We start from the raw sequence: 56736 nt of genomic DNA, 5'->3' as shown, positions 1-56736 counted from the left end.
CTCGACGCGTTCAAGGAGCTCACGCTCATCGAGCTGTCCGAGTTCGTCAAGGCGTTCGAGGAGACCTTCGACGTCACCGCCGCCGCCCCCGTCGCGGTCGCCGCTGCCGGCGCCCCCGCCGGTGGTGCCCCGGCCGAAGAGGTCGAGGAGAAGGACTCGTTCGACGTCATCCTCGAGGCTGCCGGCGACAAGAAGATCCAGGTCATCAAGGTCGTCCGCGAGCTCACCTCGCTCGGCCTCGGCGAGGCCAAGGCCGTCGTCGACGGTGCCCCCAAGGCCGTCCTGGAGGGCGCCAACAAGGAGGCCGCCGAGAAGGCCAAGGCCGCTCTGGAAGAGGCCGGCGCTTCGGTGACGCTCAAGTAAGACAGCCCCGCTGCGGCGGATGCCCCTGGGAAACCGGGGGCATCCGTCGTTTCACGCCGGCTCAGCCGCACGACAGCTGCTGCTGCAGCGAGGTCATGAGGTCGATCTCGGCCGACTGGGTGTCGACGACCCCCTGCGCCACCTGGAGGGCGCGAGGGTCGGACCCCAGGTGCAGCAGCGCCTGCGCCATCGGCAGCGCGCCCCGATGATGGCGGATCATGAGGCCCAGGAACTGGCAGTCCGCCGCGGTGCCGGTCGCAGCCCGCATGGCGGCGACCTCGTCGGCGCTGGCCATGCCCATCTGCGCCATCGCGTCGTCTTCGGATGCCGCGGCATCCGTCCCGTGATGATGCGACGTGTCGGCATCCGCCATCCACGACATCAGCGGCCCGCCGGCCTGCGGCAGGTTCCACTTCACGAGCCAGTCATAGAGCTCACCCCTCTGCGCCGACTGCGAGGTCGCGATGTCGTAGGCGAGCACGCGGATGTCGTCGCTGTCGGTGGTGCGGTAGATGTCCATCGCGAGCTCGATCGCCTGCCCGTGGTGCACCTGCATGTCGCGGGCGAAGCCGGCCTCGGGCGAGTCGGTGCCCGGTGTCGCAGACGCCGCGCCGAACGTCGTGAAGCGGCCGACCGCGAAGGCGACGCCGATGACCGCGAGGGCCACCAGCAGCACCGCCCACCACGGCGGCAGCGTCCGCGCGGCCTGCGCGCCGGATGCCGCGGTCACGACTGCTTGCCGGGTCCGTCGACCGCGCCGGTGCACGCCGAGTTCGGCTCGGGCACGTTCTGGCTGCGCCAGTACTCCTCGAAGAACTGCGGGATGCGCTCGTCGGAGGCGCTGTCGAGCTTCAGCTGCGCGTTCCAGGCGCTGAGGACGATCGGAGCCGGCAGCTCCGGGTACGGCGAGAGGATGACGTAGGTGTTCGGCAGCTGATCCTTCAGCTTCTGCAGCTCGTCGCCCGTGACCTGCGTGGCGTCGTAGGTGACCCAGACGGCGCCGTGCTCGAGCGAGTGCACGGCGTATTCGTTGGTTTGCGGCTCGTCGTAGACGCCGCAGTTCAGCCAGTACTGGTTGTGCGGGCCGCCCGCCGGCGGGTTCTGCGGGTAGTCGACGGTGCCCGTGACGTGCTCCGTCTCGTTCGTGAACGTCTCGACGCCCTCGATGGTCGCGCCGGTGCTGTCGTTGGCCGTGTACTCGTTCGCGGAGCGCGGGGCGAAGACGATGGATGCCACGACCAGCGCGATCACCACGAGCCCCGCGGTGCCGCCCACGATCCACCAGGTGAGCCGGCTGCGGCGGCGCCGGGCGAGCTGACGCCGATATTCGGCGAGCTTGTCCTGCTTCTGCTGCTCGCGCTGCTGCTTGATCGTGAGGTCGAGCTGGGCCTGGGTGGCGGGGTTGCCGCTCGTGCGCTTTCCGGACGATGTCATGGTCTTTCGATCCTACGCGTGGGGTGGACTGCGAAGCCGGGGCGCCGTCGGGCGCCGTCGGGCACCGTCGGGCACAATGGGGCCGTGGAGAAGACCGCCGACACGACGCCCGCGCCGCGGGCCGATGACCGGACGATCACCGTCGCATTGCAGCGGCTGGTGGTCGGCGTCGTGCTGCTCGTGCTCGCGGTGGGGGTCGGCATCCTCGGTGCCGCAGGCGTCGCCGACACCCCGGCGATCGACGTGCGGTGGAACGGCGTGGTCGATCGGTTCACGTCGCTCGTGCCGTTCGCGTTCGCGATGAACTTCCTCGGTGGAGGCTGGTTCGCGACCTTCGTCGTGCCGCTGGCCGGCCTCGCGGTGATGCTCGTGCTGCGCCGGCCGTGGGCCGGAGTTCTGGTGGTGGCGGCGTCAGTGGTCAGCGCCGGGGTCGTGCAGGTGATCAAGGGGATCTCCGACCGGGTCCGGCCCGAGGACATGCTCGTCGTCTCCGACCACGGCTCGTTCCCCTCGGGTCACACGGCCAACGCCGCGACGCTCGCCACGATCGCCGTCGTCGTGTTCCCGCGCGTGTGGGTGGCTCTCACGGGGGCCGCGTGGGCGCTCGCGATGGGGTTCAGCCGCACGATCGTGCACGCCCACTGGCTCACCGACACGGCCGGCGGCGCGATGATCGGCGTCGGTGCGGCCCTCGTGGTGGCCTCCGCCCTGACCGTCTCTGTTTCCCGCGAGGCCGCCCGCCGTGACCGTGTGCACAAGCTCGGCGTCGGGCGGGCGCCGTGAGTACGCTGAGTGCATGAGTGCTGCCGACGACGCCGAACTTGCCCGACTCGAGGCCGAGGCCGAGGCGGCAGAAGCCGCCCTCAAGCTCGCCCAGGCCAAGGCGGCGCTCGCCGCCGCGAAGGCTGCTGCGGCGGCGGAGTCCCCGGCATCCGAATCCCCGGTGCCCGATGCGGCACCCGGATCCCCGGCCGACCCGACTCCCGCCCCGACCGCGTCGGTTCCTGAGGAGAAGACGGATTCTGAGGACGCAGCACCGGCATCCGCTCCTCAGAATCCGACATCTCCTCAGAATCCGACAGCGCCGGCCGCGGTGGACACGGCATCCGGACCCCTGAACGCCGACCAGGTCGCAGCGATCGTCACCGGCTACACCTTCGATGCCGAGACCCTCGACCTCGGCGCGCTCATGAACACCGACCCGGTGCCGCAGGCGCAGATCCGCATTCCGCTCGCGATGATGAACCGGCACGGGCTCGTCGCCGGCGCGACCGGAACAGGCAAGACCCGCACGCTGCAGGGGCTCGCCGAGCAGCTCGCCGCGAAGGGCGTGCCGGTGTTCGCCGCCGACATCAAGGGCGACCTGTCGGGCGTCGCGACCCCCGGCGTGCCGAACGAGAAGCTGCTCGCGCGCACGCAGGCGATCGGGCAGGACTGGAAGCCCGCGGCATCCGTCACGGAGTATTACGCCCTCGGCGGCGTCGGCAAGGGCGTGCCCGTGCGCGCGACGGTGTCGGGCTTCGGGCCGTTGCTGCTGAGCAAGGTGCTGGGTCTCAACGAGACGCAGGAGTCGAGCCTCGGGCTCGTGTTCCACTACGCCGACGCGAACGGGCTCGCACTCGTCGACCTGTCCGACCTGCGCGCGGTGCTGAGCTACCTCACGAGCGACGACGGCAAGGCCGAACTGAAGGAGCTCGGCGGGCTGTCGCCGGCGACGGCCGGGGTGATCCTGCGCGAGCTCATCACGTTCGCCGACGACGGCGCCGACGTGTTCTTCGGTGAGCCCGAGTTCGACGTGCGCGACTTCCTGCGCACCGCGGCCGACGGGCGCGGCATCGTCTCGCTGCTGGAGGTGCCGGGCGTCGTCGACAAGCCGGCGCTGTTCTCGACGTTCCTCATGTACCTGCTGGCCGAGCTGTTCGAGATCCTGCCCGAGGTGGGGGATGCCGACAAGCCCAAGCTCGTGTTCTTCTTCGACGAGGCGCATCTGCTGTTCACGGACGCGTCGAAGGACTTCCTGGCGGCGATCACGCAGACCGTGCGGCTCATCCGCTCGAAGGGCGTGGGCGTGTTCTTCGTGACCCAGACCCCGAAGGACGTGCCGTCGGACGTGCTCGCCCAGCTCGGCTCGCGCGTGCAGCACGCGCTGCGCGCCTTCACGCCCGACGACGCGAAGGCGCTGCGCGCGACGGTCGGCACCTACCCGCGGTCGGGCTACGACCTGGAGCGCGTGCTGCAGGAGCTCGCCACCGGCGAGGCCATCGTCACCGTCATGAGCGAGAAGGGCGCACCGACGCCGGTCGCCTGGACGCGTCTGCGTGCGCCGCAGGGGCTCATGAGCCCGACGCCCGACCCCGACATCGAGCGCGCCGTGCACGCGTCGCCGCTGCTCGCGAAGTACGGTACCGCGATCGACCCGGAGTCGGCGCGCGAGCTCCTCACCGCGAAGCTGAACGCCGCGGCCGAGACGCAGGTGGCGCAGGATGCTGCGGCCGCGAAAGCCAAGGCCGACGCCGAATTCGCCAAGCAGCAGGCGGCGATCGCGAAGGCGGATGCCGCCGCCGAACGCGAGCGGCAGAAGGAGTACGACCGGCTCATGAAGGCCTCCGGCGGCTCGTCGCGCACGACTCGCAAAGTCGAGAAGAGCCCGATCGAGCAGGTGCTGAACTCGAAGACGACGCAGACGATCCTCAACTCCGTCATCCGCGGCGTGTTCGGCAACGGGCGGCGGTGAGCGTCGGCATCCGCCTGCGACCGACAACCCCGCACCGCGGGCGCCGCTGCCCGCTGAGGGCAGTCAGAAGCCCATGACCTGCTTCTTCTTCGCCTCGAACTCGTCCTGCGACAGGATGCCGGCGTCGAGCAGCTCCTTCAGCTTCTTCACCGTCTCGATCTGCTCGTCGAGTGAGACGGTGGCCGGGGCCGCCATGGCCGCTGGTGCGGCCGTCTGCGGGTTGAGGCTCTGGGCGAGGTTCATGCCGAAGAGCATGCCTCCGCCGTCCCCGAGCCCATGATCCTGCACGCCCTGAGCCACCTTCTGCTGGGCCGCGACATCCGACGCGTGCTGTGAGACGTTCTCGAAGGCCGTGAGGTTCATCCTGTTCGCGGAGTACTGCTTGACCAGCTCGCGCGATGCGGGGGAGAACTCGATGCTCTCGATGCCGACCTGCACGACGTCGAGTCCGTAGCGGCTGATCCACGATCCGAGCGTCGAGTCGTCGTCGGCGATCAGTTCGGCGACGGCGCCGACCTGTGACGGCAGTTCCGACACGCGATGCGTTGCGGAGAGTGAGTTGATGGCGACGAGGAACGCCTGCAGGAACTCGGACGTGATCTGCTGGCGGGCCTCGGGACTGTCGAACGTGTAATAGCGGACGTTGGGGGGCAGAAAACCTCGCACGAACGCGACCGGATCGACGACACGCAGCGAGAAGGTTCCGTACGCGACGATCTCCAGGTCTGCGCCGTAGAAGCGGTCGTGGTAGACCATGGGGCCGCGAGTCCCGAACTTGAGACCGCGCAGCTCGCGCAGATTGACGAAGGCGAGGTACTTCTGCTCGGAAGTCTGCCCGCCGTACCCGAATCGGTCGATCGCCTGGCTGACGAAGGATGTCGTGAGGCCGTCGCCGTTGAAGACGCTCGGCAACCCGTTCTGATACTCATAGCCGCCGGGTTCGACGATGACGTCCTCGATACCGGCCTGACTGAAGATGAACGCGGCCGTGTTCTCGGGAACGAAGATCTTCGAACCGTTCGAGATGACATCGGCAGAGCCTCGATAATTCGATCCGCGACCGTTGTTCGTCTGCTGGAAGAGACCTGGCGCGACCACGGTCCGCTCATCGAACGCGCCCGCGGTGATGATGTCCTTCCACTGGTCGGCGAACGTGCCGCCTATTGCCCCGGTGAAAGCCTGGATGATGCCCATCGTTGATGCCGTCCCCTTCGATGATCAGAGTGTCTGCACGGAGCTGCAGTATTCGCAGGTGACGGCCTGCCCCTGCGTCCCCGATACCGGTGCGCCGCAGGCGGTGCACTTCGTGGAGACCTTTGAGGGAGCGGCAGGCGCGGTTCCCAACTTCGACTTGAACACCCCGATCGTGTCCTTCAGGACACCGGCGACCGCCTCGGCGCCCGGGATCGCTCGTGCCCCGGGCTGGACCGGCGTCGAGACGCCGGTGACGGCCTCGTTGATCTTCGCCACCCACTCGTTCGCGCGTTTCTGGCCGCCGCTGGAGAGGTGGAACGTCTCTTCACCGTTGAGCAAGTAGACCTCGACGGCCCAGTAATTGGCGCTGATCTTCTTCGCCGAGGCTTGAGCCTGCTGATTGTGGACCTTGATCTGGGACAGCGGGAAGGTCAACGTGCCTTTGCTTCCGCCGAAGGCGCCCTTCTTGACCACCACGAGGTTGAGGTTGGTCAGGATCAGCTCGTCGCTGTAGCCCGCCCAGGTACCGCCGTGCTTGACGCGCTCGTCCTTGAACAGTACGGCCTCGTTGGGCTGTAATCTGTATGCGTTCGCCATCGGCGCACTCTCCGTCCTCTTGCCCGCTCTTACCCGCGCCGACTCAGTCGGCGATGTCCGGCTTCCAGCCCCGCTCGATCTCGGCATCCGTCGATGAACCGAACCAGATGACCTCGTGTGCGGTCGCGGAGCTCTCGCCCGCGTCGTAGTCGTAGCCTCCGGTGTACGAGGCGACCCACCCCGACGCTTCCCGCGTGAGGAGAAACTCCTTGATGTAGGCCGCGTCGTGGGTGTTCATCCAGTCGGCGATCGTCGCCGCAGACTCCGCGTCGATGATCTCTGGGTCGGTGACGACCTCGACGACGATCTCGGCGGATCCCGCCGCCCTCGCGACGTCCGCGATGATCAGCTTGAACTGGTCCCGGTATGCAGCGGTCGAGTAGTCCTGCGGGGCCGTGAGGACCCAGTGGCGGGTCAGTCCGATGCCGGTTTCCTCCGTCGCGACCACCTCGTACGGCGGGCCCGCGTACACGTACGCGTCGGCTTCGGGCGTGGCCGTCGCGTCGTCGGCTGCGTCGTCGTCGCACGAGCGGTCGACCTCCAGCCGGGGCTTTCCCGTCACGATCTCGCCCGCCACCGGCGTCTGGACGCAGACCTGCCAGTTGGACTTCTCCACGACACCGAACAGCCCGCCACCCAGCACCTCGACATCATCGCCGAGGCCGGCGCGCTCGATGTCGCTCAGTGCGACGTCGAGGCTCTTGCCCGTGACGTCGGGCATGACTACATTCTTGGCGGCCCCGCAGCCCGCGAGACCGATCGCCACCACGAATGCAGCGGCCATAACCAGCGCGCGCACCTTCACCTCCGGATGCTGTTCTCAGTGCAGGGATCGGCGAGGAGCTGTCCGAAGACGGCTCGTGCCGTGCAGACGCCTGCTCGGACGTCCCCAGAGGCGTTGTGGCCATCTCGCGGCCACAGGATCACTCTCGTATAAGCACATGCATAAATGCAAGTTGAGTTCGTGCACCCTGCCGGAACGCTGGGAGCATGAAGGAACCGCGGTCACGAGCATCCGATCATGTCGGCCAGCTCGTGCGCGATCTTCGCCACAAGGCGACGATGAGCCGCAAGACTCTCGCTGAGCGGGCGGACATGGACGTGAGTCATCTCGCTCGCATTGAAGGCGGCCAGGGAAATCCGACGCTCTACGTGTTGATTCAGCTGGCAACTGCCCTCGACGCGAAGCCCGAGCTCTTCGTACGGGGCTTGACGGCGGAGGACTTGCCGACGGAGATCAAGCCCTATTCTGAGGCGGACTTCCGCCGCGAGCTGAGGCGTCGCGGCGAAGTCGGCTCAGCCTGACTCGACGGCCGCGGATTGGAACAGGTGTGATCGCCGGGCTCGCCGTAGACTGCCCGGATGCCGCACGTGCGCCCATTCCGAGCCGGTGATGAAACCGCCCTCATCGACATCTGCCTGAAGACCGCGGATGCCGGGGCGGATGCCACCGGCATCCTCGCCGACGACGACCTGTGGGGCGAGGTGTTCGTGCTGCCGTATGTCGCGCGGTATCCGGATCTCGCGTGGGTCGTGGAGACGGGCGACGGCCGCGTCGCCGGCTACGTCGTCGGCACCGACGACACGCGCGCGTTCGAGGACTGGTTCGCGACGACGTGGTGGCCGCGGTTCGCCGGCCGTCGGCCGCTGCCGACCGGCCCCGAGGACGAGCGCACGCGCCAGGACGGCCTGCTGGCGTACGCGTACGGACGCCGCGCCGGGGCGGAGCCGTTCGGCGACGCGTACCCCGCGCACCTGCACATCGACCTGCTGCCCGAATTGCAGGGCAAGGGCTGGGGGCGCCGCCTGATCGCGACGCTCGTCGCGGAGCTGCGCGAGCGGGGAGTGGCAGGGCTCCACCTTGTCGCCTCGGCGGAGAACACCGGCGCGCTCGCCTTCTACACCCGGCTCGGCTTCACGCCGCTGCCGTCCCACGCGGGCGTGCAGGCGTTCGGGATGCCGCTCTGACGCGCGGTCGCCGGCGGCAGAGCCGGCGCAGTCCGGCGAGATGCGTGCGGTTGCGCCCGGGCGCCGCGTGGGCCTGTTAGTGCTGGACGCCGTGCCGAACGCAGGGTGCATCGCGCATCTGCGGCCCGCGAACGGTCCGAAGGGACGTTTCACCCTGCGTTCGGCACGGCGGACGCGGGCGGTCGGCGCACGACGAGCAGCACGTAGACGGCACCGACCGCGAGACACGCACGAGGTGCTGACGCCGCCCGCGCGGTAGGCCCGTTCAGCCTGTTGTTCGCAGGTCGACCTCATGCAGCCGGCCGTCGTCGAGCCGGACGACGCGGTCGACGAGCCCGTCGGGCACGCGCACGTGCGAGATGAGGATGACGGCCTGGTCCGGCCCGACGGCGCCGAGCAGGTCGCGCAGCAGCGCGTCGGACTGATCGGCGTCGACGCCCGCGGTGGGCTCGTCGAGGACGAGCACGGGGAAGCCGCGGAGGATGCCGCGCGCCAGCGCGATCCGCTGCGCCTGGCCGCCCGAGACCAGCGCCCCGCGTTCGCCGACGCGAGCGTCGAGGCCGCCGCGCTCGTGCAGCCACGGCCCGAGCCCGACGCGCGCGAGCGCCGCCTCGAGGTCGGCGTCGGTCGCGGTGTCACGGGCGAACAGCAGGTTCTGCCGGATGTCCTCGTCGAACAGCATCGGATGCTGCTCGCACAGGCCGACCGTCAGGCGCACGTCGTCGGCGGCGAGGTCGTCGACACAGATGCCGCCGATCGTGTACCGACCCCCCACCGGCAGGAACCGCACGAGCGCATGCGCGAGCGTCGTCTTGCCGGCGCCGCTGGAGCCGACCACGAGCACCCGCTCGCCGGGCCGCACCCGGAGGTCGAGGTCGCGCAGGCTCGGCGTCGCAGCGCCGGGCCAGCTCACCGAGGCGCCCTGCAGCCACACGCCGTCGCCGAGCGCCGGTGCGATGCCCGTCGCCGGGCGCAGTTCGCCCGTCGCGTCGGCCGCCTGCGCGGGGGCCGCCTCGGCGATGCGTCGCGCGGCCGCGTGCACCTGCCGCCATGCCGCGGCGGCCAGCGGCACCGCCGCGAACACCTCGAACACCGCCATCGGCACGAGCACGACGACCGCGAACGCCGGGCCGGTGAGCCCGCCCGACGCCACCGCGGGCGCCGACACGACGACGGCCAGCAGCGACGCCGCTCCGGCCAGCAACGACACGAGCGCGGTGGATGCCGCCTGCGCCGCCGCCCGTCGCACGCTCGCGCGTCGCAGGGCCTCGTCGGCATCCGCGATGCGGGTGGCACTGGCCGCGGCCGCACCGCACGCGACGAGCACGTCGAGGCTGCCCAGGTGGTCGAGGACGGCGTCGGCCAGTCGGCCGCGCAGGGGCGCCAGCGACCGCTCGGCGCGGGCACCGGCCGCCCACCCCCACGCCGTGGCCAGGGCGCCCGCGACGACGAGACAGCCGAGCAGGGTGAGCGCCGCCGGCCACCAGACGAAGGCGACGAACACGACGGATGCCGCGGCCACCGCCGCGGACGACACGAGCGGCAGCACGACCCGCAGCGGCAGGTTCTGCAGCTCGTCGACGTCGTCGACGAGGGTGCCGAGCACCGAGCCGCGGGCGGTACGCGTGAGGCCGTCGGGCGCGGGCGGGATCAGCCGCCGGACGAGGTCGGTGCGGGTGACGGCGAGCTGGCGCAGCGCGGCGTCGTGGCTCGCGAGCCGCTCGGTGTAGCGGAACGCCGCGCGCGACAGCGCGAACGCCCGCACCCCGACGACGGCCGCGGTGATGTACATGACGAGCGGCCGCTCGGCGGCACGCACGATGAGCCAGGCGCTCACGGCCAGGAGCGCGACCGCCGACGCCTCGGACAGGAACGCCGACGCCGCGCCGGGCCAGAACCGCCGGGCGGGGGGCATCGCGCCGCGCAGCACCTCGGCCGCCGTGCGGGGCGCGGTCATGCCGGCACCTCCTCGGGGGCATCGCTCGCGGTCTCGTCCCCGCCGGCACGGGCATCGGTGGGGGAGTCCGCCGTCGAGAGGTCGACGACGCGGTCGGCGATCGCCACCGCGCTGGCTCGGTGCGACACCAGCAGCACGATCGCGCCGCCGTCGGCGACGGCGCGCACCGACCGCCAGAGGCCGGCCTCCGTCTCGGCATCGAGCGCGGCGCTCGGCTCGTCGAGGGCGACGACGGGACCGACGCCGCGCAGGTGCCGGTAGAACGCGCGGGCGACGGCGACGCGCTGCGCCTGGCCGCCGCTGAGCCCCGCCCCGAGTACCCCGAGCTCCTGTTCCGGATCGAGGCCGGATGCCTGTGCCAGCGCGAGCGCGCGGTGCACCGCATCGGCGAGGCTCCATCTCGCCGGACCGGCCGGAGTCGATCGCGTCGGTGCTCCCGGCTCGGGGCCGTCCGCGCCGGGCTCGCCCAGCGTCACGTTCTGCGCGATCGTCCCGCCGACGAGCCCGGGCTGCTGGCCGGCCCACGCGAGCCAGGATGCGGCATCCAGCTCGGTGACGGGCACGCCGCCGAACGTCGCCGTCCCCTCGAATCCGGCGGCCCCGCGCAGGGCGGCGAGCAGGCTCGACTTGCCGGTGCCGCTCGGCCCGCGCACGAGGGTCACCGAACCTGCCGTCGCCGTGAACGACACCGGCGGCAGCGCGCGCTCGCCGCGGCGAACCCGCAGGCCGCGCACGACGAGGTCGCCGCCGGTGGGCGCCGCCGAGACGGTGCGCGGCGGCAGCGAGCGCGCGGCATCCATGACGGCGAAGACGTCTTCGGTCGCGGCGACACCCTCCGCCGCGGCGTGGAACTGCACGCCCACCTGGCGCAGCGGCAGGTACGCTTCGGGCGCGAGCAGCAGCACGAACAGGCCGACGGTCAGGGCGAGGGAGCCGTCGAGCAGGCGGAACCCGATCGAGACGGCGACGATCGCGACGGAGATCGAGGCGAGCAGCTCCAGCGCGAATCCGGACAGGAACGACACCCGCAGCACGCGCATCGTCTCGCGCCGGTATCCGTCGGTCACCCGCTCGATGGATGCCACGGCCCGATGCTGCCGGCCGAACACCTTGAGCGTCGCGAGCCCGCGCACCGTGTCGGCGAAGCGGGCGGCGAGGTGCTGCAGCGTCTGCCACTGCTGTCGCTGCACGGTGCGGGTGGCGAGGCCGATGAGCACCATGAAGAGGGGAATGAGGGGGATCGTGAGCAGGACCGTGAGGCCAGAGATCCAGTCCTGCCACCACATCACGGCGACGATGATCGGCGTCGCGATGACGGTCTGGGCCAGCTGCGGCAGGTAGCGCGAGAAGTAGGGGTCGAGCGCCTCGAGTCCGCGGCCGGCGGTCACGGCGAGCCGTGCGGTGTTCTGCGCCCCGAGCCAGCCCGGCCCGAGCCGGTCGATCGCGGCGGTCATCGCGGCGCGCAACTGCCCCTGCACGCGGGCGCCGGCCCGTGCGGCGACGACCTCGCGCAGCCACAGCAGCACGGCGCGCAGAGCGACGACCCCCGCCAGCGGCCCGGCGAAGCCCGCGACGTCGCCGCCTGCCACGGCCGCGTCGATCGCCCCGGTCAGCAGCCACGCGAAGGCGACGATCACCAGCGTCTGCGCGAACCCGATGGCGGCGATCGCGACGAAGAACCCGCGGGATGCCGTCGCGTAGCGCAGCAGCCGCGGATCGACCGGCGGGCTGAGCCTGCGCACGGCGGGCGCCTCGGTCGATGCCATGCTTCGATCTTCCCATCCGGGGCGCGGTCGGCGGCGCCCGAAGAGGTCAGTGCGCGGGCGACGCCTCGGCCTTCTCGATGAACGCGCGGGTGACGCGCTTGCGGAACACCCAGTACGTCCACCCCTGGTACAGCAGCACGAGCGGCAGGAAGATCACCGCGGCCCACGTCATGATCTGCAGCGTCATCTCGGTGCTCGACGCGTTGGAGATCGTGAGGCTGTAGGCGGGGTCGGTCGTGGAGGGCATGACATACGGGAACAGCGCGAGCCACAGCGTCAGCACGGCGAACACGATCGTGACGGCGCCCGCGGCGAACGCCCGGCCGTCGCGGTCGACGACGTTGAAGAACACCGAGGCCAGCAGAGCCACGGCGGCGATGACGCCGCACGCGATGACGGCCCACAGCAGGGGCGCCTCGCGCCCCGCCGCGATCACGATCGTCCACACGACGGTGCCGGCCGCGAAGACGACCGCCGGGATCGCGAGCCGCGTGCCGAGCGCCTGCGCGTCGTGGTGCACCTGCCCGTCGGTCTTCAGCCCGACGAAGTACACGCCGTGCAGCCAGAACAGCAGCAGCGTCGTCGCGCCGACCCACAGGCCGTACGGGTTCAGGAGGGTCAGCAGCGACCCGGTGAAGTTCTTGTCGGCGTCGATCGGCACGCCCTGCACGATGTTGCCGACGGCGACGCCCCACAGAAGCGCCGGCACGGCCGAGCCGGTGACGATCATGGCGTCGAACCGGCGCTTCCAGCGCAGGTCGGGGCGCTGGTGACGGTACTCGAACGAGACGCCGCGCGCGATGAGGGCGAGCAGGATCAGCAGCAGCGGCAGGTAGAACCCGCTGAACAGCGTCGCGTACCAGTCCGGGAACGCCGCGAACAGGCACGCGCCCGCGACGATGACCCAGGTCTCGTTGAGATCCCACACCGGGCCGATCGTGTTGATCACCTGGCGGCGCGACACTTCGTCCTTGCCGAGGAAGGGGAGGGACATGCCGACGCCGAAGTCGAAGCCGTCGAGCACGAAGTAGCCGACGAAGAGCACGCCGACGATGAAGAACCAGAGGTAAGCGAGGTCCATGTTCAGCTCCTAGTACACCGTTGCGACGGCGTGCTCGGTGTGGATGTCGGCATCCGGGTCATCGGACGAGGAGTCGGACGGCAGCGGCTGCGGTCCCTCGCGCACGGTCTTGAAGATGAGGCCGAACTCCACGATCGCGAGGATGAGGTAGATCGCCGTGAACGCGACGAGCGAGACGAGCACCTGCCAGCCGGGCACGTTGGGCGAGACGCCGTCTTGCGTGAGCATGAGCCCGAACACGATCCAGGGCTGGCGACCCATCTCGGTGAAGATCCACCCGACGAGGATGCCGAACAGGGCCAGCGGCGCCTGCCAGACCGCGATCTTCCACATCCACGGCGCGACGGGGCGCGTGGCCTTCGCGCGGGTGACCCACAGGCCGATCAGCGCGATGCCGGCCGAGGCCAGGCCGAAGCCCATCATCCAGCGGAACGACCAGTAGGTGACCCACAGGATCGGCGCGAAGTTGCCGTCGACCTGGTCGGCGAACTGCGGGAACAGTTCGGTCGTGTAGAGCGCGTTGAGGTCGTTGATGCCCTCGACGCAGCCCTCGAACGAGTGCGTCGACAGCAGGGCGAGCACGTACGGCACGCGCAGCGACCAGATCTCGCCGGTGCCGTCGGGCGTGCCGATGGAGAAGATCGAGAAGGAGGCGTCGGCGCCGCACGCGGAGTTGAACATCGCCTCGGCGGCGGCCATCTTCATCGGCTGGGTCTCGACCATGACGAGGCCCAGCTGGTCGCCGGAGAGGAAGACGCCGGCGAACGCGATGATCATCGACCACAGGCCGAGCTTGAGCGCCGGACGCATGATCTCGACGTTCCGGTGGCGGCTCAGCTGCCAGGCGGCGACGGCGATCATGACCCCGGCGGCGAACATGAGGGCCGAGAAGATCGTGTGCGGGAACTGCGTGAGGGCGACGGGGTTGGTCAGCACGGCCCAGAAGTCGGCCATCTCGGCGCGGTGGCCCTCCGCCGACATCTGGTAGCCCTGGGGGTTCTGCATGAACGCGTTCGCGGCGAGGATGAAGTAGGCCGACAGCCAGGTGCCGAAGACGACGATCCAGATGGTGGCGAGGTGGATGCGGCGGGGCAGGCGGTCCCACCCGAAGATCCACAGGCCGATGAAGGTCGCCTCGAAGAAGAACGCCATGAGACCCTCGAAGGCCAGCGGCGCGCCGAACACGTCGCCGACGAAGCGGCTGTAGCTCGACCAGTTCATGCCGAACTGGAACTCCTGCACGATGCCGGTGACGATGCCCATCGCGAAGTTGATGAGGAAGATCTTGCCGAGGAAGCGCGTCAGGTGCAGGTACTTCAGCTGGCCGGTGCGGTGCCACGCGGTCTGGAAGATCGCGACGAACAGCGACATGCCGAGGGTCAGCGGCACGAAGATGAAGTGGTACAGCGTCGTCAGGCCGAACTGCCAGCGCGCGAGCAGCAGCGGGTCGAGAAAGTCCATCGCCGTCCTTCCGAGGGTCTTTCGCTATGACTGAAGCTATCTCTCATCGACGCTATCGGCGACCGGTCCGCCGCCCCGCCGCGGTCGGCCGTGAATAACGCGGGGGATGCCGGTCATGCTGCGGCGTCGCCGGCGCTCGCGCGGGTGAGCTGGACGACGCACGCGCCCGGGTCGCAGGCGGGGCGCATCCCGTCGACGGCGAGCGGTCCGCCGGCCGCCTGCAGCACGCTCTGCATGAGCTCGAGGTGCACGCGGCACAGCACCTCGCGCCGGTCGGCCTGCGCCGTCGCCTGCGCGCACGGAGTGAGGTCGACCGTGAGCTCCCGCTCGTCGACGAGCGGATCGAAGCCCGCGTCGATGAGGTCGTCGACGAGCGCGTCGACCTGATGCAGCGCATCGGTGCCCAGGTGCGCGCCGCGGGTCGGGGCGGCTTCGGGCATCACGCGGCGCATGAGGTCGCCGCGCTGGGCGGCGGCGCGGACCTTCCGCAGCTGGATGGGGCTGGCGGCGTGCACGCCGCCGGCGGCGCTGTAGAGCACGCGGGGGCGGCCACGCGTCGTGCGATGCTCGGTGGCCGCCACGATGTAGCCCTCGTCGGTGAGCCGCTGCACGTGCTCGCGCACCGTGTTCGGATGCAGCCCGGTCGCGGTGACCATTTCGGCGATCGTGCGCTGTGGCCGCTCTTGCACGAGGTGCATGATCTGCACCCGCGAAGAGTTCGAGATGGCGCTGTATCCCGCTCGGCGTCCTGTGGTCATACCACACATTATTCACGGCCCGGAGGGCGTGCGCCAGGGCTGCCGCCCCGCTCTTTTCTTCCGGTCCGGCGGAAGACGACCGGCGCTACGCGCGCCATCCCCTCTCGAACGGCAGTCGCCACGCGTTCGGCGTGATGAGCTGGTGGATGGCGTTCGGACCCCAGGTGCCGGGCGCGTACAGCTTCACGGCGGGCGGGTTCTCCAGCAGCGGCGCCGAGCGCTCCCACAGCGACTCGATGCCCTCGGCGGTGGTGAACAGCGTGTGGTCGCCGCGCATCGCGTCGAGGATCAGCCGCTCGTAGGCCTCCAGCACGTCGCCGCGCCGGCTGGTCTCCTCGGTGGAGAACTGCATCGACAGCTTCTCCAGTCGCATCCCGGGCCCGGGGCGCTTGCCGTAGAACGACAGCGACACCTTCGACTCGTCGGCCAGGTCGAAGGTGAGGTGGTCGGGGCCGGCCGAGCCGATGCCCGACCCGTCGGGGAACATCGACTTCGGCGCCTCCTTGAAGGCGATCGAGATGATCCGCATGCCCTCGGCCATGCGCTTGCCGGTGCGCAGGTAGAACGGCACGCCCGCCCAGCGCCAGTTGTCGATGCGCGCGCGCAGGGCGATGAACGTCTCGGTGTCCGAGTCGGGGTTGACCCCCTCCTCGCCGCGGTAGCCGGTGTACTGCCCGCGCACGACGTCTTCGGGCAGGATCGGCTCGAGCGAGCGGAAGACCTTGTTCTTCTCCTCCGAGATCGAGTTCGGCTCCAGCGCCGTCGGAGGCTCCATCGCGACGAACGCCATCACCTGGAACAGGTGCGTGACCACCATGTCCTTGTAGGCGCCGGTCGGCTCGTAGAACGCCGCGCGCGCGTCGAGGCCGAGCGCCTCGGGCACGTCGATCTGCACGTGATCGATGAAATTGCGGTTCCAGATGGGTTCGAACAGGCCGTTCGCGAACCGGAAGGCGAGGATGTTCTGCGCCGCCTCCTTGCCGAGGAAATGGTCGATCCGGAAGATCTGCTTCTCCTGGAACGTGCGGTGGATCTCGGCGTTCAGCGCGACCGCCGACTTCGAGGCCCTCGCCGAACGGCTTTTCCATGATGACCCGCGACCGCGCCACCAGGTTCGCCTGGTGCAGCGTCTCGATGACGATGGGGGCGGCCCGCGGCGGCACGCTGAGGTAGTGCAGGCGCCGCACCTCCTTGCCGCCGAGCTCCTTCTCGGCCGCGGCGACCTTGGCGGCCAGCGCCGCCGGTCCGCCGCTCTGCGGCACGTAGGACAGCAGCGGCGCGAAGGCCTCCCACTGCTCCGTGGTCAGCTTGCGCGCGCCGACGGCTTCGATCGACTCGCGCGCGAAGTTGCGGAACTCCTCGTCGCTGAACTCGTCGAGCGAGGTCCCGACCACGCGCAGGGGGCCGGTGAATCCGGATGCCGCGAGAAACCCGATGCCCGACAGCAGCTTGCGCCGCGACAGGTCGCCGGTCGCACCGAACAGCACGATGACGAAGGGCGGCATCTCGTCCTTGCGGGGCTTGGTGTCGCGGCTCGGGTACGCCACGGTCTGGGCGGCCGCGCGGCCGTCACGCGTGGTCGACATTGCGCCCTCCCGCCTCGAGCACGTCGCCGGCGGGCCGCTCCTGGTGGCCGCCGAACTGCAGCCGCATGGCGGAGAGCACCTGGTTGGCGAACTTGTCCTCGTCGCGCGACGCGAAGCGCTCGAACAAGGATGCCGCGAGCACCGGCACCGGCACGCCGATGTCGACGGCGGCCTTGACGGTCCAGCGCCCCTCGCCCGAGTCGGATACGCGGCCGGCGAGCCCGTCCAGGGCGGGGTTGTCCTGCAGGGCGGCGGCGGTGAGATCGAGCAGCCACGACGAGACGACCGAACCGCGCCGCCACAGCTCGGTGACCTTGGCGGTGTCGATCGGGAACTGGTAGTACTGCGGCTCTTCCAGGGGCGCCACCTCGGCGGAGTGCTCCGCCTCGCGCACGCCGGCATCCGCGTTGTGCAGGATGTTCAGACCCTCGGCGAAGGCGGCCATGATGCCGTACTCGATGCCGTTGTGCACCATCTTCACGAAGTGGCCGGCGCCGGTCGGGCCGCAGTGCAGATAGCCCTGCTCCTCGGGGGCGAGCTCGCCCGTGCGGCCGGGGGTGCGCTCGATGTCGCCGACGCCGGGCGCGATGGTGCGCAGGATCGGTTCGATGTGCCGGACGGCATCGTCGGGGCCGCCGACCATGAGGCAGTAGCCGCGCTCGAGGCCGAAGACGCCGCCCGAGGTGCCGATGTCGAGGTAGTTGATGCCGCGCTCGCGCAGCGCGAGCCCGCGACGCACGTCGTCGCGGTAGTTCGAGTTGCCGCCGTCGATGAGGATGTCACCGGGGTCGAGCACCTCCTGGATCTCGTCGACGACACGACCCGTGAGCCCCGCCGGGATCATCAGCCAGACCACGCGCGGTCCGTCGAGTTTCGCCGCCAGGTCGGCGTAGTCGGTCGCGCCGATGGCGCCCTCCGCCACGAGCGCCGCAACCGACTCGGGGTTGACGTCGTAGACGACGCACTCGTGCCCGTTTCGCATGAGACGGCGCGCGATGTTCGCGCCCATCCTGCCCAGCCCCACCATTGCCAGCTTCATCGCCGCTCCTTCCGCAGATGGTCGGCCACGGAACCTCGCCCGCCCCGAACCCAGGGTGGCCCGTCACGGGCCGGATCTTGTTCATCGTGGCACGTCGTCGCCGTGACCTCAATGAAAACCTTGCCGAACCATGGATTAATGCCGGGAACCGGTGCGTTCGGGAGGAGATCGCCGTTCGGGAGGATGAATCTGCGGCATCCGATCATCCCGACGTGCAACCTCCTCCCGACGTGCACGGATGCCGTGTTCAGCCGGCGGCTTCCTCGCGGCGGAGGGGTCCGCGCCGTCAGCGATAGCTGTCACGTCGATGCCCGACCTCGATCGCGAGCACGATGAGTTCGGAGTCCTGGATCTCGCAGAGCACCCGGTAGTCGCCGACGCGATAGCGCCACTTGCCCGACAGCCCCGCAGTGAGGCCCTTCCCGGTCTTGCGAGGGTCATCGCATCCGTCGACGTTCTTGTTGAGCCATGCCACGATGATGCGGCGAACGCCCGGATCGAGCTTGCTGAGTTGCCGATCGGCTCTCTGGGAATAGAGCAGCCGCCACATTCAGAGATACTTCGCCGCGATCTCGTCAGCCGTCAGCGTCACGGGGTCGCGCTCGAACTCGCGCTTCGCGTCCTCCCACACCACGAGATCGAGTTCGTCTTCGATGCGCGAGAGCGCCGCGGTGCGAACGAATTCCGAGATGCTCATGCCGAAGGTCTTCGCGTAGTCCGCGAGCACCTGCTTCTCGGATGCCGCGAGTCGCAGTGTCACCGTCGTGGTTGCCATGGCATCCTCCTGTGTTACAGCGTAACACTGCGGAGGCTGCCCGCGTCAGCGATTCGGCTGCCACCCCAGGGCGGGCGCGACGTGGCGTGCGAACGCCTCGACGACGCGGAGGTTGAAGGCCACGCCGAGCTGCGACGGGATCGTCAGCATGAGGGTGTCGGCCGACATGACCGCGGCATCCTGGCGCAACTGCTCGACGAGCGCGTCCGGCTCGGCGGCGTACGTCTTGCCGAACGTCGCCCGCCCGCCGTCGATGTAGCCGATGCCGTCGCCCTCCTGCGAGTGACCGAAGTACAGCCGGTCCTCGTCGGTGATGAGCGGGAAGATCGAGCGGCTCACCGATACGCGCGGCGTGCCCGCGTGGCCGGCGTCCCGCCAGGCGCTGCGGAAGCGGTCGATCTGCTCGGCCTGCAGGATGTCGAACGGGCGGCCGTCGGCCTCGGTCACGAGCGTCGACGACATGAGGTTGACGCCGATGCGGCCCGCCCACTCCGCGGTCTCGCGCGAGCCGGCGCCCCACCACACGCGCGAGCGCAGGCCGGGGGAGTGCGGTTCGACGCGCTGCATGCCGGTGCCGCCGCCGAAGGGGGAGTGCGGGTCGCGTTCGGCGAGGCCCTCGCCGTCGATCGCGCGCAGGAACAGGTCGAAGTGCTCGCGGGCGAGGTTCGTGCCGCGCGGGTCGTCGTCGGTGTAGCCGAAGGTCTCGTAGCCGCGTACGACCGACTCGGGTGAGCCGCGGCTCACGCCGAGGGCGAGGCGCCCCCCGGAGATGAGGTCGACGGATGCCGCCTCTTCCGCCAGGTACAGCGGGTTCTCGTACCGCATGTCGATGACCCCCGTGCCGACCTCGATGCGCTCGGTCTTCGCGGCGATCGCCGCGAGCAGCGGCAGGGGCGAGGACTGCTGCCGCGCGAAGTGGTGCACGCGGAAGGAGACGCCGTTGACGCCGAGGTCGTCCATGCCCTGCGCGAGGTCGATCGCCTGGAGCATCGAGTCGCCGGCGCTGAGCTGACGCCCGCCGCCGAGCGGACCGTAGTGGCCGAAGGAGAGGGTTCCGAAGCGTTGCATCTCGTGTGCAACCGTACGCCGGCGATTTCCATTCCGCTGAATGGATATGGCGGTGCTCGCCGCAGCGCCCACCCGGCGATCTCCCGCCCGCGGCTCGGGCGCAGAAACAACGGGTACTCCGGCAGCACTATCGTCAGCGACGACGGCGGCATGGCGCGCCAGTCCGACACAGGGTCCGTCTCAACCGGCGCTGATTCGGGCCACGTGTTGCGCGTTGAGACCAACAACAACAACGACTGGCAAGCTTGGGTATGGTTCTAGGCATGGTGGTGACGAGGCCCGCGGTGCGCACGCTCGTGGCTGCCGCCGTGATCTCGATCGCGGTGGGCGTCGCGGGGTGTGCCGCGGCTGTCGCACCTGCGAACACGGCGTACGCGGCTGATTTCGAGGACGCCCGCGTCCGCGCCACGTCGCAGTTTGAGCACGACGTCTTGGCTGACGGGAAGATCACGCGTGCCGAGTACGAGGAGGCGATGCAGCGGTTCGTCGCCTGCGCAAACGACAATGCAGTCGACGTGAGCCTCATCGAGCAGGCCGGCTACTTCGTCTACTCCGTGACCGCCGCGTCGTCCGACAGTGACGCCGTCATGGCGGCCTGTCAGGTCGGCAACAACCAGTTCATCGAGCCGTTGTTCGTTGATCAGTTGATGAACCCCGACAAGAAGGACATCGACGAGGTCATCGCTCATTGCTTCGTCGCGATGAAGGTCGTGCCGCCGCCGTTCTCCAAAGCAGACCTGCAACGGCTTTTCCGGAGCGCGGGGATCGTCACGTACGCGGTGACGGGTTCATCAGCAGCACCGCTCGATGCGACCGGCGTCGAAGTCGATGAAGCGGCGAAGGCCATCTTGGACAGCCCCGACGCGTCGAATTGTCAGGCGAACCCCAGCTACGACCTCCTGGTCTCCGGTGATGGCGGCTGACGCCCATCCCAGGGTGGCGCACGCTGCGAAATCTCGAGGCCACGAGACCTGGCGTGGGACAGCGCTGATCTGTGTGCTTGTTGCGGCGCTGGCAGCGGCGTCGGGATGGGCGTTGGCGTTTCGTCCAGTGCCAGATGCGGCAGCCATCACCGATACTTCCCAGCAGTATCCGCTGGTCTCCACGACGTTCGCGGACTCCCGTCACGTCGCGGTGACCTTCGTTGATAGTGGTTCGCCCGTGGTTCGCTTGAACGATGCCGGGACGGTCACCGCCCAGGCGTGCACGCCCGGCGACTCGTGGGCGTCTGGTTCGACGCCGATCTCGATCGACGGGCGGCGCATACTCGCGTTGGCGACATCGACGCCGCTCTACCGCGACCTTCTCGGCGGCGAGTCCGGAGACGACGTCGTCGGTGTCCAGGCTGCCCTGGTCGCGTTGGGCAAAGATGTCCCACAGTCTGGGCACTACGACGACGCGACGCGGCGCGCGGTCGCGGCCCTGCTGGAAGCGAACGGTATCGCTGAGGGAGCTTCGCCGGGCGCACTGTTGCTTCGCTCCGTCCTTTGGTTGCCGGTCTCGCCGTTTCCGATCGCAAACTGCGCGCTCACGCTCGGACAGGTCGTCGGTGTGGGCGTGGTCATCGCCACGGGCGAGGCCGCGGTTGCGACCGCCCAGGTCACCATGCCCGTCGGCTTGGAGCCGGGCGATCGCACCTTGACGATCGACGACGCGACGGTCGCGGTCGACTCGACGGGGCGCATCACAGACGCCGGGCAACTGCAGACCCTGCTTTCGCAACCGACCGTGAGCACCTACGTCGGCGTTGCCGATCCGGAGTCAGTGGGCGTTCCCGCGCCCACCGGAACCCTCGCGCTCGCGTCTCCGATCGACGCATTCGCAGTCCCGCCTTCCGCTCTTTCCGATGTCGTTGGAAATGACGGATGCGTGTGGGGTTCGGGCGGCGGCATCCGGGTTCGTATTCTCTCGTCGAGTCTTGGGCTCACCTACATCGCCTTCGCGGATGATCAAGAGGTGCCCAGTTCGGTGCTCGTGCGCGCGCCGATCGGAAAGCAATGCGACTAGTCGTTACCGATCTGTGTCACGAGTTCGCCGGCGGGCTCCCGCTCTTCTCACACCTCAGCTTCACGCTTCGACCGGGAGTGCTCACCGGACTCGTCGGCCCCTCGGGGTCGGGGAAGAGCACGCTCTTGTCGATTCTCGCCGGTATGGAACCTGTCAAGACCGGTCGCGTCGACCGCGACGACGTCGGACGCATCGGGTGGATCTTCCAGAGCCCGGTGGGGGCACCGCGACGAACCGCGGTCGACCAGGTGGTGTTTCCTCAAGTGGCGCGTGGACTCAGGCGCGCGACGGCCGAGGCAGAAGCCATGCGGCTGCTTGACCGGTTCCAACTCGCACACGTGAGTGACCGAGAGTTCCGCCGGCTGTCCGGTGGGGAACAGCAACGCTTGGCGTTCGCTCGCGCGATCGCCGCCGACTTCGGCGTGCTCCTCATCGACGAGCCCACCGCTCAGCTCGACCCGGTGACCGCCCGTACCGTCCACGCGGTGATTCGCGAACTTGTCTCCGATGATCGCATCGTCCTCGTCGCGACGCACGACGAGACACTCCGGAAGTGCTGCGATGACGTCATCGAATTGGCAGGTGCTGTGTGAGGTGGAGCGAGACCGGCACCGAGGCATGGCGCAATCTCACGACGGGGACCACACGGGCCATCGGTCTTGCCATCGTGTTGGTCGTGCTAGCGTTCATGACCGTCGGGATGGATGCTCTCGTGATCCGGTCCGTCTATGTGGGTCAGCGCGGCTTAGTGGACGGCGGCGGCGCCACCGTCAGAGTCAGCGCGAAGGGCGCGATCGACGCGGTCCAGTGCCTCGCGCTGGGGGAGGTCGACGGCGTGCGTGCGGCGATCGCGCTGCGATCGGTGTCACAACGATTTCGCCTTGAGACCTTGCCCGCCAGCCCGCCGTCACTGTATGAGGTCGCCGGAGATGCCACCGCGTTGTTCGGAGGAACACCGCCCGACGGCGACGGCGTCCTGGTGTCAAGCCAGCTGGCAGAGCAGTTGCACGCCGAAGCCGGTGATGTCCTGCCCGTTGCGGATCACGCGGATGGCGCAAGGGTGAGGGGCGTCTTCCAGTACCCAGAAGACGGGCGGGCGTCCGTTCTGTCCGCGGCGATACTCCAACCGGTGCCGGCGAGCGCGGGATTCGACGAGTGCTGGGCCACGGTGTGGCCGTTTGACGCAGCCACCGAAGGACTCATCACGACAGCAGTCGCCCTGGGCACACCGACCAGTGAGGTTACCATCTCACGACTCAATCAAACTTTCGGCGTCCCCCGCGCGACGGGAGATGCGCTCGCGAGTCGAACGACGCTGTTCGCGCCTCTCGCCGGCGGCATCCTTGCTGCGGCGTGGGGGTTCTTCGCAGTCCGGGTCAGACGCGTCGAGCTGGCGCTCGCCCGCCACCTCGGCCAGTCTCGCCGCGCACAGTCTGTGCAACAAGCCCTCGAGGCGCTCGCCTGGACGGTCCCCTCCCTCGCGCTGTGTTTCACTGTGACTGTCGTGGTGGCCACTCGTGATCTCACCGCTGCGGAGGCCGCGGCCGTCACCGCGTCTGCCCTCATCGACTACACGTCCATGGCTTCGGCGGTACTGTCCGGTGCTCTGATCGCAATACTCGCCATCAGCGCTCGGCGGATACATCAGTGGTCGCGAGACCGGTGAGCGCCGCGGCCCCGTTCCGGACGTGCTTGGATCGGAGCATGACCCGCATCGCACGCACCGACCTCGACGTCTTCCCCCTCGCCCTCGGCGGCAACGTGTTCGGCTGGACGGCCGACCGCGACGAGTCGTTCGCGATCCTCGACGCGTTCCACGCCGGCGGCGGCGACTTCATCGACACCGCCGACGCGTACAGCGCGTGGGTTCCCGGGCACACCGGCGGCGAGAGCGAGCGCATCGTCGGCGCCTGGCTCGCCGACCGTCGGCCGCAGGGCGTGACGGTCGCGACGAAGGTGAGCCAGCATCCGCAGTTCCGCGGTCTGTCCGCCACCACCGTGCGCGCCGCCGCCGAGGCGTCGCTGGAACGGCTCGGCGTCGAGGCGATCGACCTCTACTTCGCCCACTACGACGACGCCGAGACGCCGCTGGAGGAGACGGTGGCCGCCTTCGGGCAGCTCGTGCAGGACGGCCTCGTGCGCTACACGGCCGTCTCGAACTACAGCGCCGACCGCATCCGCGAGTGGGTGCGCATCGCGCGCGACCTCGGCGTCGCCGAGCCGGTCGCCATCCAGCCGCACTACAACCTCGTGCATCGCGAGATCGAGGCCGACATCGTGCCGTTGGCGTCGGAGTCGGGCATCGGGCTCGTGCCGTACTTCTCGCTCGCGAAGGGGTTCTTGACGGGCAAGTATCGTTCCACGGATGCCGGGGACACGGCCCCGTCGCCGCGCGCGGCGGCCGCCGCGCAGTACGCGACGCCCCAGGGGCTGCAGATCCTCGAGGTCGCGGGGCGCATCGCCGCCGCGCACGACGTGTCGATCGCGTCGGTGGCGTTGGCGTGGTTGCGCGCGAAGCCGACGGTCATCGCGCCGATCGCGTCGGCCTCGAAGCTGTCGCAGGTGCCCGACCTGCTCGCCGGCGGAACCGTCGACCTCACGGCGGCCGAGGTCGCCGACCTCGACGACGTCTCGGAGTGGACCCCGTCGGACATGTGATCCGGCGCCGTCGCGCGAAGAAGCGACGGCGGCTGCCCCCATGGGCCGGAGCCCCGGCGGGGCGGGTGCCGCCTTCGCGCCTCCGGTTCTACCGGGCGGCACCGAGACCGCCTCCGCGCATCGAGACCGGCATCCGGAACGCGGGTCTCGACGTGCGGAGTGGGTCTCGCCGGCAGACGCGTGCGGGCGCGACTACGCTGAGGGGGTGAGTGCGCATCCTCGGACGAAACCATCCTCGGACGAAACGATGACGACGGCCGAGACCGCCCTCGCCGACGGGGCCGTGCTGCGTGCGGCGCGGCCGGGGGATGAGGGCGGCATCCTTGCTCTCATCCACGCGCTCGCCGTCTACGAACGTGAGCCGGATGCCGTCGAGAACACCGTCGATCAGCTGCGCGAGACGCTGTTCGGCGCCGACCCGCGCGCGTTCGCGCATGTCGTGGAGCGGGAGGGCGAGGTCGTGGGCATCGCGATCTGGTTCCTCACCTACTCCACCTGGACGGGGCGGCACGGCATCTGGCTCGAAGACCTCTACGTCGACGAGGCGCAGCGCGGGCGCGGGTACGGCCTGGCGTTGATCGCGTCGCTCGCGGCGGTGTGCGTCGCGCGCGGCTACTCGCGGCTGGAGTGGACGGTGCTCGACTGGAACGAGCCGTCCATCGCCTTCTACCGGTCGCTGGGCGCCGTGCCGCAGGACGAGTGGACCTCGCAGCGGCTCACCGGCGGCGACCTGGCGGCTCTCGCACGCCGCGTCTGACGCTGCTCGGCCCGCAGCGTGCCGCCGCGCCGGTGCCGATGCGCGTCGCGCGCGTGCCAAACGCAGGCTGAATCGGTGTTTTCATGCCTGAATGCGGCCCCAGAGTGCGATTCGCCCTGCGTTTGGCACATCGCGCCGTCGCGCCACCGCGCCGCGCCGTCGCGCCACCGCGCCATCGCGCCGCGCCACGGCGCCGTCGCGCCACCGCGCCGCGGTGTCGCCGGACCGCGCTACGCTCGCCGCATGCATGAGCTCACCCGAGAGCAGGCCCGCCGCATCGCCGTACGCGCCCAGCTGCTCGACGCCGAGCGGCCGGGCGACGTCGTCGAGGTCGCCGAGCAGCTCGGCGCGATCAAGATCGACCCGACCGCGACGATCGCCCCGTCGGAGCTGACGATCCCGTTCAGCCGCATCGGTTGGGGGTACGAGCCGGGGCAGCTGACCAAGGCCGCCGAGACCGACCGCACGCTGTTCGAGTTCGACGGCCAGTTCCACCCGGTCAGCCTGCTGCCGATGATGTGGACGCGGATGAAGGGCCGCCCGCTGCGGCCGGCGACCATCGAGTACCTCGACGCCAACGCGCGATTCCGGCAGGACATCCTGGCGAAGCTGCGCGCCGACGGCCCCCTCCTGGCGGCGGACTTCGAAGACACGAGCGTGCTCCAGCGCGGCAACGAGAGCGGCTGGTACGGCAACAGTGAGGTTCCCCGCATGCTGGAGCTGCTCATGCGCATCGGCGAGATCGCGATCGCGGGCCGCGCGGGCCGCACGAGACGCTGGGATCTCGCCGAGCGCGTGTATCCGAAGGGTCTTCCCGCGTTCGGCTACGACGATGCCGGGCTCGCCCTGGAGCAGCGGCGCCTGCAGGCGCTCGGCATCGCCCGACAGAAGTCGTCGTGGAGCGGCGTCGGCGAGGCGGGCGAACCCGCGCGCGTGGAGGGCAGCTCGTGGACCTGGCGCGTCGATCCGGAGGCCCTCGCCGGGTTGGACGACGACCCCGGCGGGCGGGCCGCCATCCTCAACCCCTACGACCGCATGCTGTTCGACCGGCCGCGCCTGAAGGAGCTGTTCGAGTTCGAGTTCGTCCTCGAGCAGTTCAAGCCGAAGGCGCAGCGCCGGTACGGCTATTTCGTGCATCCGATCCTCGTCGGCGACCGCTTCGTCGCACTGCTGGATGCCGAGCTGGACAAGAAGAAGGAGAACCTCGTCGTCACGGCGGTGCACGAGCTCACCGAGCTCGACCCCGACGAACGGGAGATGATCGACGCCGAGATCAGCGACCTCGCCGAATGGCTCGGTGTGCCGGTCGTCTATGTCGGAGAGCGCTGAGCGCCGGCCCTGAGCGCCGGTCACGGAGCCGGTCGAGGGTGCGCCCGCACCGATGTCCGAGCCTGGGTTTACCCTGACGACATGACCGACACCGCTGTTCTGGACTGGCTGCTCGATTCCGACCCGACGCTGCGCTGGCAGGTCGAACGCGACCTCGCCGGTGCTCCGGAGAGCACCTGGCAGAACACGCGCGCCCGCATCGCCGCCGAGGGTGACGGGGCGCGGCTGCTGAGCCATCAGGATCCCGACGGCCAGTGGGCCGGCGGCGCCTACTTCCCGGCCGGATTCACCGGCGACGAGCCCGGAACGCAGCCCTGGACGGCGACGACGTGGACCCTCACGACCCTGCGCGAGTGGGGGCTGGATGCCGATGCCCTCGCCGGCACGGCGGAACTGCTCGCGGCGAACAGCCGCTGGGAGTACGACGATCTGCCCTATTGGGACGGTGAGGTCGACGTCTGCATCAACGCCATGACGCTCGCCAACGGCGCCTGGCTCGGCGCCGACGTGGTGAAGCTGGCGGCGTGGTTCCCGGAGCATCAACTCGCCGACGGCGGGTGGAACTGCGACTGGGTCGAGGGGTCGACCAGGTCGTCGGCGCACTCGACGATGAATGCCGTCACGCACCTGCTGGCCTACGAGCGGATCACCGGTGACGACTCCCTGCGCGACGCTCGCCATCGCGGCGAGCAGTACCTGCTCGAGCGCCGGCTGCGTTACCGCATGAGCGATGGCGAACAGCTCGGCCCGTGGACCGATCGCATCCTGTATCCGTACCGCTGGGCGCTCACTGCGCTTCGTGGCATCGACTACGTGACGGGCGCCGCGTTGCACGACGGCATCCGTCCCGATCCGCGCATCGCCGAGCAGGTCGAGCGTGTGCGTGCCGCGCGCCGGCCCGACGGCCGCTGGCTCCAGGGCCACGTGTATCCCGGCGCGGTGTGGTTTCCGCTCGACGTTCCCGTCGGCGAGCCGTCGAAGTGGGTCACCTTCCTCGCGCAGCGCGCCCTGAACCGCTGGGATGCCGCTGCCTGAGCCTTGGCGTCATTCGGCAGCCCGCTCAGCGGTGCGGGCAGAAAGGTGTGGAATGGGAACATCCGTGAGGTGACGGGCACGACGGTGATCACGCCACCGGCGCCCGGCATGCAGTGCCACGCGCGGCGTCAGCGCTGCGCGCGGGCGAGGTTTTCGCGCAGTTCGTCGGCATCCTGCCGCACGACGTAGGCGGGGCGGTCGCGCTCGAAGCGCCAGCTCTCGGCCACCGAGCCGACGTCGACGGCGTCGAAGCCGAACGCGTCGTAGACGTCGGCGGCGAGGGCCGCGGCATCCGCGTGGTCGCTCGCGATCGCGAGGGCGCGACGGCCCGGCGTGCCGGCCGGGGAGCCGGTCGTGAGGATCTCGTCGGCCCGGATGTGGTTGAACGCCTTCACGACGCGTGAGTCGTGCAGGTGCTCCTGCACGAGCCCGGTCGTCGTAGCGCGGTTCTCGTCGAGCGCCGCGATGTGGCCGTCGCGCTCCCAGTAGTAGTTGTTCGTGTCGAGCACGATCTTGCCGGCCAGCGGCTCGGCGGGCACGTCGCCGAGGGCGCGCAGCGGCACCGTGACGATGGCCCAGTCCGCGGCGTGCGCCGCCTCGGTCGCCGTCGCGGCCCGCACACCCGGCCCGAGCCGTGCGACGAGGTCGGCGAGCGATTCCGGCCCGCGTGAGTTCGCGATCACGACGTCGTATCCGCGCGCGGCGAGCCCCTCCGCCAGTGCGCTGCCGATGTGTCCCGCTCCGATGATGCCCACAGTCGTCATGACTGCCGCAACGTCGCGGCGCCCGTCGCCATTCCCCGCCGAACTACGCTGGTCATGTGCCCGCCGTTCCCGCCCTCGCCCACGCCGCCGATCTCGCCGACTTCGTCGCGGCGTCGCCGTCGAGCTTCCACGCCGCCGCGGCCGTCGCGCAGCGTCTGACGGATGCCGGCTTCGCGCCGCTCGATGAGACCCGGGCCTGGCCGGTCGAGGCCGGCGGCAGGTACGTCGTCGTGCGCGACGGCGCCGTGATCGCGTGGATCGTGCCGACGGATGCCGGGCCGCTCACGCCCGTCCGCGTCTTCGGCGCGCACAGCGATTCGCCCGCGCTGAAGCTCAAGCCGCAGCCGACGACGGGCCGGTACGGCTGGCTGCAGGCGGGCGTCGAGATCTACGGCGGTCCGCTGCTGAACTCGTGGCTCGACCGCGAGCTGCGCCTGGCCGGGCGCCTCGTCCTCGATGATGGCAGCGTCGTTCTCGCTGCGACCGGGCCGCTGCTGCGGCTGCCGCAGCTGGCGATCCACCTCGACCGCGAGGCGAACGATCACCTCGCGCTGCACAAACAGCAGCAGACCCAACCGGTGTGGGGTCTGGGGGCGGCCGACTCGGCCGACCTGCTCGCCGAGCTGGCGGCAGCGGCGGGCGTGGATGCCGCCCGCATCCGCGGTTACGACGTCGTCACCACCGACACCGCGCGCGGTGCCGTGTTCGGCAAGGACGACGTGTTCTTCGCGAGCGGCCGGCTCGACGACCTGGCGTCCGTCCACGCCGGGGTCACGGCGCTGGCAGCGGCCGGCACCGACGCCGGTCACATCGCGATGCTCGCCGTCTTCGACCACGAGGAGGTCGGGTCGGCTTCGCGGTCCGGCGCCGCCGGTCCCTTCCTGCAGGACGTGCTGGAGCGCATCCAGGTCGGGCTCGGCGCCGACCTCGAGCAGCAGCTGCGCGCGCTCGCGGCGTCGTGGTGCATCTCCAGCGACGTCGGACATTCCGTGCACCCGAACTATCCCGACCGGCACGATCCGGCCGTGCTGCCCGTGCTCGGGTCGGGGCCGATCCTGAAGCTCAACGCGAACCAGCGCTACGCGACCGACGCCGCCGGCGCCGCCGCCTGGCACGCCTGGTGCGCCGCCGCCGGAGTCGCCTCGCAGGAGTTCGTGTCGAACAACGCCGTGCCGTGCGGGTCGACGATCGGCCCGATCACCGCGACGCGGCTCGGGATCCGGACGGTGGATGCCGGCATCCCGATCCTGTCGATGCACTCCGCGCGCGAGCTCGCCGGCACCGCCGACCTGCTCGCGCTGCGCCGCGTCGCCGAGGCCTTCTTCCGCGGCTGACGGCGCTTCCGCGGCCGACGGCGCATCCGGCGCTCGCGCTGTCGAAACCTGCACGCGCTATCGAAATTTCCGCAGCGCGTGCAGGTTTCGACAGCGCGAGCGCGGGGCTTCGCGCGAGGGTGGCGTTTCAGGCGCGGGCGGGCAGCACCCATCCGGCGCGCGGGAAGTGGCACGTGTAGCCGTTGGGGATGCGCAGCAGGTAGTCCTGGTGCTCGGGCTCGGCCTGCCAGAAGGGTCCGAGCGGCTCGATCGTCGTGACGGCGGGCGCCGGCCACAGCCCGGACGCGTCGACGTCGGCGATGGTGTCGCGTGCGACGGCCTCCTGCTCGCCAGTCACCGGGAAGATCGCGGAACGGTAGCTCGTGCCGATGTCGTTGCCCTGGCGGTTCAGAGTCGACGGGTCGTGGATCTGGAAGAAGAACGCGAGGATGTCGCGGTACGTCGTCGCGGCCGGGTCGAACACGATCTCCACGGCTTCGGCGTGGCCGGGGTGATTGCGGTAGGTGGCGCGGTCGTTCTGGCCGCCGGTGTAGCCGACGCGAGTCTGGAGCACCCCCGGCTGGCGCCGGATGAGATCCTCCATGCCCCAGAAACAGCCGCCGGCGAGGATCGCGGTCTCGGTGCCGGGGGTGCGGGTGATGCTGCCGTCGTCGCTCATGCATCCATTCTGCCCGCCCCGTGGTGGGCCCCGGTCGCGCCCACGTGGTTCGTCCCTGCCCGCGCCTGCGCGCCGCGGGCGGATGCCGCGAAAACGGATGCCGCGGGCCTCAGCCGTCCGTTTTTCGCGCGCGGCTCCGGTCGCGAAACGCGGAAATGCGGTGAAAGGCGGATGCCGCGGGCCTCAGGCATCCGCAGTTCGCGTGCGGATGGCGTCGCGAAAAACGGAAATGTCGTGAGAAACGGATGCCGCGGGCCTCAGGCATCCGCATTTCGCGACATTTCCGTTTTTCGCGGCAGCGATGCCGGCGAGGGTGGGCGGCGGCGAGAGCGAGGATGCCGGTGAGGACGACGACGACGGCAGCGAGGACGACGGCGGGCGGCTACGACGACAGACGACGGGCGACGTCGCGGAGGGGTGACGTCAGACGAAGCGCACCCAGTTGGCGCCGTGTCCGGTCTCGGCGCGCAGCCGCAGCCGCAGCTGGTCGCCCTCGACGGCATAGAGCGCGACGGTCGTCGACCGCTCGCCCGCGGCGACGAGGAAGCGGCCGTCGGGGCTCAGCGCGAACCCGCGCGGCTGCTGCTCGGTGACGGTGAACGAGACGGCATCCGACACCGCGCCGTCGGCGGCGACCGGCAGCGCGGCGAGGGTGCTCTCGGTGCGCTCCGAGGCCCACAGCGTCCGGTCGCCGGCGCCGAAGTGCAGGTCGGCGCCCCAGATGAGGTGACCGGCGAGCGGGTCGGCTCCGAACCTGCTGTGGCCGAGCTCCTTGGCGGGGTCGAATGCGCGGGCCGACCCGGCGAGGGCGAGGGTGCCGGCATCCGTGTCGCGCGCGTAGTGCAGCACCTCGCCGGAGAACTCGGTCAGGACGTAGACGGCATCCTGCGCGGTGCTCAGCACGAGGTGGCGCGGACCGCTGCCGGCGGGCGCGGCGACGGTGGGCGGGTCGAGCGGCGTGAGCGACAGGCCGTCGCCGATCACGTACTGCGCGACGAGGTCGGCGCCGAGCGAGACGAAGTAGGCGAACCGGCCGTCGGCGCTGGGCAGCACGGAGTGCAGGTTCGGGTACGTGATGCGCGCGACCGGCGCTGCGACCACCCCGCTCGCGACCGGGCAGGCGATGCCGTATCCGCCGCCGTAGCTCACCCCGAGCAGGCCCGTGCCGTCGCGGGTGAGGGCGAGGTAGTTCATGCCGCCCGCCGGTAGGTCGAGGCGCGACTGCGGGGTCAGCACGCCTGTCGCTCGATCGAGCGTCAGCGTCACGATCCCGGCGGGATCCCCCTTGACGCCGGCGTACACGAGGTCGCGGTCGGCGTCGACGGCGAACGTCGAGCAGCCGGTGAGGCCGTCCGTGACGGCGAGGCGCTGAAGGCATCCGTCGTCGCCGAGGCGGAACGCGGAGATCGAGCCGTCGCCGGCATTGGCGACGAGGAGGAGGGATGCGGTGGTCACACCCCGATCGTAGGGCGCGAATGCGTGCACAGCCTGATGCTGCGAAACAGCGGGGATGCCGAGCGCCGCCGAGGCGATGCCTCGCGGCCCGGTCGTATCCGTCGATCACGACCGAGGACATCCTTGTGGCGTTGGCCGAGCTGCGGGGCGCGACACTGCTCACCCGCGACGCGCATCGCGGCGGCACCCGGCCCGCGCTGCCGCATCGAGGTCGCCTGACGCCTGGCTTCGTCATAACCTCCTGCACAGGCGGGAGTTCTCGAGAAGTTATCCACAATCGCCGGTTTCGATCCCCACGGGGATGCCGCGGCATCCATGGTGGATGCATGAAAACACCTGACCCGCTCCTCTCACCCGACCGCGTTCTCGCCACCGACGACGACCTCGCCGACCTGCTCAGCCGACTGCTGGGCTCCGCCCACCTCCGCCAGTGCTGGCTCATCATGCTCGGCCCCGACGACCGCAGCACGGGCCCGCTCATGCCGATGTCCGACTATCCGCGAGATCCGGACGAACTCGCCCGTTCGGGCGACCTCGGCACGCTTCCCGTCGCGCGCCTGCTGACGCATCGCTTCGGGCAGTTCGCCGAACTGTGCGGGGCGACGCAGATCGTGCTGGTGTGGGAGCGCCGCGGCTCAAGAACCTTCCGCGACGAAGACCGGCGCTGGGCGGGGGCGATCAGCCGCCACTGCCGCGAACTGGGCGTGCCGCTGCGCGCGCAGTTCGTCCTGCACAGCCGCGGCCTGCGCGTCATCGCCCCCGACGACCAGTGCTGACCGGCTACGCCGCAGCGCGGAGGATCGCGTCGGCGACGACGGCGGTGACCTGCGCAGCGACGTGCAGGTTGAGGGCGGGCTCGACGAGCTCGACCTCCAGCAGGCACAGGCCGTGCGCGGCGGAATCGACGAGATCGACGCGGGCGTACAGGGGCGTCTCGTCGCTCGTGACCTCGCGCACGGCGCGCAGCACGTCCTTCGCGAAGGCGATCTCGGCATCCGTCGCGTCGACGAGTTCGGGGTGCTCGACGTACTCGCCGCCGAGGAAGCCCCCGCCGTCGGCGAGCAGCGCGCCCTTCGCGATCGCGTGCGTGAACGCGCCGTCGATGAGGTACAGCGCCTTCTCGCGTCCGGCCGACAGCTCGGCGATCTCGGGCTGGATCATCGCGACGCCGTCTCCGGCGATGATCCGCTCCGCCAGTGCGAGCGCGTCGGCGCCCCCGGCCGGATCGGACATGTCGTACAACCCGGTGTCGCGCGCGCCGGCCGAGACGGCCGGCTTCACGACGACCCGCTCATGTGCGCTCAGCGCCGCGCGCGCCTCGTCGGACGTGCGCGTGTACGCGGTGGGGACGATCCGGATGCCGGCCTGCGCCAGGTCGGCGAGGTAGCGCTTGTCAAGATTCCAGCGCATCGTCGCGGGCGCGTTGACGACGTGCGTCGCCGCCCCGGCCCGGTCGAGCCACGCGTGGAACTGGCCCGGGCGGTCGGGGTAGTCCCACGGCGAGCGGATGACGAGCAGGTCGAACGCCGTCAGATCGACGCGCGCGTCGTGCCACACCACCGGCTGTGCGTCGGCCCCGCGCTCGCGCAGCGCCGCGACGAGCGGCGCAGTGTCGTGGTCGGGGTCGACGGGGGAGTAGGTGTCGGTCACGACGATGCCGATGCGCGCGGGCGAGGTCACGATCATCCAGCGTAGCCCGGCCGTCGCCCCCGCTCGCGACCCCGCCTGTCGGCGGGCGGGGTTAGCCTGTTCGGGTGCCTGCCGATCCGACCCTCGCCGTGGTGAACCCGGGCGCCGCCGGGGGCGCCCGGGCCGAGCTCGCGGCGCTCGCCGCGTCGAAGCAGACGTGGAGCGCGCCGCTGCGCGAGCTGCCCGTGGGGGCGGCGACGCGCCCGGCGGCGGTGCTGATCCTGTTCGGCGTGCTCGACGACCGGCCGAGCGCGCACGTCGCGCAGGATGCCGCCGTCTCGCGCGACCTCGACGTGCTGCTGCTCGCACGGGCCGAGACGCTACGCTCGCACCCCGGGCAGGTCGCCTTTCCGGGCGGCCGCCTCGATCCCGGCGATGACGGCCCGGTCGGCGCGGCGCTGCGCGAGGCACAGGAGGAGACCGGGCTCGACCCCGCCGGGGTCGAGGTGCTCGGCACGCTCGACGAGGTGCCGCTGGAGCACTCCGGGCACCTCGTGACGCCGGTGCTCGGGTGGTGGCGGCATCCGTCCCCCGTGCGCGTCGTCGACGTCGCGGAGTCCGCCGACGTGTTCCGCGCGCCCGTCGCCGACCTGCTCGACCCGGCACACCGTGGAACGACCGTGCTGCGCCGCGGCGGGCAGACCTGGCGCGGCCCCGCGTTCCAGGTGAACGGTCACCTCGTGTGGGGGTTCACGGCGCTGCTGCTCGATGCGCTGTTCGACCGGCTCGGCTGGACCGAGCCGTGGGATCGGCGGCGCGAGACCCCGCTGCCCGACCTCGGCGACACCGGTCGCTGAGCCTCGCCGGCGACTCAGCCGGCCGGCGCGCCGATGCTAGGATCGTGGGCGGAAGTGTGTCCGAGCGGCCTAAGGAGCATGGCTGGAATCCATGTAGGCGGGGTAACTCGCCTCGCAGGTTCAAATCCTGTCACTTCCGCCACGAGCGCCATCCCGAATCGGGGTGGCGCTCAGCCGCATCCGGGACGGCAGCCCGATCGCGCCGCGTCATACCGCGTCACATCGACCCGCGGCATCCGGCGTCCCTCCTAGCCTCGAAGGCATGAGTTCCTCCCCTTCCCCGGTCAAGCCCAAGAAGCCGTTCTCCCGCTCGTTCGGTTTCCAGATCACCGTCGCGCTCGTCGCCGGCATCGTGCTCGGCGTGCTCGCCCTGAATCTCGGCCCGGATGCCGAGGGCAACCCCAACGGCCTGACCGCGACCCTGTCCACCATCGGCAACGCCTACGTCACGCTGCTGAAGGTCGCCGTCGTCCCGCTCATCTTCCTCGCGATCGTCGCGAGCATCACGCAGCTGCGCAAGGTCACCAATGCGGCGCGCCTGGCCGGCCAGACGCTGCTGTGGTTCGGGATCACGGCCCTCATCGCCGTCACGATCGGCATCGTGCTCGGCGTGACGCTCCAGCCCGGCAACCGGGTCGCGCACGACGAGCTCACCACCGGCGACCCGTACACGGTCGGCACGTGGTGGAACTTCCTGAAGGGCCTCATCCCGCAGAACTTCCTCGGCCTCAGCGTCTCCAGCTCCGCCGACGCAACCACCGGCGCCGTCACCTCCACGGTCGGCTTCAACGTGCTGCAGGTCATCGTGATCTCGATCGCGGTCGGCGTCGCGGCGCTCAAGCTGGGCAAGCGCGCCGAGCCGTTCGTCGCGTTCACCGAGTCGTTCCTGAAGATCGTCCAGCGCGTGCTTTGGTGGATCATCCGCATCGCCCCCATCGGCACGCTGGGCCTCATCGGCTCGGCCGTCGTTTCGTACGGCACCGAGAAGCTGCTGACCCTCATCTGGTTCGCCATCGCGATCTACATCGGCCTCGCGCTCGTGCTCTTCGTCGTCTACCCGATCCTGCTGAAGACCAACGGGCTGTCGATCCGCCAGTACTTCTCCGGCGTGTGGCCGGCGGTGCAGCTCGGCTTCGTGTCGCGGTCGTCGATCGGCACCCTGCCCCTGACCGAGCGGGTCACCGAGCGCAACCTCGGCGTGCCGCGCGAGTACGCCTCGTTCGCCGTGCCGCTGGGCGCGACGACCAAGATGGACGGCTGCGCCGCGATCTACCCGGCGATCGCCGCGATCTTCGTCGCGCAGTTCTTCGGCGTCGAGCTGAACATCGTCTCGTACCTGCTGATCGCGCTGGTCTCGGTCGTCGGTTCTGCCGCGACGGCGGGTACGACCGGGGCGACCGTCATGCTGACCCTCACGCTGTCGACGCTGGGCCTGCCGCTGGAGGGCGTCGGCCTGCTGCTGGCGATCGACCCGATCCTCGACATGGGCCGCACGGCCGTCAACGTCGCCGGTCAGGCGCTCGTGCCGACGATCGTCGCCAAGCGCGAGGGCATCCTCCGCCAGGAGCTCTACGACGCCCCGCGCGACGGCGAGCCGTTCGCCGACGACTCCGCCGACGAGGCGCCGACGACGGATGCCGCGCAGCTGCAGCCGCAACGCGCCTGAGCGATCACGTCCGAGATCGCGGTAGTTCAGTCGCGGTGAATTGTGGGTGCCGGCATCCCTGACCCGCAGTTTGCCGCGACTGAAGGTGGGGGTGGAGCCCACCCGGACGGTTCGGTCGCGGTGAATTGTGGGTGCTGGTGTTCGTGACCCGCAGGATGCCGCGACTGAAGGCGGGGGTGGGGTCTGCTCGGGGGTTCGGTCGCGGTGAATTGTGGGTGCTGGTGTTCGTGACCCGCAGGATGCCGCGACTGAAGGCGGGGGTGGGGTCTGCTCGGGGGTTCGGTCGCGGCGGATTGTGGGTGCCGGTGTCCGTGATCCGCAGGATGCCGCGACTGAAGGCCGGGGCGGCCCACGCGGGTGGTTCGGTCGCGGTGAAATGGGGGTGTCGGTGTTCGTGACCTGCGGGATGCCGGTGGCTCAGGCTGCGGCATCCCGATCGGCGAACGCGGAGCCGGGGCGGACGATGAGCGACCGCGGCAGAGCGAGCGCGCGCGTGCGCGCTGCGGGGCCGAGTGCGGCGAGCATGCCGGCGCGGACCGCCCCGGCATCCCGCATCGCCGTCGCCGCATCGCCGCCCGCCTCGCCGCCGGCACCGCCTCCCGGCGCATAGCTGGCGCGCTCCACGGCGCCCACGAGGCGGTCCGTCTCCGCGGCGGGTGCGCCCCCCAGCGCCACGAGCCTCGCGCCCAGGGCGCGCGGCGTCTCGGCGCCCGGCACCGGCAGGCCCAGGTCGATCGCGGTCTCCTGCACGAGTCGCCACGCGGAGCCGACCGTGCCGCGGCGGCGCAGCATCCATCGGCGCAGCCAGCCGGCCGCACCCGGGAGCAGTGCGAGCAGCAGGACGGTGCCGAGCACGGTGAGGAAGGGCCGCAGATCGGGCAGTCGACGCGTCGACGCCATCGACGCGTCGGCCTCGTCGGGCAGATCGCGCGTCGGCCCCGCGGCCGAGGTCAGCGGCGTCGGGGTGGCGGTCGGGGTGGGGCCTGCGACGTCGACGCCACCGTCGTCGACGGGCGTCTGCGCGGCGGAGAACTGCGTCGCGGTGCCGAGGCTCTTCGTCGGCTCGAAGGGCACCCAGCCGATGCCCTCGAAGTACACCTCCGACCACGCGTGCAGCTGATCGCTGGTCACCTCGGTGAGATCCTGGCCGGCTTCGGTCTTGCCCGTCTCGCGGCCGGGCAGAAAGCCGACGACGATGCGAGCGGGCATGCCGAGCGATCGCGCCATGAGCGTGAACGCCGCCGCGAAGTGCACGCAGTAGCCCGACTTCTCCTGCAGGAACGCGGCGACGGCGTCGCTGCCGGTGCCGTCGAAGCCGTCGGTGACCGGGGCGGTCAGCGAATAGGTGAAGTCGGATCCGCGGAACCACGACTGCAGCCGGATGAGCTTTTCGTAGTCTGTGGTCGCGCCCTCGGTCTTCTCCTGGGCGAGGTCGCCGACGATCGCCGGCGTGTCCTCGGGCAGCGACCAGACGTCCAGCGGGGCACTGTCGAGCACCGCACGGGATGCCTCGATCTGCTCCAGCGTCGGGCGCGGCACGTGCGTGACGATGTCGTATTCCTGCCCCTGCGTGCTGCTCTGCCCCGAGCGCACGGTGCGATTGTCCGCGATCGTGCGCCAGATGCCCTGCAGGCCGTCGACCTCGACGGCGGGGTAGGCGACGGGCAGATACACCGACGTCAGCTGCGTGATGCGCACGTGGGTGCGGTACTCCGTCACGCGCACGTCGGGATCGGCGACGACCGGCTGCATGCCCTCGTCCGACAGCGACTCGGCGCGCAGGTGGTCGGGCTGCCAGACCTCGCCGGTGAAGACCGACAGCGTCACCAGGCGCAGGTAGGGCTCTGTCGGGGCGTCGGTGCGCACCTCCATGACGGGGGTCTTCGCGGGCCGCCGCAGATCTTCGCCGAGTTCGAGCGTCGGGTCGATGGTGATGCCGAATCCCGACCCGGCGGCCACCGGGACGGTCGGCGGGGGGAGCGCGGCCCCGCCGAGCACCGCCGCCACGATCGCGACGACGCCGATCGTCGCCGTCAGAGTCGCAGCGCCCGCCGGCCGTGCCGCGCGAGTGCCACCCGGCATCCCCTGGCGAGGCATCCCCTGGCGAGTGCCGCTCTCGACGCGCAGCAGGAACAGCACCGTCGCCGCGAGCGCGACGAACCCGACCACGTCGACCTGCGACGGCACCACGATCGCCGGGATCAGCCACACGCCGATCAGGGCGACGGCGGCCAGCAGCGGCATCCGGGCGGTGACGACGACGTGATCGAGCATGACGGCGAGCAGGCCTGCGGCGGCGACGACGGCGAAGCTCAGCGCGACATCCGGCGTCATCGGCGCGATGCCGACGAGGATCTCGTGCGACACGACCTGCGCGTGGCTCACGGCGTCGGCGAACACGGTGCCGGTCGGGATGAACCCGAACAGGGCGTCGCCGCTGAAGAAGGCGCCGGTCAGTGCGCACGCCCACACGGCGAGCTCGCCGACGGTGACCCCCACGGCCGGCACGCCGGCGCGCCGCAGCCCGTACCCGACCGCCAGCACCGCGCCCGTGAGGATCGCGACGCCCGCCACCCAGGCGCCGGGCACGATCACCCGCAGCAGGGGAGCGGATGCCGCCGCCAGCGCGCACCACAGCCCGACCGCGAGCGGGCCGGCTCCCGCGCGGCCGCCGCGCGTCGCGGTCGTCCGGCTACGCCCCGACACGGCTCGCTCCCCGGTCGATCGCGGCGTTCCACGCTGCGGCGAGATCGGCGTCGGGCGGAATGAAGCCCGTCTGCCAGCCCGCCGCGGCGCAGCGCGCCAGCGCGTCGTGCTGCGGCGCGACCGCCAGCAGCACCGGCAGCGTGCTGTGGTGGGCCAGCGGCCCGAGCGCTGCGGCGTCGGCGGGCGAGAGCGCGCCGGTGACGAGGACGAGCGGGCCGGTGACGGTCCCGGCGAACTGGCGCACCAGCTGCTCCAGCGGCACGTCGCGCTGGGCGACGACGGTGGCGAAGTCGGCGGCCAGGCGCAGCGTGGCGCCGGAGTCGGCGGCATCCATCGGCTCGGTCAGGTCGTGCCCGTCGACGTCGATGACGTGCACGAGATAGCCCTCGCGCACGAGGCGTGCCGCCGCCGACACGCACGCCGTGACGCCCGTCTCGAACCCGGGGTCGTCGCCGGGGGCGCGCATCGCGTCGGGCGTCCAGCGTTGCACGCTGCGGTCGAGCACCACGACCGCTTCGGGGGTCGTCTCCTGCTCTTCCTGGCGCACCATCAGCTCGTCGCGGTGGGCGCTGGCCCGCCAGTGGATGCGGCGCATCGAGTCGCCCGGAACGTAGTGCCGCGGGATGAGGTTGTCGGCGCCCTGGCCGAGCTGGTTGGTGGCGGAGTGCATGCTGCCGCCCGCCTCGCCGGGCAGCTCCGACAGCGGGCCGAGCTCGACGACGGCGGGGGCGACCACGAGCGGCACGGCGCCGCCGATCTCGTGGCGGCGCCGGGCGAACCCGAACGGATCGGTCGAGGTCACCCTCAGCGGACCGATCGAATGGATGCCGCGGCGCTGCGGATCGACCGTGTATTCCAGGTCGACGGGGTGCGGCGCCGCACCCATGCCCGACGCCGTCGCCGGAAAGGTGCCCGTGGCGTCGCCGGAAAGGCCCGCGCGGACGGTGTCGCGCCACGTGCCCGGCATCGTCGGCAGCGCCGAGCGGATCTCGACCCGCGCGCGCACCCGCACCGGCCGCCGGACGGTGGCGACCTCGGGCTCGAAAAAGCGCACGACCGACTCGGTGCGGCGGGTGAGGTACAGCGAGGCGAGGCTGATCGCGACCGCCATGAACAGCAGGGTGCCCACGTACAGCAGCTCGGCGACGGTGATGGCGTGGGCGAGGAAGAAGGAGGCGACGCCGAAGACGACCGCACCCGTGCCCCGGAGCGTGAGCGGCCAGGTCTTCACTGTGTGCCTCTCTTCACTGGGCGCCTCGTCCCCGGGTGCCCGTCAGCGGGCCGCGATCGGCACGCGCACGCTGCCCACGATGCCGCGCAGGATCGTCGCGATCGCGTCGGATGCCGAGCGCCCGCGCGTCGTCGCGGAGCTGCGGGCCGCGATCATGCGGTGCGCGAAGACGGGTTCGATGAGGGTCGCGATGTCGTCGGGGATGACGAACTGGCGGCCGTCCAGGGCCGCCCGCACCTTCGCGGCGCGCACGAGCTGCAGCGTCGCGCGCGGGCTCGCGCCCAGGCGCACGTCGGGGTGTTCGCGGGTGGCGCGGGCGAGGCCCACGGCGTATTCCTCGACGGCGGGGGAGACGTGGATGCCGCGCGTCCACGCGATGAGCGCGCGCACGTCGGCGGCGCCCGCGACGGGGGTGAGCGCGTCGAGCGGGTTGACGGTGTCGCGCTGGCGGAGCATGAGGGCTTCGCTGGCGGCATCCGGGTATCCCATCGAGATGCGCATCATGAAGCGGTCGCGCTGCGCCTCGGGAAGGGCGTAGGTGCCCTCCATCTCGAGCGGGTTCTGGGTTGCGACGACGAGGAACGGGTCGGCGAGGCGATGGCTCGTGCCGTCGACGGTGACCTGGCGCTCCTCCATGGCCTCTAGGAGGGCGGACTGCGTCTTGGGGGAGGAACGGTTGATCTCGTCGGCGATGACGATGTGCGCGAAGACGGCGCCCGGCTTGAACTCGAACACCCGGTCGACGGGGTTGTAGACGCTGACCCCGGTGACGTCGCCCGGCAGCAGGTCGGGCGTGAACTGGATGCGGCGCACGGTCGCATCGACCGAGGCGGCGAGCGCCCGGGCGAGCATCGTCTTGCCGACGCCGGGCACGTCTTCGATGAGGAGGTGCCCCTCGGCGAGCAGGCACACGAGCGCCGCGCGGACGGCGGCGGGCTTGCCGTCGATGACGCGGGTGACCGAGGCGGTGATGGCGCCGGCGGCGCGGGCGAACGAGTCAGCGTTCAGCGGGGTGTCTGACATGCGTCTCCCTGACTCAGCGGCGGTGCTTTCTCGATGCTAGCCCGGCCCGGTGACACCGTGGGCGGCCGGGGGCGCGGACGTCGGGTAAACTCGCAGACAGCTCTCCGCGAGGCGGCATCCAGGCCAACTCCCCCAGGACGGAAACGTAGCAAGGGTAACCAGGCTCTGCCGGGTTCGCGGAGAGTCTTTCTTTTGCCGAGGTGCTTCTCCCGGTCAGGCCTGCGAGGCTCTCGCAAAGAACGCGACCGTCCTCGCGGAGCCACTGGTCAGGAGCATGGACGCGGCCAGTGTCAGGCCGCCTCCGATTGAAGCAACCACGGCTCCGCACAACAGCCGAATCAGCAGCCGCGTTCCTCGTGACTCACGTCGTAGACGAAGAACGGGATGAAGCACAAGTCGAACAAGCGGTTGTCGACCGTCGTCGCCCAGAGCTGCTCGGCCTCTGTCCCCGTGTCGCCCGGGTCGATCTCAGCACCAATGATGAAGTCAGCGCGGTCACGCCAGATCGGGTCGCGATGGACCGCTACCCGCGCGCGACCCTCCTTCACCCTTTCGTCACCCTCTTCACGCCGGCATTGCACCGGGGACACCCCCGGGTGCCCGGGGGAAGAGCCTGCGGGGGTCATCTGGCATCCAGCACACACGGTGCCTTCGATTCGGATCCCGAACTCCTGGAGCACGCGGCGCGCACGCGCGATCAACTCCTGGTCACCCAAGCCAAACTATGCCCGCATAAGGGGTTCCGCCGAGGGGTCGCCTCGCTGATACTCGCGAGGGCGTGCGAAAAGCAGGGCCGATCGACCGAAAGCGGCTCTTCAGAGTGGCCTCAGGCGGTTTCACCCTGCTTTTGGCACGCGCAACAGGGCAGACGCGGTTCCCGGTCACCCCGCGAGGAGCGAAGCGACGAGATGCTCTACGGCTCCGCGCGTTTCGTCTCGCTCCGCTCGCGGGGCGAAGGCCATGAGGGGGAGACCAGCGCCGAGGCTATGCGCACCTCGATCCACCGATGTTGAGGGGTGTCTTGGTCGGCGTCGTGACGTAGAAATACCTATCTGATCTGCGAGAAGAGAGATTCTCTAGGCCGTTGTTGACCCCCCACGCCGACCCGCCGCGGGAGACCTTCGCCCGCCGTCGCGCCGGGCCATGATGCGACATCCGAGTCGCGCGGGGAGCTCCATTCGCTGTCAGGGAAATCACGGGTAGGGTCGTCAGCCATGACGGACATCACGCGTCGAGGGACGACCAACAGCGACGGCCGGCAGAAGCGAACGAGGCTACTGACGTGGGCCAGCGTGGGGTTTGCCGCCGTTGCGGTTGGCCTGACGATCATCAGACTCCAACCGATCTGGGTTGCGTTCGCGTGTGCCGTGATTGGGCTGGTTTGCTCCGTCCGCGCGCGTCGCAGTGGCATGGCACAAAGTGCGCCGTTCGATGGGAGGCTCTCCCTTGCCAGCGCGATCGCGAGCATAGTTCTCATCCCGTACTTGCTGTGGATGATGCAGGTTGTGAACTCCCTTCGCTGAGGAGGGCGCGGCGATCGCCCCGGGCCACCAAGATCGGGCTCTTCTGACTTGTGGGTGGGGGCGAGGCGACGCGTCGGTTCGCTCAAGACGCCTGTTCGCAGGAGCTGCAGGACGATGAGGAATCGTCCGAGGCGGCCGTTGCCATCGGCGAACGGATGCAGTGCCTCGAACTGGTAGTGCGCCACCGCGGCCACCATCACCGGATCGAGGTGGGCGGCGTGATCGACTCGCATCCAGTCGAGAAGGTCGTGTAGGCCGGTGTTCAGCTGCGGGCCTGGCGGAGGGGGCACGAAGCGCGCGGCGACGATCGGCAGCTCTTCGAGACGCGCCTCCGGCCGCCGGCCGATGACCACCTGCGTGTCCCTGACTCGACCCGATTGGCCCGGTAAAAGAGTGGGCTGCGATATGTCACTCAAGTGATGCTCTCGGAGCGGGGACGATCCGGACCCGCCGCCCCCGATGCCCGGCCGGCCTCTGGCCGCGGCATCCGGCGCCACCGTAGGCTGGGGGACGTGGCGCAGAGCATCTACATCACCTCGGCAGAAGGACACACCGGCAAATCCAGCATCGCCTTGGGCGTGCTCGACACCCTGAGCCGGGTGACCCCGAGAGTCGGGGTCTTCCGGCCGGTCTCGCGGTCGACCGTCGAACGCGACCACATCCTTGAGATGCTCCTGGACCATGACGGGGTCGACCTCGACTACGAAGACTGCGTCGGCGTCACCTACGACGATGTGCGCAGCGATCCGGATGCCGCGCTGTCGCGCATCGTGCAGCGTTACAAGGCCGTCGAGGCCCAGTGCGAGGCGGTGGTCATCGTGGGCAGCGACTTCACCGACGTGGGTTCGCCGGCCGAGCTCGGCTACAACGCGCGCATCGCGGTGAACCTGGGCGCTCCCGTGCTGCTGGTGCTCGGCGGTCGCGACCAGCAGGGGCACAGCGAGCAGCTCGGCGCATCCACGCCGCGCACGCCCGAGCAGATGGGGCAGATCACGGCTCTGACGCTTGCCGAACTGGCTTCTGCGCACGCCGATCTGTTCGCGATCATCGCCAACCGTTCCGACCCCGACAAGCTCGTCGAGATCGTCGAGGCGGTCAAAGCCGTCGCGGGAGACGTTCCGGCGTGGGCGCTTCCCGAAGACCGGTTCCTGGTGGCACCGTCCATGCGCGACGTCCTGCGCGCGCTCGACGGCGTGCTGATCAAGGGCGACCCCGGCCTATTGACCCGTGAGGTGCTGGGCGTGGTGGTGGCGGGCATGTCGCTGAACAACGTGCTGCCGCGCCTCACCGAGAGCGCGGTCGTCGTGATCCCCGCCGACCGCACCGAGGTGCTGCTGGCGACCCTGCTGGCCAACACCTCGGGTACCTTCCCGTCCGTCTCCGGCATCGTGCTCAACGGCCCCTTCGAACTGCCCGAGACGATCGACCGCCTCATCGACGGTCTCGGCTCGACCCTGCCGATCGTCACGTCCGATCTCGGCACGTACGAGACGGTGCTGCGGATCATGAACGCGCGTGGTCGCCTCGCGATCGACTCGCAGCGGCGCTACGACTCGACGCTGGCGACCTTCGAGCGGCACGTCGACACGGCGGCGCTGACCTCGGCGCTGGGGCTCGCGCAGTCCACGGTGGTCACGCCGCTGATGTTCGAGTACGAGCTCATGGAGACCGCGCGCCGGGCGCGCCGCACCATCGTGCTCCCGGAGGGCGACGACGACCGGGTGCTGCGGGCGGCGGCGACGGTGCTCTCGCGCGGCATCGCAGACCTCATCATCCTCGGCGACGAGAGCGACCTGCGCGGGCGGGCGCTCGAGCTCGGGATCGACCTGTCGGCGGCGATGATCGTCTCGCCGTTCGACGGCACCTATGTCGACCGGTTCGCACGCGAGTACGAGCGACTGCGCGCCCACAAGGGCGTGACGTATGCGCAGGCGGCCGACACCGTCACCGACGTGTCGTACTTCGGCACGATGATGGTCCACCTCGGCATCGCCGACGGCATGGTCTCGGGCGCCGCGCACACCACCGCGCACACGATCCGGCCGTCGTTCGAGATCATCAAGACCAAACCGGGCGTCTCGGTCGTCTCCAGCGTGTTCCTGATGTCGCTCGCCGATCGCGTGCTGGTCTACGGCGACTGCGCCGTGATTCCCGACCCGACCGCGCAGCAGCTGGCCGACATCGCGATCTCCTCGGCGGCGACGGCGGCACAGTTCGGCATCGAGCCGCGCGTGGCCATGCTGTCGTATTCGACCGGATCGTCCGGCACCGGTGCCGACGTCGACAAGGTGCGGGCCGCGACGGCGCTCGTGCGCGAGCGCGCCCCCGAGCTGCTCGTGGAAGGCCCCATCCAGTACGACGCGGCCACCGACCTGGCCGTCGCCGCGACGAAGATGCCGGGGTCGGCGGTCGCCGGTCGCGCGACCGTGTTCATCTTCCCCGACCTGAACACCGGCAACAACACCTACAAGGCGGTCCAGCGCTCGGCGGGCGCGATCGCGATGGGGCCGGTGCTGCAGGGCCTGAACAAGCCCATCAACGACCTGTCGCGGGGGGCGCTCGTGGAAGACATCGTGAACACCATCGCCATCACGGCGATCCAGGCGCAGGGGGGTGCGGCATGAGCGTCGTCCTCGTCATCAACTCCGGTTCGTCGTCGTTCAAATACCAGCTCGTCGACGTCCAGTCGCAGCAGCAGCTGGCCTCGGGTCTCGTCGAGCGCATCGGGCAGGAGCTCGGCGCGTCGACCCACAAGGTGCTCGGTGTGGGGGATGCCGTGCACGTGCGCGAGCTTCCCATCCCCGATCACACGGCGGGGTTCCGTGTCATGCTCGACGCGTTCGCCGAGCATGGCCCGTCGCTGGCCGCCCACCCTCCCGTCGCCGTCGGCCACCGTGTCGTGCAGGGCGGTGCCCGCTTCGTCGCCCCGACCCGCATCACGGCCGAGGTCGAGGCCGCGATCGACGAGCTGTCGGCACTCGCCCCGCTGCACAACACGGGGGCGCTGCAGGGCATCAGGGCGGCGCGGGCGGGCTTTCCCGACGTCCCGCACGTGGCGGTGTTCGACACCGCCTTCCACCAGAGCATGCCGGCAGCGGCATATACCTACGCGATCGACAAGGACGTCGCGCAGCGCAGCGGCATCCGTCGCTACGGCTTCCACGGCACCAGCCACAAGTTCGTGAGCGAAGCGGCCGCCGCCTTCGTCGGCCGGCCGCTCGGCGAGCTGAAGCAGATCGTGCTGCACCTGGGCAACGGCGCCTCGATCACCGCCATCGACGGCGGCCGGTCGGTGGATACCTCGATGGGCATGACCCCCCTGCAGGGTCTCGTGATGGGGACGCGGTCGGGCGATATCGACCCGTCGATCCTGCTGCTGCTCGCGAAGAGCGAGGGCTGGTCGAGCGCACAGGTCGACGCGTTCCTCAACAAGAAGTCGGGCCTGCTGGGGCTCGCCGGCGTGAGCGACATGCGCGACATCGAGGCGGGCCGGGCGGCCGGCGAGCCCGATGCGACGCTCGCGTTCGACGTCTACATCCACCGGCTGCGCGCCTACGTCGGCGCCTACCTGGCGCAGCTCGGCGGTGTCGACGTCATCTCCTTCACGGCCGGGGTCGGCGAGAACTCCGCCGGCGTGCGCGCCGCGGCCCTGGCGACTCTCGGTTTCGCCGGCGTGCACCTCGACCCGGAGCGCAACGCGGCGCGGGAGCGCGGCATCCGGGTCGTCTCGACCGACGACTCGCCCGTCACCGTGCTCGTCGTGCCGACCGACGAAGAGCTCGAGATCGCCCGCCAGAGCATCGAGGTCGCCGGCTGACCCGCGTGCGACTGCACAACCTCGGACAGATGCGACTCCTCGGTGTCTTCCGCGGGCAAGATCTCCGAGGAATCGCAGATCTCCGAGGATGCGACGACGCAGGCCGCGACCATCGAGCACTACGCTGAATCCGTGAGCGCCGACCTGCCCGATCTCCCCGACCTGACCAGCTACGACGGGGTGCTGTTCGACCTCGACGGCGTGCTGACCCCGACCGCCGAGGTGCACATGCACGCGTGGCGGACGATGTTCACCGAGGTGTTCGACGAGTGGGGCATCGAGCCCGGCTACACCGACGACGACTACTTCCGCTACGTCGACGGCAAGCAGCGGTACGACGGCGTCGCGAGCCTGCTGCGCTCGCGGGACGTCGAGGTGGCCTGGGGCGACCCGGACGACCCGCCCGGCGCCGAGACGGTGTGCGGCATCGGCAACCGCAAGAACGTCGTCTTCGAGCGTGTGCTGCGCGAAGACGGCATCGCCCCGTATCCCGGCTCGCTGGCGCTCATCGAGAAGCTGCGCGCCGCGGGCACGCCGATCGGCGTCGTGTCGAGCTCGAAGAACGCCGAGGAGGTGCTGCGGGTCGCCGGCATCCGCGAGTTCTTCCCCATCGTGATGGACGGCGTCGTCGCAGCGCGCGAGCACCTGCGCTCCAAGCCCGCGCCCGACATGTTCGCCGAAGGCGCCCGGATGCTGGGGGTCGACCCCGCGCGCAGCGCCGCCGTCGAAGACGCGCACTCCGGAGTGGAGTCGGCATCCGCCGCCGGATTCGGCCTCGTCGTCGGGGTCGACCGCGGCGCCGGCGCCCAGGCCCTGCGCGACCTCGGCGCCGATGTCGTCGTCGACGACCTGTCCGCCTTTGTCTGAACCGCTCCGCTGAACCCGCACGAAGGGACCTATCGCATGGATCGGGATCGTTTCCCCGTCGACCCGTGGCGCCTCGTCGAGAAGAGCTTCTCGCTGGAGGACGTGGGGGTGACCGAGACCCTGTTCGCCGTGGGCAACGGCTATCTGGGCCTGCGCGGCAATCACCCGGAGGGGCGGCACGCGCACGAGCACGGCACGTTCATCAACGGGTTCCACGAGATCTTCCCGATCCGGCATGCCGAGCAGGCCTACGGGTTCGCGGAGGTGGGGCAGACGATCATCAACGCCCCGGATGCGAAGGTCATGCGGGTGTACGTCGACGACGAGCCGCTCGCGTTCGACATCTCCGATGTCCGCGACTACGAGCGCGTGCTCGACCTGCGCACCGGAGTGCTGACGCGGCATCTGCGCTGGGTGACGCCCAGCGGCAAAGACGTCGTCATCGATTTCGAGCGGATGGTGTCGTTCGAGCAGAAGCACCTCGCGGTCATGCGGGTCACGGTGACGGTGCTGAACGCGGATGCCCCCGTCACGATCAGCTGCCAGCTCATCAACCGGCAGGACGGACAGGACGTCTACGGCGGCGCGGCCCCGGGCGCCGCGGCGGGCAAGGCGGCCGGGTTCGATCCGCGGAAGGCGGAGCGCATCCACGAGCGGGTGCTGCAGCCGCGGGAGTACTGGCAGCAGGACGGCCGGGCGGCGCTGGCGTACCAGGTGACGGCGTCGGGGATGACGCTCGCGGTGGTCGCGGACCACGTCATCGAGACCGAGAACGAGTACTCGGCGCGGGCGCTGGTCGAGCCGGACATCGCGAAGAACGTCTTCCGGGTGCAGGCGAAGGCGGGCGTGCCGGTGACGGTGACGAAGCTCGTCAGCTATCACACCTCGCGCGGCGTGCCGGCGCGCGAGCTTGTCGACCGCGGCCGGCGCACCCTGGATCGGGCGGCGGGCGAGGGCGTGCAGACGCAGTTCGACCGGCAGGCGGAGTGGATGGCGGCGTTCTGGGACCGCTCGGACGTCGTCATCGGCGGGCACGACGATCTGCAGCAGGCGACCCGGTGGTGCCTGTTCCAGCTCGCGCAGGCCGCGGCGCGCGCCGACGGCCACGGGGTTCCCGCGAAGGGCGTGTCGGGGTCGGGATACAGCGGCCACTACTTCTGGGACACCGAGATCTACGTGCTCCCGTTCCTCATGTACACGACGCCGCTGTGGGCGCGCAACGCGCTGCGGATGCGGTACCTCATGCTGCCGGCGGCGCGCCGGCGCGCGGGGCAGCTGAACGAGGCGGGGGCGCTGTTCCCGTGGCGCACGATCAACGGTGAGGAGGCGTCGGCCTATTACGCCGCCGGCACCGCGCAGTACCACATCAACGCCGACGTGACCTTCGCGCTGGCGAAGTACGTGCGGGCCAGCGGCGACGTCGACTTCCTGCACCGCGAGGGCGTCGACATCGCGGTCGAGACCGCCCGGCTGTGGACGACGCTCGGGTTCTGGCGGTTCAACGAAGACGGCCACCCCGAGGTGTTCCACATCCACGGCGTCACCGGGCCCGACGAGTACACGACGGTCGTCAACGACAACCTGTTCACGAACGTCATGGCCCGCTTCAACCTGCGCTTCGCCGCCCGCGTCGTCCGCGAGATGGCGGTCGACGCGCCGGAGGCGTACGCGGCCATGGTCGACCGCCTCGCCCTCGACCCCACCGAGGTGGACGGCTGGGAGGCCGCCGGCGAGGCGATGCACATCCCGTACAGCGAGGCTCTCGGCATCCATCCGCAGGACGCGGTGTTCCTGGAGCGCGAGGTGTGGGATCTGGAGCACACCCCCGCGTCGCAGCGGCCGCTGCTGCTGCACTTCCATCCGCTCGTGATCTACCGGTACCAGGTGCTCAAGCAGGCCGACGTCGTGCTCGCGCTGTTCCTGCAGGGCAATCACTTCACGGATGCCGAGAAGCTCGCCGACTTCGACTACTACGACCCGCTGACCACGGGGGATTCGACCCTGTCGGCCGTCGTGCAGTCGATCCTCGCCGCCGAGGTCGGCTATCAGGATCTCGCGCTGGAGTACTTCCGCCAGTCGATCTGGGTCGACCTCGGAGACCTGCACCACAACGCCGCCGACGGCGTGCACGTCGCTTCGGCGGGCGGGGTGTGGACCGCGCTCGTCGGCGGGTTCGGCGGCATGCGCGACCACTACGGCGACCTGACCTTCGACCCGCGGTTGCCCGCCGACTGGCCGTCGCTGTCGTACACGATGCACTGGCAGGGGACGGAACTGAAGATCACCGTCACCGCCGACGCGCTGCAGATCGCGGCAGGCCCCGGCGAGGCGGTGTCGTTCGCCGTGCGCGGGGTCGACTACGTCGTCGCGGGCGAGTCCACGGTGACGGTGCCGCTGGCCGACCAGGGTCCCGTGATCGCCGGGCGGCCCACGCTGAGCGACATCGGCGAGTCCGTGCGCGACGACGGCACCCTGCTGTCGGCATCCGTCCCCGCGACCACCCCCATCGCGATCGTCGTGGAGGGCGCCCCCGTCGTGCAGGAGGGCGATGCCGCCGAGGTGGCGGCCGCGCTGGCCGCAGGGACGCTGCCGGGTGTCGGCGACGGCTCGTCCGTGCCGACCGATCCGCTCGACGTGTAGCCCGCGATGTCGGCGGCACGCCGTAGTCTGTCAGGGTGACCACCGCCCTGTACCGCCGCTACCGTCCCGAGACGTTCGGCGAGATGATCGGGCAGGCGCAGGTCACCGAGCCGCTCATGACCGCCCTGCGCGGCGACCGGGTCGGCCATGCCTACCTGTTCAGCGGTCCGCGCGGCTGCGGCAAGACGACGTCGGCCCGCATCCTCGCGCGCTGCCTGAACTGCGCGCAGGGTCCCACCGACGTCCCCTGCGGCGTCTGCGACAGCTGCGTCGAGCTCAGCCGCGGCGGGGGAGGGTCGCTCGACGTCGTCGAGATCGACGCCGCCTCGCACAACGGCGTCGACGATGCCCGCGATCTGCGTGAGCGGGCGATCTTCGCGCCGGCGCGCGACCGGTACAAGATCTTCATCCTCGACGAGGCGCACATGGTCACGGCGCAGGGCTTCAACGCCCTGCTCAAGCTCGTCGAAGAGCCGCCCGAGCACGTCAAGTTCATCTTCGCGACGACCGAGCCCGAGAAGGTCATCGGCACCATCCGCTCGCGCACGCATCACTACCCGTTCCGCCTCGTCGCCCCCGCCGCGATGCTCGAATACGTCGAACAGCTCTGCGGGCAGGAGGGGGTGCGGGTCGAACCGGGCGTGCTGCCCCTCGTCGTCCGTGCCGGCGGCGGCTCGCCCCGTGACACCCTGTCGCTGCTCGACCAGCTCATCGCCGGCTCGGAGGGTGGTGTCGTCGGATACGAGCGGGCCGTCGCCCTCCTGGGATACACGCACGCCGAGCTGCTCGACGACGTCGTGACGGCGTTCGCCGCCAAGGATGCCGGTGCCGCCTTCGCCGCCGTCGACCGCGTGATCCAGACCGGGCAGGATCCGCGCCGGTTCGTCGACGATCTGCTCGAACGCCTGCGCGACCTCATCGTGGTCGCCGCCACCGGCCAGGGCGCGAGCGCCGTGCTCCGCGGTGTTCCGGCCGACGAGCTGGAGCGGATGGGGCAGCAGGCCGCCGCCTTCGGCTCCGATCGCCTTTCGCGCATCGCCGACCTCGTCGTCGGCGCCCTCGACGACATGTCGGGCGCCACCTCGCCGCGGCTGCAGCTGGAGCTGCTCGTCGCGCGCGTGCTCGCGCACACGGCGGATGCTTTCGACGTTTCGTCTCGGTCCTTCGGACCTCGCTCAACGACCGAGGAGCAAGCGCCCGCGGCCGCACCCCCGGTCGCCGAGCGAGCGAGCGCAGCGAGCGAGACGAAACGCCCCGAGCCCGCTTCGGACGTTTCGTCTCGGTCCTTCGGACCTCGCTCAACGACCGAGGAGCAAGCGCCCGCGGCCGCAGCCCCGGTCGTTGAGCGAGCGAGCGCAGCGAGCGAGACGAAACGCCCCGAGCCGGTCACGCTCGCGCGCGTGCGGGAGGCCTGGCCGCAGGTGCTGCAGCACCTCGAGTCGGTCAGCCGCTCGGCGTGGATGATCGCGACGAACGCGACCCCGGTCGACTACGCCGACGGCGACGTGCTGACCCTCGCCTTCGGCAACCAGAGGGACATCGCCGCCTTCCGCAAGCTCGCCGACGGCAAGGGTCCGAGCCAGGATCTGCGCGCCGCGATCCAAGCGGTGCTCGGCGTCGGCGTCAAATACCTCACGCGCCACGCCCCCGCCGCGGCGGATCCCGAGGGCGCCCCGCCGGACGATCGATACCCGGAGCCGCCGCCGGACGACCGGTATCCCGAACCGCCCGCCGACGGGCCCGCGCCGCGTGGCTCCGCGGCCGTGTCGTCGCCTCCCGCGCCGCGGCCCGCCCCCGGCGGCTCCGCGTCGGCCGCCCCGGCCCGGCCCGGCACCTCGGCCGGCCCCGCCCGCCCGTCCGCCGCGGCGCCGGTGACCGAGTGGGCCGTCGCCGCGATTCCGACGGGTGACCCGTCGGCCTCCGCAGCGGTCGCACCGGGGGCCGCCGTGCCCGGGCTCGCCGTCGACGACGAGCCGGAAGACGCGGCATCCGTTCCCGTCCGGGTTCTCACGCTGGAGCGCGACGGCGAGGTCATCGCCCACCCCGATCCGCTCCCCGACGAAGACGACGAACTGCCGCCGCCCGTCGATGCCGACGCGCCGGTGCCCCCGCGCGCCGCCGTCGCCGTCGAGTCGCCGGCCGCGCGGCCCGCGGCATCCCCCGCGCCGCGTGCGCCGCGCACGAACGGCATCGAACGGGTCGGCGAGGCGGTCGTGCGCCAGGTGCTCGGCGCGACGTTCGTCCGCGAAGAGCCGCACACCCCGCCGACGAGGTTCAACTGACGCATGTACGACGGAATCGTCCAAGATCTCATCGACGAGTTCGGCCGCCTGCCCGGCATCGGCCCGAAGTCGGCCCAGCGCATCGCGTTCCACATCCTGCAGACGCCGACGTTCGACGTCTCCCGGCTGTCGCAGCTGCTCGGCGAACTGCGCGAGCGCGTGCGGTTCTGCGAGGTGTGCGGCAACGTCAGCGAGCAGGAGCGCTGCGCGATCTGCCGCGACCCGCGCCGTGACGACACCCTCATCTGCGTCGTCGAGGATGCGAAAGACGTCTCCGCGATCGAGCGCACGCGAGAGTTCCGCGGGCTGTATCACGTGCTCGGCGGCGCGATCAGCCCGATCGCGGGCGTCGGCCCCGACGACCTGCGGATCGCGCAGCTCATGCAGCGGCTCGCCGACGGCACGGTGCAGGAGGTCATCCTCGCGACGAACCCGAACCTCGAGGGCGAGGCCACCGCGACCTATCTCAGCCGCCTGCTGCACACGCTGGAGATCCGGGTCACCCGCCTGGCGTCGGGGCTGCCGGTCGGCGGCGATCTGGAGTACGCCGACGAGGTGACCCTCGGGAGGGCCTTCGAGGGCCGCCGGAGCGTGTGATGTCGCAGGCCGTCTCCGGCCGCGCGTGGATCCTCTACGCGGTCATGGCCGTCCTGTGGGGCATGCCCTACCTCTTCATCAAAGAGGCCGTCGACTCGTTCTCGCCGGCCGGCGTCGTCGCCGGGCGCACCCTCATCGGCGCCGCCGTGCTGCTGCCGATCGCGTGGCACCGCGGCGCGCTGCGGCCGGCGCTGCGGGTGTGGCCGTGGGTGCTCGCCTTCGGCGCGATCGAGATGGCCGGCCCCTTCTTCCTGCTCAGCCACGCCGAGCAGACCCTGCCGTCGGGGCTGACAGGGCTGCTCGTGGCGACCGTGCCGCTGTTCGCGGCCGGCATCGCGCTGACCCGCGGCGACCGCGCGGTGCTCTCGCCGGTGCGGGCGGTCGGGCTGCTGCTCGGGTTCGCGGGCCTGGTCGTGGTCGTCGCCGGCCCGGGCCTCGCCGTCGCCGACCCCGGGGCCGCCCTGCTCGCGATCGGCGAGGTGCTGCTGACCGCCCTGATGTACGCGATCGCGCCGTTCATCATCGCCACCAAGCTCGCGGGCGTCCCCGCACTCGGGTCGATCACGCTGTCGCTGCTCGCCGTCGGCCTCGCCTACCTGCCGCTGGCGCTGCTGACTCCGCAGGAGATCCCCACGGTGCGCAGCTCGGTGTCGCTGGTGGCCCTCGGCCTCCTCTGCACCGCCCTCGCCTTCCTCGGGTTCTTCGCGCTCATCGGCGAGGTCGGCCCCGCGCGGGCGCCGCTGTTCACGTACATCAACCCGATCGTCGCCATCGTCCTCGGCATCCTGCTGCTCGGCGAAGAGCTGTCGGCGGGGCTGCTGATCGGGTTCCCGCTCGTGATCCTCGGATGCTGGCTGGCCGCGACCGGAGGGCGTCTGCGCCCGCCCGCACCGCCGTCCGGCAACGGTGCATCCGCCGTTTCATAGCCGGACACCATCCGGCAACCTTCGGGTGCCACACTCGCGGTCATGAGCGGCGAGTTCCTCATTCTCATCCTTGTGATCGTGACGGCGATCGCCTTCGACTTCACCAACGGCTTCCACGACACCGGCAATGCGATGGCGACCTCCATCGCGACCGGGGCGCTCAAGCCGAAGGTCGCCGTGACGATCTCCGCGATCCTGAACCTCGTCGGGGCGTTCCTGTCGGTCGAAGTCGCGGCGACGATCACGAAAGACGTCCTGAAGATCCAGACCGAGACGGGGGGACTGGTCGACGGTCTCAGCGCCCAGACGGCGATGACGATCATCTTCGCGGGGCTCGTCGGCGGCATCCTGTGGAACCTGCTGACGTGGCTGCTGGGGCTCCCGTCCAGCTCGTCGCACGCGCTGTTCGGCGGGCTCATCGGTGCGGGGCTGGCGGGATCGGTCGCGATCAACTGGGACGGCATCCTCTCCAAGATCATCGTCCCCGCCTTCCTGTCGCCCGTCATCGCGGGTGCGGTCGCGGCGGCGGGCACATTCCTCGTCTACGCCCTCACGCGCAGAGTCGGTCAGAAGCGGAGGGATGCCGGGTTCCGCTGGGGCCAGATCGGCACCGCGTCGCTCGTCTCGCTCGCGCACGGCACCGGCGACGCGCAGAAGACGATGGGCGTCATCGCGCTCGCCCTCATCGCACACGGCACGCTGACGACCGACGGCATCCTCGAAGACGGGCTGCCGGTGTGGATCATCTTCGTCTGCGGCCTCGCGATCGCCCTCGGCACCTACCTCGGCGGGTGGCGCATCATCCGCACGCTCGGCAAGGGCCTCGTCGAGATCGACTCGCCGCAGGGCATGGCCGCCGAGGCGTCGTCGGCAGCCATCATCCTCACCTCCAGCTCGATGGGCATGGCGCTGTCGACGACCCACGTCGCGACCGGGTCGATCCTCGGCTCGGGCGTCGGCAAGCCCGGCGGCAAGGTGCGCTGGGGCGTCGCGGGGCGCATGGCCACCGCGTGGCTGACCACCATGCCGGCCGCGGGCCTCGTCGGCGCGGTGTGCTACTTCATCGCGAACGGCATCGGCGGCGTGGCCGGTGCGATCGTCGTGTTCGTGATCCTCGTGGCCCTCGCCGCGTACCTGTACCTGCGCAGCCGCCGCCAGCCGGTGCACGCCGGCAACGTCAACGCCGAGTGGGACGGCACGGTCGTCCCCTCGCAGACCCCGACGCCCGTGGCGTGAGCAAGGATCGGAGACATCATGGACATCCACTGGGCTGACATCTTCCTCGCCGCGTTGCGCGTGCTGATCGTCGGGGCGCTGTTCGGGGCGGGACTGCCCGCGCTGTTCGCCATCGGGCTGCGTCTGCAGGCCGTCGGTTCGGGAGACCCCGGCGACGACGGCCTCAGCACGGGCCGTCGGCCGGCCGCGACCGCCGCGGCGTACCTGCTGTTCGCGATCGTCGTGCTCGCCGTCGTGATCGGCGTGCTGTGGATCACGCGCAACAGCCTGCACCACTACTTCGGCATCTCGCTGTTCGGAGTCTGACATGGCGGAGAGCATCGGAGCGGCGATTCTGCGCTGGCTGCGCGCGGGCTATCCCGAGGGCGTTCCGCCGAAGGACTACTACCCGCTGCTGGCGCTGCTGCGCCGCACGCTGAGCGTCGAAGAGTTCGACAGCGTCGTGGAGGTGCTCGATCAGCGCCAGAGCGACGGGCCGGTGCGCGTGCGCGACATCCGCTCGGCGATCGAGCACGTCACCTCCGAGCCCCCCGACGAAGACGACGTGCGCGCGGTCGCCGCGCGCCTCGCCGCCGGGGGCTGGCCGCTCAGCGGCGGTGCGCAGCGGTGGGCGGCGTCGTCCGAGCCGGATGCCGCGGCCGCCGAACCGGCGCCGAGCCTGATCGAACGCGTGCTGGCGTGGTTGCGGCGCGGCTACCCCGAGGGAGTGCCCGCCGCCGACTACGTTCCGCTCCTCGCCGTGCTGCGCCGCCGGCTCAGCGACGAGGAGGTCCAGCGCGTCGCCGACGAGCTGATCGCGCAGCAGGGGGTCGACAGCGGCGAGGTCTCGCGGCTCGACGCGCAGGTGTTGATGAGCAAGGTGCTCGACGACCTGCCGAGCCCCGACGACATGCGCCGCGTCCAGGAGCGACTGGCTGCCGTCGGCCTCGTCCTGGACTGACACCGCTCCACGTCGTCACATGGCACGGCCGGCATACGCCGCTGCCTAGAATGGTGCGTTGGGGCCGGCATCCGGCTCCTCCCGGCGCCGCGCGCCGGGCATCCCTTCTTCCCTTGCACACGCCGGGAGTTCCACACGTGGCGCTGATCGTCCAGAAGTACGGCGGGTCGTCCGTCGCCGACGCCGAGAGCATCAAGCGCGTCGCCAAGCGCATCGTCGATACCCGCCGCGCCGGGCACGACGTCGTCGTCGCCGTGAGCGCCATGGGCGACACGACCGACGAACTGCTCGACCTCGCCGCCCAGGTCGCGCCGATCCAGGCGCCGCGCGAGCTCGACATGCTGCTGTCCAGCGGTGAGCGCATCTCGATGGCGCTGCTGGCGATGGCGATCCACTCGATGGGCTTCGAGGCGCGGTCGTTCACCGGCAGCCAGGCCGGCATGATGACCACCGCCGACCACGGTGCGGCCCGCATCGTCGGGGTGACCCCCGACCGCCTGCGCGAGGCGCTCGACGAGGGTGCGATCGTCATCGTGGCCGGCTTCCAGGGGTTCAACCCTGACACGCGCGACATCACGACGCTCGGCCGCGGCGGCTCCGACACGACCGCCGTCGCGCTCGCCGCCGCCCTCTCGGCGGACGTGTGCGAGATCTACAGCGACGTCGACGGCATCTTCACCGCCGACCCGCGCGTCGTGCCGAAGGCGCGCAAGCTCGAGGTCGTCTCGGCCGAGGAGATGCTCGAACTGGCGGCCAACGGCGCCAAGGTGCTGTACATCCGCGCCGTCGAGTACGCGCGCCGCCACGGCGTCATGATCAACGCCCGTTCCACGTTCAGCACCGGGCACGGCACGTTCGTCCTCGGCCCCGGAATGACCGTCCCCGCCGCGATCGCGGCCATCGCAGAGGAGTCCGCCATGGAAGAGCCCATCGTCGCCGGCGTCGCCACCGACCTCGGCCAGGCCAAGATCACGGTCATCGGCGTGCCCGACGTGCCCGGCAAGGCGGCCGAGATCTT

Annotated in this window: 52 protein-coding genes, 1 tRNA gene, 1 other RNA gene and 1 pseudogene (2 of these 55 cut by a window edge); 30 read left to right on the top strand and 25 right to left on the bottom strand. The window is 70.6% G+C overall.

The annotated features are described in order from the left end of the window. Positions 1 to 363 carry the 3' portion of a 50S ribosomal protein L7/L12 gene (rplL, locus tag QM720_RS01625; RefSeq protein ID WP_415124426.1) on the top strand. Its footprint begins 27 nt before the window's first position, so only the last 363 of its 390 coding nucleotides appear in the window; its start codon lies beyond the left edge, outside the window; its stop codon occupies positions 361 to 363. A gap of 61 nt (positions 364 to 424) precedes the next feature. Here the strand turns inward: rplL and QM720_RS01620 are convergent, their stop codons facing one another. After that, positions 425 to 1093: a DUF305 domain-containing protein gene (locus QM720_RS01620; RefSeq protein WP_415124425.1), complete on the bottom strand. Its 669-nt coding sequence runs from the start codon at positions 1091 to 1093 to the stop codon at positions 425 to 427. Beyond that, positions 1090 to 1797 carry a DUF3105 domain-containing protein gene (locus QM720_RS01615; protein WP_415124424.1) on the bottom strand — a complete coding sequence of 236 codons (708 nt, stop codon included), beginning with the start codon at positions 1795 to 1797 and terminating at the stop codon, positions 1090 to 1092. Before QM720_RS01615 ends, QM720_RS01620 begins: the two co-directional genes overlap by 4 nt. Before the next feature lie 84 nt (positions 1798 to 1881). On the opposite strand from QM720_RS01615, the gene QM720_RS01610 reads away from it, so the two are divergent. Together QM720_RS01610 and QM720_RS01605 are read left to right on the top strand one after the other, a co-directional pair. Continuing rightward, a complete protein-coding gene (locus QM720_RS01610; RefSeq protein WP_415124423.1) occupies positions 1882 to 2580 on the top strand; it encodes a phosphatase PAP2 family protein in 699 nt (232 codons plus the stop codon). A 13-nt stretch (positions 2581 to 2593) separates the two neighbouring features. Beyond that, positions 2594 to 4531, top strand: coding sequence for a helicase HerA-like domain-containing protein (locus QM720_RS01605; protein WP_415124422.1), 1938 nt, complete (start codon positions 2594 to 2596; stop codon positions 4529 to 4531). Positions 4532 to 4594: 63 nt separating this feature from the next. Here the strand turns inward: QM720_RS01605 and QM720_RS01600 are convergent, their stop codons facing one another. The 3 genes from QM720_RS01600 to QM720_RS01590 are packed head-to-tail and all read right to left on the bottom strand — an operon-like array spanning position 4595 to position 7043. After that, a complete protein-coding gene (locus QM720_RS01600; RefSeq protein WP_415124421.1) occupies positions 4595 to 5725 on the bottom strand; it encodes an SPFH domain-containing protein in 1131 nt (376 codons plus the stop codon). 24 nt (positions 5726 to 5749) lie between these two features. Beyond that, complete coding sequence (locus QM720_RS01595; RefSeq protein ID WP_415124420.1) at positions 5750 to 6322, bottom strand: hypothetical protein; 573 nt, start codon at positions 6320 to 6322, stop codon at positions 5750 to 5752. Positions 6323 to 6365: 43 nt separating this feature from the next. Next, the gene (locus QM720_RS01590; RefSeq protein ID WP_415124419.1) at positions 6366 to 7043 is read right to left on the bottom strand and encodes a hypothetical protein; all 678 of its coding nucleotides are present in this window, start codon (positions 7041 to 7043) and stop codon (positions 6366 to 6368) included. 269 nt (positions 7044 to 7312) lie between these two features. Between QM720_RS01590 and QM720_RS01585 the strand changes: the two genes are divergently transcribed. Both QM720_RS01585 and QM720_RS01580 read left to right on the top strand, forming a co-directional pair. Then, a complete protein-coding gene (locus QM720_RS01585; RefSeq protein WP_415124418.1) occupies positions 7313 to 7627 on the top strand; it encodes a helix-turn-helix domain-containing protein in 315 nt (104 codons plus the stop codon). 57 nt (positions 7628 to 7684) lie between these two features. Further along, entirely contained in the window at positions 7685 to 8290 is a 606-nt protein-coding gene (locus QM720_RS01580; protein ID WP_415124417.1) for a GNAT family N-acetyltransferase, read from the top strand. Positions 8291 to 8555: 265 nt separating this feature from the next. Here the strand turns inward: QM720_RS01580 and cydC are convergent, their stop codons facing one another. From cydC to QM720_RS01525, 11 genes and pseudogenes are all read right to left on the bottom strand, one after another. Further along, positions 8556 to 10247: a thiol reductant ABC exporter subunit CydC gene (gene cydC, locus QM720_RS01575; protein WP_415124416.1), complete on the bottom strand. Its 1692-nt coding sequence runs from the start codon at positions 10245 to 10247 to the stop codon at positions 8556 to 8558. Next, the gene (gene cydD, locus QM720_RS01570; protein WP_415124415.1) at positions 10244 to 12013 is read right to left on the bottom strand and encodes a thiol reductant ABC exporter subunit CydD; all 1770 of its coding nucleotides are present in this window, start codon (positions 12011 to 12013) and stop codon (positions 10244 to 10246) included. Before cydD ends, cydC begins: the two co-directional genes overlap by 4 nt. Positions 12014 to 12059: 46 nt before the next feature. After that, a complete protein-coding gene (gene cydB / locus QM720_RS01565; RefSeq protein WP_415124414.1) occupies positions 12060 to 13094 on the bottom strand; it encodes a cytochrome d ubiquinol oxidase subunit II in 1035 nt (344 codons plus the stop codon). A 9-nt stretch (positions 13095 to 13103) separates the two neighbouring features. Continuing rightward, positions 13104 to 14555 carry a cytochrome ubiquinol oxidase subunit I gene (locus QM720_RS01560; RefSeq protein ID WP_415124413.1) on the bottom strand — a complete coding sequence of 484 codons (1452 nt, stop codon included), beginning with the start codon at positions 14553 to 14555 and terminating at the stop codon, positions 13104 to 13106. A 113-nt stretch (positions 14556 to 14668) separates the two neighbouring features. Then, positions 14669 to 15313, bottom strand: a complete 645-nt coding sequence (locus QM720_RS01555; RefSeq protein WP_415124412.1) for a winged helix-turn-helix transcriptional regulator — start codon at positions 15311 to 15313, stop codon at positions 14669 to 14671. A gap of 85 nt (positions 15314 to 15398) precedes the next feature. Continuing rightward, on the bottom strand, positions 15399 to 16346 hold the full coding sequence (locus tag QM720_RS01550; RefSeq protein WP_415127769.1) for a hypothetical protein: 948 nt from the start codon (positions 16344 to 16346) through the stop codon (positions 15399 to 15401). Positions 16347 to 16437: 91 nt separating this feature from the next. Next, positions 16438 to 16818: pseudogene (locus QM720_RS01545) on the bottom strand (glucose-6-phosphate dehydrogenase); the annotation flags it as partial. 64 nt (positions 16819 to 16882) lie between these two features. Then, positions 16883 to 17938, bottom strand: a complete 1056-nt coding sequence (gnd, locus tag QM720_RS01540; protein WP_415124411.1) for a phosphogluconate dehydrogenase (NAD(+)-dependent, decarboxylating) — start codon at positions 17936 to 17938, stop codon at positions 16883 to 16885. Positions 17939 to 18224: 286 nt separating this feature from the next. Beyond that, complete coding sequence (locus QM720_RS01535) at positions 18225 to 18488, bottom strand: type II toxin-antitoxin system RelE family toxin (RefSeq protein ID WP_415124410.1); 264 nt, start codon at positions 18486 to 18488, stop codon at positions 18225 to 18227. Further along, complete coding sequence (gene relB / locus QM720_RS01530; protein ID WP_415124409.1) at positions 18489 to 18713, bottom strand: type II toxin-antitoxin system RelB family antitoxin; 225 nt, start codon at positions 18711 to 18713, stop codon at positions 18489 to 18491. It abuts the gene before it with no gap. A gap of 45 nt (positions 18714 to 18758) precedes the next feature. Then, a complete protein-coding gene (locus QM720_RS01525) occupies positions 18759 to 19781 on the bottom strand; it encodes an LLM class flavin-dependent oxidoreductase (protein WP_415124407.1) in 1023 nt (340 codons plus the stop codon). A gap of 263 nt (positions 19782 to 20044) precedes the next feature. Between QM720_RS01525 and QM720_RS01520 the strand changes: the two genes are divergently transcribed. The 8 genes from QM720_RS01520 to QM720_RS01485 all read left to right on the top strand — a co-directional run bounded on the left by QM720_RS01520 (position 20045) and on the right by QM720_RS01485 (position 27567). After that, the gene (locus QM720_RS01520; protein WP_415124405.1) at positions 20045 to 20704 is read left to right on the top strand and encodes a hypothetical protein; all 660 of its coding nucleotides are present in this window, start codon (positions 20045 to 20047) and stop codon (positions 20702 to 20704) included. Beyond that, complete coding sequence (locus QM720_RS01515) at positions 20694 to 21788, top strand: hypothetical protein (RefSeq protein ID WP_415124403.1); 1095 nt, start codon at positions 20694 to 20696, stop codon at positions 21786 to 21788. The genes QM720_RS01520 and QM720_RS01515 overlap by 11 nt, the downstream gene beginning before the upstream one ends. Then, positions 21779 to 22381 (top strand): ATP-binding cassette domain-containing protein, encoded by a 603-nt coding sequence (locus QM720_RS01510; RefSeq protein ID WP_415124401.1) that lies wholly within the window; start codon positions 21779 to 21781, stop codon positions 22379 to 22381. The genes QM720_RS01515 and QM720_RS01510 overlap by 10 nt, the downstream gene beginning before the upstream one ends. Beyond that, positions 22378 to 23454 carry a hypothetical protein gene (locus QM720_RS01505; protein ID WP_415124399.1) on the top strand — a complete coding sequence of 359 codons (1077 nt, stop codon included), beginning with the start codon at positions 22378 to 22380 and terminating at the stop codon, positions 23452 to 23454. Before QM720_RS01510 ends, QM720_RS01505 begins: the two co-directional genes overlap by 4 nt. 38 nt (positions 23455 to 23492) lie before the next feature. After that, entirely contained in the window at positions 23493 to 24446 is a 954-nt protein-coding gene (locus QM720_RS01500; RefSeq protein ID WP_415124397.1) for an aldo/keto reductase, read from the top strand. 247 nt (positions 24447 to 24693) lie between these two features. Further along, positions 24694 to 25203, top strand: a complete 510-nt coding sequence (locus tag QM720_RS01495; RefSeq protein ID WP_415124395.1) for a GNAT family N-acetyltransferase — start codon at positions 24694 to 24696, stop codon at positions 25201 to 25203. Positions 25204 to 25446: 243 nt separating this feature from the next. Further along, positions 25447 to 26532, top strand: coding sequence for a DNA glycosylase AlkZ-like family protein (locus QM720_RS01490; protein WP_415124393.1), 1086 nt, complete (start codon positions 25447 to 25449; stop codon positions 26530 to 26532). An 81-nt stretch (positions 26533 to 26613) separates the two neighbouring features. Further along, positions 26614 to 27567: a squalene cyclase gene (locus QM720_RS01485; protein WP_415124391.1), complete on the top strand. Its 954-nt coding sequence runs from the start codon at positions 26614 to 26616 to the stop codon at positions 27565 to 27567. Positions 27568 to 27695: 128 nt separating this feature from the next. Here the strand turns inward: QM720_RS01485 and QM720_RS01480 are convergent, their stop codons facing one another. Beyond that, the gene (locus QM720_RS01480) at positions 27696 to 28331 is read right to left on the bottom strand and encodes an NADPH-dependent F420 reductase (protein ID WP_415124389.1); all 636 of its coding nucleotides are present in this window, start codon (positions 28329 to 28331) and stop codon (positions 27696 to 27698) included. A 56-nt stretch (positions 28332 to 28387) separates the two neighbouring features. On the opposite strand from QM720_RS01480, the gene QM720_RS01475 reads away from it, so the two are divergent. Further along, the gene (locus tag QM720_RS01475; protein WP_415124386.1) at positions 28388 to 29665 is read left to right on the top strand and encodes a M18 family aminopeptidase; all 1278 of its coding nucleotides are present in this window, start codon (positions 28388 to 28390) and stop codon (positions 29663 to 29665) included. A 127-nt stretch (positions 29666 to 29792) separates the two neighbouring features. Here the strand turns inward: QM720_RS01475 and msrA are convergent, their stop codons facing one another. Then, on the bottom strand, positions 29793 to 30323 hold the full coding sequence (gene msrA, locus QM720_RS01470) for a peptide-methionine (S)-S-oxide reductase MsrA (protein ID WP_415124384.1): 531 nt from the start codon (positions 30321 to 30323) through the stop codon (positions 29793 to 29795). A gap of 423 nt (positions 30324 to 30746) precedes the next feature. Continuing rightward, positions 30747 to 31778 carry a lactonase family protein gene (locus QM720_RS01465; RefSeq protein WP_415124382.1) on the bottom strand — a complete coding sequence of 344 codons (1032 nt, stop codon included), beginning with the start codon at positions 31776 to 31778 and terminating at the stop codon, positions 30747 to 30749. A 326-nt stretch (positions 31779 to 32104) separates the two neighbouring features. Here QM720_RS01465 and QM720_RS01460 point away from each other — a divergent pair, with 326 nt between their 5' ends. Next, the gene (locus QM720_RS01460) at positions 32105 to 32554 is read left to right on the top strand and encodes a hypothetical protein (protein ID WP_415124380.1); all 450 of its coding nucleotides are present in this window, start codon (positions 32105 to 32107) and stop codon (positions 32552 to 32554) included. Positions 32555 to 32558: 4 nt separating this feature from the next. On the opposite strand, the gene QM720_RS01455 is transcribed toward QM720_RS01460, so the two are convergent. Next, on the bottom strand, positions 32559 to 33458 hold the full coding sequence (locus tag QM720_RS01455) for an ATP-grasp domain-containing protein (RefSeq protein ID WP_415124378.1): 900 nt from the start codon (positions 33456 to 33458) through the stop codon (positions 32559 to 32561). 74 nt (positions 33459 to 33532) lie between these two features. Between QM720_RS01455 and QM720_RS01450 the strand changes: the two genes are divergently transcribed. The 3 genes from QM720_RS01450 (at position 33533) to QM720_RS01440 (ending at position 35930) form a co-directional block, all read left to right on the top strand. Next, the gene (locus QM720_RS01450) at positions 33533 to 34264 is read left to right on the top strand and encodes an NUDIX hydrolase (protein ID WP_415124376.1); all 732 of its coding nucleotides are present in this window, start codon (positions 33533 to 33535) and stop codon (positions 34262 to 34264) included. A 50-nt stretch (positions 34265 to 34314) separates the two neighbouring features. Then, positions 34315 to 34406: transfer RNA gene (locus tag QM720_RS01445), tRNA-Ser, on the top strand. 120 nt (positions 34407 to 34526) lie between these two features. Continuing rightward, on the top strand, positions 34527 to 35930 hold the full coding sequence (locus QM720_RS01440) for a dicarboxylate/amino acid:cation symporter (RefSeq protein ID WP_415124374.1): 1404 nt from the start codon (positions 34527 to 34529) through the stop codon (positions 35928 to 35930). Positions 35931 to 36347: 417 nt separating this feature from the next. On the opposite strand, the gene QM720_RS01435 is transcribed toward QM720_RS01440, so the two are convergent. The 3 genes from QM720_RS01435 to QM720_RS01425 are packed head-to-tail and all read right to left on the bottom strand — an operon-like array spanning position 36348 to position 40890. Further along, a complete protein-coding gene (locus QM720_RS01435) occupies positions 36348 to 38636 on the bottom strand; it encodes a transglutaminaseTgpA domain-containing protein (protein WP_415124372.1) in 2289 nt (762 codons plus the stop codon). Further along, positions 38623 to 39867 (bottom strand): DUF58 domain-containing protein, encoded by a 1245-nt coding sequence (locus QM720_RS01430; RefSeq protein ID WP_415124370.1) that lies wholly within the window; start codon positions 39865 to 39867, stop codon positions 38623 to 38625. Before QM720_RS01430 ends, QM720_RS01435 begins: the two co-directional genes overlap by 14 nt. Positions 39868 to 39909: 42 nt before the next feature. Further along, on the bottom strand, positions 39910 to 40890 hold the full coding sequence (locus tag QM720_RS01425) for an AAA family ATPase (protein WP_415124368.1): 981 nt from the start codon (positions 40888 to 40890) through the stop codon (positions 39910 to 39912). Positions 40891 to 40985: 95 nt separating this feature from the next. Here QM720_RS01425 and ffs point away from each other — a divergent pair. After that, an RNA gene (gene ffs / locus QM720_RS01420) (signal recognition particle sRNA small type) lies at positions 40986 to 41082 on the top strand. A 146-nt stretch (positions 41083 to 41228) separates the two neighbouring features. Here the strand turns inward: ffs and QM720_RS01415 are convergent. Both QM720_RS01415 and QM720_RS01410 read right to left on the bottom strand, forming a co-directional pair. Beyond that, complete coding sequence (locus QM720_RS01415) at positions 41229 to 41438, bottom strand: hypothetical protein (RefSeq protein ID WP_415124366.1); 210 nt, start codon at positions 41436 to 41438, stop codon at positions 41229 to 41231. 500 nt (positions 41439 to 41938) lie between these two features. Next, positions 41939 to 42910, bottom strand: a complete 972-nt coding sequence (locus tag QM720_RS01410; RefSeq protein ID WP_415124364.1) for a Fic family protein — start codon at positions 42908 to 42910, stop codon at positions 41939 to 41941. Between the two features lie 15 nt (positions 42911 to 42925). Here QM720_RS01410 and pta point away from each other — a divergent pair, with 15 nt between their 5' ends. From pta to QM720_RS01355, 11 genes are all read left to right on the top strand, one after another. After that, positions 42926 to 45037, top strand: coding sequence for a phosphate acetyltransferase (gene pta / locus QM720_RS01405; protein WP_415124362.1), 2112 nt, complete (start codon positions 42926 to 42928; stop codon positions 45035 to 45037). Beyond that, entirely contained in the window at positions 45034 to 46230 is a 1197-nt protein-coding gene (locus tag QM720_RS01400; RefSeq protein ID WP_415124360.1) for an acetate/propionate family kinase, read from the top strand. Before pta ends, QM720_RS01400 begins: the two co-directional genes overlap by 4 nt. 144 nt (positions 46231 to 46374) lie before the next feature. After that, positions 46375 to 47097, top strand: coding sequence for an HAD family hydrolase (locus QM720_RS01395; RefSeq protein WP_415127767.1), 723 nt, complete (start codon positions 46375 to 46377; stop codon positions 47095 to 47097). A 36-nt stretch (positions 47098 to 47133) separates the two neighbouring features. Continuing rightward, positions 47134 to 49737, top strand: a complete 2604-nt coding sequence (locus tag QM720_RS01390) for a glycoside hydrolase family 65 protein (RefSeq protein WP_415124358.1) — start codon at positions 47134 to 47136, stop codon at positions 49735 to 49737. A 35-nt stretch (positions 49738 to 49772) separates the two neighbouring features. Beyond that, a complete protein-coding gene (locus tag QM720_RS01385; protein ID WP_415124356.1) occupies positions 49773 to 52019 on the top strand; it encodes a DNA polymerase III subunit gamma and tau in 2247 nt (748 codons plus the stop codon). Positions 52020 to 52022: 3 nt separating this feature from the next. Continuing rightward, positions 52023 to 52616 (top strand): recombination mediator RecR, encoded by a 594-nt coding sequence (gene recR / locus QM720_RS01380; protein ID WP_415124354.1) that lies wholly within the window; start codon positions 52023 to 52025, stop codon positions 52614 to 52616. After that, positions 52616 to 53542 (top strand): DMT family transporter, encoded by a 927-nt coding sequence (locus QM720_RS01375; RefSeq protein ID WP_415124352.1) that lies wholly within the window; start codon positions 52616 to 52618, stop codon positions 53540 to 53542. Before recR ends, QM720_RS01375 begins: the two co-directional genes overlap by 1 nt. Before the next feature lie 42 nt (positions 53543 to 53584). Then, the gene (locus QM720_RS01370) at positions 53585 to 54778 is read left to right on the top strand and encodes an inorganic phosphate transporter (RefSeq protein ID WP_415124350.1); all 1194 of its coding nucleotides are present in this window, start codon (positions 53585 to 53587) and stop codon (positions 54776 to 54778) included. An 18-nt stretch (positions 54779 to 54796) separates the two neighbouring features. Continuing rightward, entirely contained in the window at positions 54797 to 55084 is a 288-nt protein-coding gene (locus tag QM720_RS01365) for a hypothetical protein (protein WP_415124348.1), read from the top strand. Between the two features lies 1 nt (position 55085). Next, on the top strand, positions 55086 to 55718 hold the full coding sequence (locus QM720_RS01360; RefSeq protein WP_415124346.1) for a DUF3349 domain-containing protein: 633 nt from the start codon (positions 55086 to 55088) through the stop codon (positions 55716 to 55718). Positions 55719 to 55855: 137 nt separating this feature from the next. Next, positions 55856 to 56736: the 5' portion of an aspartate kinase gene (locus QM720_RS01355; RefSeq protein ID WP_415124344.1), read on the top strand. It continues 418 nt past the right edge of the window; only the first 881 of its 1299 coding nucleotides appear in the window; its start codon is at positions 55856 to 55858; its stop codon lies beyond the right edge, outside the window.

It is taken from the genome of Microbacterium sp. (genome assembly GCF_047602155.1).
GTDB lineage: Bacteria > Actinomycetota > Actinomycetes > Actinomycetales > Microbacteriaceae > Microbacterium.
Note: the sequence above shows the minus strand (reverse complement) of the source record. Positions and strands in the feature narration are given on the sequence as shown.

Coding starts and splice junctions, on each gene's coding strand:
- QM720_RS01615 (WP_415124424.1), bottom strand. CDS start 1,797: ATGACATCGTCCGGAAAGCGCACGAGCGGCAACCCCGCCACCCAGGCC.
- QM720_RS01605 (WP_415124422.1), top strand. CDS start 2,594: ATGAGTGCTGCCGACGACGCCGAACTTGCCCGACTCGAGGCCGAGGCC.
- QM720_RS01600 (WP_415124421.1), bottom strand. CDS start 5,725: ATGGGCATCATCCAGGCTTTCACCGGGGCAATAGGCGGCACGTTCGCC.
- QM720_RS01595 (WP_415124420.1), bottom strand. CDS start 6,322: ATGGCGAACGCATACAGATTACAGCCCAACGAGGCCGTACTGTTCAAG.
- QM720_RS01590 (WP_415124419.1), bottom strand. CDS start 7,043: ATGCCCGACGTCACGGGCAAGAGCCTCGACGTCGCACTGAGCGACATC.
- QM720_RS01585 (WP_415124418.1), top strand. CDS start 7,313: ATGAAGGAACCGCGGTCACGAGCATCCGATCATGTCGGCCAGCTCGTG.
- QM720_RS01580 (WP_415124417.1), top strand. CDS start 7,685: ATGCCGCACGTGCGCCCATTCCGAGCCGGTGATGAAACCGCCCTCATC.
- cydC (WP_415124416.1), bottom strand. CDS start 10,247: ATGACCGCGCCCCGCACGGCGGCCGAGGTGCTGCGCGGCGCGATGCCC.
- cydD (WP_415124415.1), bottom strand. CDS start 12,013: ATGGCATCGACCGAGGCGCCCGCCGTGCGCAGGCTCAGCCCGCCGGTC.
- cydB (WP_415124414.1), bottom strand. CDS start 13,094: ATGGACCTCGCTTACCTCTGGTTCTTCATCGTCGGCGTGCTCTTCGTC.
- QM720_RS01560 (WP_415124413.1), bottom strand. CDS start 14,555: ATGGACTTTCTCGACCCGCTGCTGCTCGCGCGCTGGCAGTTCGGCCTG.
- QM720_RS01555 (WP_415124412.1), bottom strand. CDS start 15,313: ATGACCACAGGACGCCGAGCGGGATACAGCGCCATCTCGAACTCTTCG.
- gnd (WP_415124411.1), bottom strand. CDS start 17,938: ATGAAGCTGGCAATGGTGGGGCTGGGCAGGATGGGCGCGAACATCGCG.
- QM720_RS01535 (WP_415124410.1), bottom strand. CDS start 18,488: ATGTGGCGGCTGCTCTATTCCCAGAGAGCCGATCGGCAACTCAGCAAG.
- relB (WP_415124409.1), bottom strand. CDS start 18,713: ATGGCAACCACGACGGTGACACTGCGACTCGCGGCATCCGAGAAGCAG.
- QM720_RS01525 (WP_415124407.1), bottom strand. CDS start 19,781: ATGCAACGCTTCGGAACCCTCTCCTTCGGCCACTACGGTCCGCTCGGC.
- QM720_RS01520 (WP_415124405.1), top strand. CDS start 20,045: ATGGTGGTGACGAGGCCCGCGGTGCGCACGCTCGTGGCTGCCGCCGTG.
- QM720_RS01515 (WP_415124403.1), top strand. CDS start 20,694: ATGGCGGCTGACGCCCATCCCAGGGTGGCGCACGCTGCGAAATCTCGA.
- QM720_RS01510 (WP_415124401.1), top strand. CDS start 21,779: ATGCGACTAGTCGTTACCGATCTGTGTCACGAGTTCGCCGGCGGGCTC.
- QM720_RS01500 (WP_415124397.1), top strand. CDS start 23,493: ATGACCCGCATCGCACGCACCGACCTCGACGTCTTCCCCCTCGCCCTC.
- QM720_RS01495 (WP_415124395.1), top strand. CDS start 24,694: ATGACGACGGCCGAGACCGCCCTCGCCGACGGGGCCGTGCTGCGTGCG.
- QM720_RS01490 (WP_415124393.1), top strand. CDS start 25,447: ATGCATGAGCTCACCCGAGAGCAGGCCCGCCGCATCGCCGTACGCGCC.
- QM720_RS01485 (WP_415124391.1), top strand. CDS start 26,614: ATGACCGACACCGCTGTTCTGGACTGGCTGCTCGATTCCGACCCGACG.
- QM720_RS01480 (WP_415124389.1), bottom strand. CDS start 28,331: ATGACGACTGTGGGCATCATCGGAGCGGGACACATCGGCAGCGCACTG.
- msrA (WP_415124384.1), bottom strand. CDS start 30,323: ATGAGCGACGACGGCAGCATCACCCGCACCCCCGGCACCGAGACCGCG.
- QM720_RS01460 (WP_415124380.1), top strand. CDS start 32,105: ATGAAAACACCTGACCCGCTCCTCTCACCCGACCGCGTTCTCGCCACC.
- QM720_RS01440 (WP_415124374.1), top strand. CDS start 34,527: ATGAGTTCCTCCCCTTCCCCGGTCAAGCCCAAGAAGCCGTTCTCCCGC.
- QM720_RS01425 (WP_415124368.1), bottom strand. CDS start 40,890: ATGTCAGACACCCCGCTGAACGCTGACTCGTTCGCCCGCGCCGCCGGC.
- QM720_RS01400 (WP_415124360.1), top strand. CDS start 45,034: ATGAGCGTCGTCCTCGTCATCAACTCCGGTTCGTCGTCGTTCAAATAC.
- QM720_RS01390 (WP_415124358.1), top strand. CDS start 47,134: ATGGATCGGGATCGTTTCCCCGTCGACCCGTGGCGCCTCGTCGAGAAG.
- recR (WP_415124354.1), top strand. CDS start 52,023: ATGTACGACGGAATCGTCCAAGATCTCATCGACGAGTTCGGCCGCCTG.
- QM720_RS01375 (WP_415124352.1), top strand. CDS start 52,616: ATGTCGCAGGCCGTCTCCGGCCGCGCGTGGATCCTCTACGCGGTCATG.
- QM720_RS01370 (WP_415124350.1), top strand. CDS start 53,585: ATGAGCGGCGAGTTCCTCATTCTCATCCTTGTGATCGTGACGGCGATC.
- QM720_RS01365 (WP_415124348.1), top strand. CDS start 54,797: ATGGACATCCACTGGGCTGACATCTTCCTCGCCGCGTTGCGCGTGCTG.
- QM720_RS01360 (WP_415124346.1), top strand. CDS start 55,086: ATGGCGGAGAGCATCGGAGCGGCGATTCTGCGCTGGCTGCGCGCGGGC.